We start from the raw sequence: 57671 nt of genomic DNA, 5'->3' as shown, positions 1-57671 counted from the left end.
AGAAACGTGCGCCCGAAGGTCCGCATCCAGCGCATCGTCTGACGCCAGCAGTACAGCAGCGAAGTACAGCAACCGTGCCAGCCGAACCGAGCAGATAAGCGCGCCAGCAAACCGTCTGACCTCGCATCAAGCCTGATCCGATCACGCTGCCGAGAGTTCACACCGAAGAGGTCGCTGGTTCGATACCAGCATCGCCCACGGGGGTCAAAGGCCACTTCCCGGAAACGGGAGGTGGCCTTTCTGCTGCCCTAGAGCAGCGGTAGGCGAGCGAGCGATGACTGGCGATGATATATCCGCCTGTGCTGTTACCTTGCCGGCAGCTCGACATCCGTCCTCCCCCGAGCGCAGGCACTCGGGGCGCAGAGGGGGCACAGGCACTGTCAAGCATCGTCAATCAGCCAGCAGTGATGACAGCCCGAGACGCCGTGTGAGCAGGCGTCGGACTGCGTTCCCGCTGGTGGGGGAGCAGCGGCTCTTCCGCTTCAACCGGGGCGTGGCCTACCGGCGCTGGTTGTGGAGTTGGTCGAGGGCGAGAGCGGTGTTGATGAGGGAGAGGTGGCTGAATGCCTGCGGGTAGTTGCCGATCTGTTCGCCGGTAGGGGCGATTTCTTCGGCGTAGAGGCCGAGGTGGTTGCTGAAGGTGAGCATCTTTTCGAAGGTGAGGCGGGCGTCGTCGAGACGGCCGGAGCAGGCGAGAGCCTGGGCGTACCAGAAGGTGCACATGTTGAAGGTGCCTTCGTTGCCGGGAAGTCCGTCTGGGGAGGCGGCGGGGTCGTACCGGTAGACGAGGCTGTCGGAGACGAGGTCCTGGTCGATCGCGCGCAGCGTCGACTGCCACCTGGGGTCCGAGGGTGCCACGAAACCAACGGCGGGCATCATGAGCAGCGCGGCGTCGAGGACGTTCTCCCCGTATGCCTGGACGAAGGATTGACGGCCGGGGTGGTACCCGTGCCGCATGATCTGGCGGTAGACGGCGTCGCGCTGCTGAACCCAGCGGTTGATGTCGCCGGGTCGCCCGTGTCGTGCGGCGAGGCGGATCGCCCGGTCGAAGGCGACCCAGGACATGAGCCGGCCGTAGGTGTAGTCGCGTGGGTGGTGGCGGCTCTCCCAGATGCCGGCGTCGGCCTGGTCCCAGTTGCGGCAAAGCCAGTCGACGAGTCGGACGGTGCTTTCCCAGACGTCGTGGGAGGCCCGGATGCCCTGCTGGTCGGCACTGTGCATGGCGTACAGGGCCTCACCGTGGATGTCGATCTGCAACTGGTCTGCTGCCTCGTTACCGATGCGGACAGGTGCAGAGCCGCGGTAGCCCTCGAAGTGGTCGAGGGTCTCCTCGTGCAGGTCCGAGCTGCCGTCGACGCGGTACATGATTTTCAGAGGTATGTCGTTGTCGCCAGCCTCGCGGACCCGTTCGTCGAGCCAGTCGATGTACCGGCCGGCCTCGTCAGTGAAGCCGAGCCCGAGCAGCGCCTGCACGGAGAAGGAGGTGTCGCGGATCCAGGTGTAGCGGTAGTCCCAGTTGCGGGTGCCGCCGAGCTCCTCGGGCAGGGCGGTGGTCGGTGCGGCGACCATCGCGCCGGTGGGCGCGTACGTCATGAGCTTCAGCGTGATGGCGGAGCGTTCGACCATCTCGCGCCACCGCCCGGTGTACCGGGACCGGTCCAGCCAGCCGCGCCAGTAGTCGCGCGTCTGCTCGAACATGGCCTGAACCTGCTCGTACGGTATGAGGTGCGGCTCGTCCGGAGAGGCGGTGTCGATGATGACCGCGGCTCTGTCGCCCTGGTGCAGGGTCGCGAAGGCCACCAGATCCCCGTTCTCGTTGCGGATGTTCTCCTCGGGAACCAGGCGTCGAACCGGACGTGACACTCGCAGCGTCAGAGTCGTCAACGCGCTGCGGAAGACGCTTCCGTCGGACCGAATTTCCAGCTCGTGCCGGTCACGCCCGTAATTGAAGCGCGGACGACACTCCACGCGGAACCGCATGCTGCCGCGGACTATGTTCAAAACCCGGACGATGCGGTGCCGGTCGGTGGGCTGCTCGCCGGCGACCGGCATGAAGTCGACGACCTCTCCCACCCCGTCCGCACTGATGAACCGCGTGATCAGGATGGCGGTGTCCGGCAGGTAGAGCTGCTTGGACACGTATCGGACGCCGTCGGGCGAGATCCGGAAGTAGCCGCCTCGGTGCCGATCGAGAAGGCCAGCGAAGATGCTTGGCGAATCGAACCGAGGAGCACAGAACCACGTCAGCGTGCCATCACGAGCAACCAGCGCCGCTGTCTGCAGATCACCGATGACCCCGTGATCCTCGATTGCTGGGTAACCCTCCATACCGGACCTCCATCCGCCCCTCATGAGGAAACGGGCCTACCGCCCCAAAGGTGATGTCGGAGGCGATGCAAGAGGCGTCTGAGGAAGGGGGCCGGTGATGTCCGCCTGTGCTGTTACTTTGCGGGCGTGACTGGTCAGCTGACGTGGATCGACCGGATCATCGATGTGACCGGATGGCACCAGGAGCCCGAGGACGGCGCTGGCTGGGAGCAGGTGGAAGCGACGCTGGGCGTGGCGCTGCCCTCGGACTTCAAGGAGCTGTGTCGACGGTTCGTGCCGGGGGCGTTCTACGCCTACCTGGACCTTCTGCGGCCGGCCGACGATCACGCGCAGCCGCTGCTTCGGACGTGGGCCTCTTGTCGGCAGTGGGCGAGCGGGCATGAGTTCGCGGGGCTGTGGGCCCCCTACGAGATCTACGAGCCCGACAAGGGGTCGGGGCTGATCCAGTGGGGCAGCGATCAGGTCGAGGGGGAGTACTACTGGCTGACGAACCGCTCGGTGGAGCCCGGCCGGTGGCCAGTGGTTGCACGGCGGGAAGCCGACCCGTGGCGCCAGTTCGACATGTCGACGGCCGAATTCGTCTACCGGGTGATTGCGGATCCGGCGTTCAAGCCGTTCACGGTTGCCGACCCGCCGCGTCGGCCCTTCTACCTGCCGCATTGGGGGCCGTTCCCGATGAGCACCGACGACTGGGACGCACTGACCGACCCGAACCGCCAGGGCTGAACGACGGCCTCGGACGGCTGCCGTCCGGCGACAACAGTCAGCGGGCGAGCGAGTCGCCGAGGCGCCTGAGGGCTTCGCGGGTGGCCTCGGACGAGACCGGGGTGTAGATCTCCAGGGCACTCATCGTCACGGGTCGACCGCATGTGCCACGACCGGGCCGGCGGCGGGTCCGTGGAGACGACGGAGGACCCGCCTCTAGAGTGGACCGATGGCGTCGGTCAAGCAGTTCCAGGTCACCTTCGACTGCGCAGAACCTGAGCGCGTCGCTCGTTTCTGGTGCGAGGTGTTGGGGTACGTCGTACCGCCGCCACCCGAGGGCTTTGCTTCCTGGGACGATTTCGATCGCGCTCTGCCGCCTGAGCAGCAGGGCGCAGCGTTCGCCTGCATCGATCCCAGCGGCGTGGGCCCGCGACTGTTCTTCCAGCGCGTACCCGAAGGCAAGGTCGTCAAGAATCGGCTGCATCTTGACGTGCGCGTCGGCACCGGGCTCGTGGGTGAGGAGCGCCTGGCCGCACTTGAGGCCGAATGCGCACGACTGGTGGCGCTCGGCGCGGTACGCGTGCGACTCCTGCCGGCCGATGACGACAACGAGTCGTGTCTCGTGATGCAGGACATCGAGGGCAACGAGTTCTGTCTCGACTGAGCGGCCGCGAAGGTGGCACCTTCGCGAGTCGACCGGTGCAGTTCGCCGTCACGAGGGCCGCCGTTCCGCCAGCACAAGCCTTGCCCACTTGGAAGTGGCCGTCAGGTGAGCTGTTGAGCCAGTCCGACAATGATGCCCTCGGGGCCACGGACGTAGCAGAGCCGATAGATGTCCTCGTACTGCGCCAGCTCGCCGACCAGTTCGGCTCCGTGGTTGCGCAGGCGGGCAACGACGTCCTCGATGTCGTCGACGGCGAACATGACGCGACGAATGCCCAGAGTGTTCACCGGTGCATCCTTCGGCTCGGTGCTGATCGCCTTCGGCGTGTGGAACATCGCCAGCTCGATCCGGCCGTGGCCGTCCGGCGTCCGCAGCATGGCGACGTCCTGTCGGACGTCGTCGATGCCGATGACCCGCTCCACCCAACGTCCCTCGACTGGCGACCTGCCCTCCAGCTCCATGCCGAGTTCGACGAAGAACGCAATGGCAGCGTCAAGGTTCTCGACAACGATGAGGACGTTGTCCATCCGCTGGATCGTCATACTGGGTCTCCCTGGTGTGGTACGGCCACGGTGGCCGCATCCATCCCTGGGACGGAGCCGCCAGGCCGTTCTCGACATCCTTCACCCCATCGTCAGCGAGGCGTCGCCGTAGTCATGCGCCCGTGGATCCCGCTCGACCGCATCACTCACCCCTTGACTCCGGACGCGGAGACCGACTGGGTGAAGTAGCGCTGGAAGAAGAGCAGGACCAGCAGCGGCACCAGCAGCGTCATGGTGGCCCCGGCGAAGATGGCGCCGAAGTCCACGCCCTGCTGGCCGGCGAACTGGGCGATCGCCACCGGGGCGACCTTCATCTCCGGGTCCGGTGCGATGAGCAGCGGCCACAGGTACGCCTGCCACTGGAACACGAACAGGATCAGGCCGGCGCCGATCAGCGCCGGTCTGGACAGCGGCAGGTAGATCCGCCAGAAGACCCCCCACCAGCCGAGCCCGTCCATCCGGGCCGCCTCGGTCAGCTCGCTGGGAATGCCCAGGAAGAAGCCGCGCAGCAGGAAGACGGCGAAGCCGTTGCCGATGCCCGGCAGGATGAGCGCGAGGTACGAGTTCTCCAGCCCGGCGCCGCGGAAGATCGACATCAGCGGGATGGCGATGGCGTCGAACGGGATCAGGAACGACACCACCATGACGGCGAAGAAGACGGCCCGTCCGGGGAACTGCAACACCGCCAGGGCGAACGCGGCGGCGGCGCAGATCGCCAGGCCCCCGATCAGCGTGCCCAGGGTGACGATGGCCGAGTTGAGCATGGCCTGGGCGAAGTCGGTGTCGAAGAGTCTGGTGAAGTTGCCCAGCGTCAGGTCGCGCGGCACCAGCGTCCACAGGGACACCGGCGAGATGGTGGCGAAGGTTTCCCGCTGCGGGCGGAGGGCGCTGGCCACCGTCCACCAGAGCGGGAGCACGAAGGCGGCCGCGATGAGCGTGCCGAGCAGGACCATCCCGACCCTGGGCCGTCTCGCCGCCCTGGAAGAACGGACGGCCGCTGCGCTCTCGCCCGCTGCCGATCGCCGGTGGGACATCTGCGTCGGCATTAGTCACTCCCTCGGGACAACAGCCGGAACTGGACGAGGACGATGGCCAGCGCGATCACCACGACCACCACGGTGGCTGCCGAGGCCGCTCCCACGTCGACCTGCGTGTAGGCGCGCTCGAAGACATCGTTCATGATCAGGTTGGTCCGGCCGTTCGGCCCGCCGTTGGTCAGGATCTGCACCGGGGCGAAGACCAGCAGGTTCGAGATGGTGTCCGCCACCAGCACGAAGGCGAGCTGCCGGCGCAGCTGCGGCACCGTCACGTGGCGGAACCGGGCCCACCGACCGGCGCCATCCAGGCCCGCCGCCTCGTACAGCGTCGGGTCGATCTCCTTGAGGCCGGCGATCAGGAACATCATCCAGTAGCCGACGCCGATCCACGACACCACCAGGATGATCGACGGCAGGGCCTGGCCCGGCGAGGTGAGAAAGCCCTGGGGTGCGATGCCGAGTCGATCGAGGATGCCGTTGAGCGGGCCGTCGGGTCGGAAGGCGACCGCCCAGATGACGGCCGAGACGCTCTGCGGGATCGCCACCGGCAGGAACACCAGCGTCCGCATCAGCCCGGCCCCGCGGATCCGTTCGTTGAAGATGACCGCCAGCACCAGCGCGACGGCGATCTGGAGCGGGTTGACGATGATGCCGAACAGCAGGGTGACCTTCAGCGAGTTGAGGAAGGCCGGGTCGTCGATGAGCCACCTGAACTGGTCCAGGCCGACCCATCTGGTCGGTTCCACGCCGAGCGGGGTGCTGCGCAGGCTGTCCCACACGGCCCGGGCCGTGGGCCAGAGCCGGAGCACCACCGCGGCGATCACCGCGGGCAGCAGGAACGTCAGCGCGATGGGGAGGTCGCCGTACCGTCTCCGGCCGGACCGCCGCCCCCGGCCGCCCCCCAGCCGGCGAGCGGACCGGGGGGCGGTACGGGTGTCTGGTGTGGTCACCATCGAGCGCTACCTGCTGTACTTCTCGAGGGCGCGGTTGATCTCGTCGTTGGCCTGCGCCAGCCGGTCCGGCGCCGCGGTGCCGTTGCGGATGTCGGCGAACGCCTTGTTCATCGTCGACTCGACGTCCACGTAGCCGACGGTGACCGGACGGGAGACCGAGGTGTTGGCGAGGGCGTACTCGATGATGTCCGCCATCTGCTTGTACCGCTCGCCCTTCGCGGAGAGGGTGTCCAGGTACGTCCGGAAGGCGTCCTTCTGCACCGGGATGTTGTTGCTGGTCGTCTCGGTGGCGCCGGTCGGGTCGATGGTCATGTAGCTGATGAACTTCTTCGCCGCGTCCTTGTGCTTGGAGAACGGGCTGATCCCCGTCGACCACGAGTCGGTCGAGGTGGCGGGCCTGCCACCGGCGAACGCCGGAGCGGGCGCGACGCCGTAGTCCACGGTCTTGTCCTTGTCGAAGGCCGCCGAGTTCCACGGACCCCCGGCGAAGAAGGCGGTCTCGCCGTTGGCGAACAGGGAGGGCGTCTGCTCGGGATTGATGCCTCGCGGTGCCACGCCTTCCTGGAACACCGAGTGGTACCAGGTGAAGGCCCTCGTCCAGCCGGCGTTGGTGACGTCCGCCTCGAGGAGCTTGTCGCCCTTGAGGCCCGGGCCGCCGCCAGCGGACTCGGCCAGGGGCTGCAACTGGTAGTACCGGTCGACCTGGTCCCAGATGAGGCCGTTCTTCGCGCCGGCGGCCTGCGCCTTCTTGGCGGCGGCGGTGACGTCCTCCCACGTCATGGGGCTCGCGGGATCGCTGCTGGGCGCCGGCACCTTGGCCTTGGCCAGCAGGTCCTTGTTGAAGTAGAGCAGTTGGCTGGAGGTCCAGCGGGGCATGGCGTACTGCTTGTCGTTGTAGGTCGTGATCTTCAGCGCGTTGGGGTCGATCTTGCCCTCGGCCTGCTGGCGCAGATCGTCGAGCGGCTCGAGGAAGCCGCGGGCGGCGAATGCCGCCAGCCGGGGCTCGTCCACGTCGTAGAGGTCGATGCTCGGGTCCTTGGAACCGAGTCGGGACTGGACGGTGGTGTTGAGGTCGTCGAACGGGACGGCCTGCTGCTTGATCTTGATGGTGGGATTGGCCGCCTCGAAGCTGGCGATCACCTTGTCGAACGTCCCCGGATCCTGGGCGTTGACGAAGGTCAACGTGGTGGTGCCGCCGGAGCTGCCGTCGTCGTCCGAGCCGCCGCACCCGGCGGCGACCAGGACGGTGACCGACGCGGCGACGAGGGCGAACCGACGACCGCGGAATTTCGCGGGAGCGCGGTCACGGCGCATGACGAGTTTTCCGGAGAGCCGGCCGAACGTGCGTGCGGACATGTCGAGTTCCCTTCGTCGCGTCGGGCCCCTACTTCCTTGCGCGCCGGCCGGCAAACCTCGAACACGGCAACATTTCAGGGCCGATCGAGAAGGTAACGGACAGTCATCGCTCAACTACCACTGGTGGGCGTGCGCCTGTGACGGGCGTCGTCTCCGGTTTCACCTGGCCGCGGCGGGGGAAGTGGCACCCGGGTGACCGCAGCCGCCGTGCGGACCGTCGTGTCCGAACCACCCTCAGCCCACCTCGCTCCGCCATCCGCTCCCGACGCGCCGGACGACGGTGAGGGCCGGTCACTTGCCGGCTACCTGGCCATGCCGCGCCCCAAGGACCTGGTGAAGGCGCTCATCCTGCCGGCCACCTTCACGTTGGGCGCCCTCGCCGAGGGCGGCGTCACCGCGACGCAACTCCTCCGGGCGCTGGTCGTGCTGGCGGTGCTGGAGCTGCTCATCTATCCGGCCCGCTACCAGTGGAACGACGTGCGCGGCTTCGTCGCCGACCAGCAGCACCCAGCGAAGCGGTCCCGGGGTCGCCTGCCCGGTCCGGTGGAGCGGGGCCGGGCACGCATCGGCGCGAGCTGCGCGGTGGCGGTGCTGCGGCTCGTCGCCACCGGCGCCGTGGCGCTGCTGCTGCCCGGTCTGCGCCTGGGTGGCCTGTTGGCCACGCTGACCCTGGGCGTCTTCGGGGTCGCGATCGCCTACGAGGCCATCCGGTCCGCTGCCACCGGTCGCGCCACTCAGGTGCCGCCCCCCGTCCGGCCGCTGCTGGTGCTGCTGTGGATCGTGGTCGGGGCCGGCTACGTGATCCGGGGCGCGACCGGTCTCGCGCTCGCCGTCGACCTGGGTCGGCCGCCGGCGCTGGCGGTCGCGACCGTGGTGACGCTGTGGGCGTTCGGGATCGCCTTCGTCACCAGTCGTTGGGCGCTGGAGGCGCTGGCCTTCGCCCGTGCCGACGATGGCCACCTCGTGTGGACCGCCCGCGCCGAGCACGCCCGCGAGCACCTGCTGGCGTTGGCCCGCTGGCTGCCCACCCGGGTCCCCGCCGGTGACCTGCCTCCCGGCGCCGACGGCGACGTCTCGGACTGGGCGGCGCTGCGTCGCCGTACCCGGGTCTCCGCGCCGTGGAACCTGGCCGTGCTGGTGGCCGGCACGGCGGCGGCGGTGACCGGCCGGCTGCTCGCCGGCACCGCGTCCGCCGGTGAGCTGGCGCTGTCGGCCGCCGTCGGCGGCCTGGCGGCGCTCGCCGTCGTCCTCGTGCCGCGCGGCCGGGTCCCGGCCGTGCTGGTCGGCGCCGCGGTGCTCGCGGGGGTCCTGCTGCTGCGGGGTACGCCCCGGCCGGAGCTGGCGGTGCTGCCCTGGTTGGCCGTCGTGGGTGCGCACGTGCACTTCAGCGCCCAGCGACCGAGCAGCGTGGGCCGGCTGGCCGATCGGATCGGGGCGCTGGTGCGCGCCGTGTCCGTGCCGGTGGCGCGAGCCGTCGTCGGCCGGGCCACCTGGGACGGCGCGGTGCGGCGGGAAGCGCGCGAACGGTGAGGCCCTCCGCCGACCCGCGCCCGCACATCGACCAGGGAGAAGACGTGGATCTCGACGAGCTGCTGACGGTGGCGCGCCGCGCCGCCGATGCGGGCGCCCAGGCCGCGATGGACTGGCGACGGCGGGTCGACGAGCTGACCGTCGAGGAGAAGGCCGGCCCCGACGACCTGGTCAGCCAGGCCGACCGGGAGGCGGAGCGGGCGATCCGGGCGGTCCTCGCCGCGCACCGGCCGGACGACGGGATCCTCGGTGAGGAGGACGGGAGCGTCGAGGGCAGCAGTGGGATCCGCTGGATCGTCGACCCGATCGACGGCACCACCAACTACCTGTACGGGCGGCCGGACTGGGCGGTGAGCGTCGCCGCGGCCCGGGTCGACGGCGACGAACTGCTCGCCGGGGTGGTGGCCGAGCCGATGGTGGGCCGGACGGCCGAGGCGGTGCGCGGCGGCGGGGCCTGGGCGGCCGGCGTCCGGCTCCCCCGACTCCGGGGGGTCGACCTGGAGCGGACGCTGATCGAGGTGAACCTCGGCCGGGGGGACCAGAAGTCGCGGGCCGGTCGGATGGTCGACGCACTGGTACCCCGGGTGCGGGACGTGCGGCGGGGCGGCAGCGCCGCCGCCGCGCTGGCCCAGCTGGCCACCGGGCGGGTGGACGCGGTCTGGTTGCCGGGGCTGAGCCCCTGGGACTACGCGGCGGGGGTCCTGCTGGTGCAGGAGGTCGGTGGGCGCGTCGGTGACCTTGCCGGGCCGTGCGAGGGGAGCTGGCCGGCCAGCGGTGACGTCCTGGCCGCGCCGGCGGAGCGCTGGGAGACGCTGCGGGAGCTGATCGCCGGGGCGTACCGCCAGTGAGCCGTGGGTGCCGGTCGCGGCCGGCACCCACGCTGCCGCGTCAGGGGGCGCCGACGGTCGGCAGCACCAGGTCCGCGAGATCCCACCACGAGGTGACGACGGCGACCACGCCCGCCTGCCGCAGGGCCTCGACCCGCTCGGCGCGCTCCGGTTCGGGTACGAACATCACGTTGCCGACGGTGGGGAAGCCCGCCGCGACGGCAGACTGCGCCCCGGGTACGGAGTCCTCCACGGCCAGCCCCTGCGCGCCGGCGCAGCCCAGTTCCCGGCCGGCGTGCCGGTAGATCGCCGGGTCGGGTTTGCTGGTCGGCACGGGCAGTGAGTCCTCGGCGCTGTAGCGCTGCTCGCCGGGGATCAGCGCGGCCAGGTCGGTGGCGACGAAGCAGGTCTCCAGGCGACCGAGCGCGCTGCTGCTCACCGCCGCCAGCGCCAGGTGCGCGGCGAGCTTGCCCAGCGGGTCGCGCACGTCGCGGTCCGGGGTCAACACCTCACCGAGGTACGCGCTGACCCGCTCCTTCTCCTCGGCCACCCAGTGCTCCAGCGCCTCGGCGGTCAGCACCGCTCGCCCGTCCACCGTCGGTCCGGTCGCCAGGATGGCCTGTGGGCGGGACCCGGCGACGGCGGGCTCGACGGGTACGCCGTGGGCGACGCACAGGTCGACCGCGGTGGTGCGGAAGTTCTTGCCGGTGGTGCCCAGCCGCAGCTGCTCGGCGGTCAGCGTGCCGGGCGCCCCGTAGGTGCTGAGGAAGGCGTTCGTCACCTCGGCGGAGGCGACGAACGCGGGCTCCTCGGAGGGGAAGAGGTTGCCGTCGGCGTCGCAGAGCAGCACCCGTAGCTCGGCGAGGTCGATGTCGTGGAACTGGATCACCGGCAGGGCTCCTTCGACGGGGACGGGCGGTCAGGCGGCGGGCAGCAGTTGGGTGGCGAGATAGTCGCAGATCGTGGCGGCGGGGCCGTCGGACTCCAGGTCACGCAGTGCCCGGTCGAGGGCCTGCACGAACTCCGGATCATCGCCCAGCTCGCCGAAGATGGACCGGTCGCCGAGCAGGAGGCGGGTCTCACCGGCGTGGGCGAGGGGTTGCAGCTCCTCGCGCCGGGCGTCGCGGACCTCGATGGGCGCTCCGGTGAGGTCGTACCCGCGCAGGTAGCAGAACCAGCCGGCGACCGCGAGGGTGAGCAGCGCGGTCGGGCGGCCCTCCCGGCGGGCGGCCACCAGCGAGGGGATGAGATAGGCGGGCATCTTGGTGGAGCCGCGCCCACAGAGCCGGGCCAACTGGTCGCTGATCCGGGGGTTGGCGATCCGGTCCACCAGCGTTCGCTGGTAGCTGTCCATGTCGACGCCGGGCACCGGCGGGAGCACGTGGGCGATCTCCTCACGCATCAGCGCCCTCAGGTAGTCGGCGAAGACCGGGTTGCCCATCACCTCGTCGGTCGTGCGGTAGCCGCCGGAGAGGGAACCCAGGTAGCCCAGCGCGCTGTGCGCCGCGTTGAGCAGCCGGGTCTTCATCAACTTGTACGGGGCGACGTCGTCGACGAACCGCACCCCGACCCGCTCCAGCGGTGGCCGGCCGTTGCAGAACCGGTCCTCCACCACCCACTGGGTGAACGATTCGGTGACCACCGGCCAGTTGTCCCGCAGTCCGTACCGGTCGACCACCATCGCGCGCAGGTGATCGTCGGTCTCGGGGGTGATCCGGTCGACCATGCTCGACGGAAAGGTCGCGTGGGTCTCGATCCAGTCCGCGAGGGCCGCGTCGCGCAGGCGGGCGTACCCGAGCACCGACGCCCGGGTGGAGGCGCCGTTGTCCGGCAGGTTGTCACAGGACAGCACGGTGAAGGCGGGCAGGCCGGCCCGGCGGCGCCGGTCCAGCGCCTCCACCAGGTAGCCGAAGGCCCCGGTCGGGGCGGCCGGGTGGGTGAGGTCGGCTTGCACGGCCGGGTCGTCGGACCGGAACTCGCCGTGCTCGTCCACCGGGTAGCCGCCGCCGGTGATGGTCAGGGTGACCAGTCGGGTCCGCTCGTCGGCGAGCCGGTCGAGCACCGCCTCCGGGTCGTCCGGGGCGTAGTGGTAGTCGACCATCGCACCGACCACCCGCAGGGTGTCGCCCGTGTGGTCCCGCTCGACCACGGTGTAGAGGCAGTTCTGGGGTGCCAGGGCGTCACGCATCTTCGGGGAGTGCAGGCTCACGCCGACCTCGCCCCAGCCGGTCTCCCCGAGGCGGGCCAGAGAGTCGAGGTAGGCCGCCTGGTGGGCGCGGTGGAAGCCCCCGACGCCGATGTGCACCACGGCGGGGACGAGCGCCGAGCGGTCGTACGTCGGAACGTCTATCCGGTCGGTGAACAGTGGCGCTGTCTGGTCGGTCAACGGCCGGATGTACCGGTCGGCGGGCAGGTCGGGACTGGTGGGGGTGCGAGGTGGGGTCACGGCACGGCCTTTCGACTCCGCACGGCCGCGTCCACCCGGAAACGTGGTGGACCACGGCCGGGAAGCGCGCCTGTGCACGAGGGGATCGGTTCGGCCGCTTCTTGACCTCCACCGGGGTGCGCTCCTGCTACCCGAGCAACAGGCACGGAAACATCAGGAAAAAGCGTGTTATCCCGCTCACGAGAGGCTTGCCGCCGGTGACGCGAGCACCTCCCGGGTGATGTAGCTGGACTCCTGCCCTCGGCCGTCCCGCCTACACCTGGATGCCGTCCGGACCGACCATGCCGTCGATCACTCCCACGCGGTTGTCAGTGCCCCCGGCGGCCTCACCTGGTGGGCTGAGACGATGTCACGCCGGCGACGAGGGCGGCGGCGACATCACGGACCTTGGTATTGGTGTTCTGAGAAAGCCTGGTGAGAATCGCGAACGCCTGGTCGGCCGTGCAGCGCCGCTCCGCCATGATGATGCCCTTGGCCTGCTCGATGACGGCGCGGCTCTGCATGGCCGCCTGCATGTGCTGCGTCAGCGTCACCTGGGTGTCGTAGAGGTGGGCGTTCGCCATGGCGGCCGCGGCGTGGTCCGCGAACGACTGCGACAGAGACACCGCGGCGTCGTCGAACGCGTCCGGCTCAGTGGCGTAGATGTTGAGGGCTCCGGTGACCGCCTCATGCAGCGGCAGCCCGATCGACAGCGAGCTGAGCGCGCCGCCGTCGAGGGCGTCGCTCGCCCAGTCCGGCCACCGGCGCTCACCGGCCATCTCCGGCACGATGATGGTGACGGTGGAGGTCGCCGCCGTGATGCACGGTCCCTGACCGCATGCGTACTGCCGCTCGTCGAGCGTCAGGGGCAGGTCGCCGGTGGACACGGCGGTGTGCGCGCCGCCCGGGCCGATCAGGGTGACCGACACCTCGCTCGCGCCCGGGATGGTCCGCTGCGCCAGCTCCGACACGAGGGTCAGGACTCCGTGGAAGTCGATGTCGCTGAACCTCAGCCGGCCGAGTCGGGCGAAGGCCTCTGCCGAGGTTATGAGTTGCGTTTCTGTCATGAGCGGTGTCCTTTGAAAGGGCACCTCGCCGAGCTGATCAGTGCAGGCGACGCGCAGGTCACTGCAGAACCGCACCAGGGCCCGGGACCTGCGCCGCTTCATGACGCTGGCTCGTCGACACAATAGGGGCGTCGACTACAGGCCCCCATCGTAGCCCGGTCCTCGTGCGGGTGCCCGCCACGAGCCTCGCCCGCTGGCGGACCGCGCCCGCGCCGCCTGAACCCACGGACGAGCCGTGGGATGGGACCTGTCAGGGCAGGTCGAGGCGGTCACCCGCGAACTGGGTCTGGCGCCGGGGGCACCTACCGTCGCGTTTCTGATCGCGGACCTCAGCGGCCGGGCGCTGGTCCGGTTGGCCCACGTGCCGCTCGACGGGACCGGTGAGGGCCGCCGGCACGGTGACGACGTCGCCACGGTGATTCCGTTCGACGGCGGCCTCGCCGAGCAGGCGCTCCGCGCCCAGACGGTGCAGGTTGTCGCGCAGCCGGACAGGTGGACGGTGTTGGCGCCGGTGACCGACCGCGGTGAGGCGATCGGCCTGCTCGAGATGATCCTGCCGGACGAGCCCGGCCCTGGGGTGCTGAGGGAGATCGCCCGGACGGCGCACGTGTTGGCGTTCGTGGTGATCGCCAACCGGCGGTACACCGACCTTTTCGAGTGGGGGCAACGCACCACCCCGTTCACCCTGTCCGGGGAGATCCAGCGCCGCCTGCTGCCCGGCTCGTTCACGTGTGAGGGCAGTGCGTTCACCCTGTCCGGCTGGCTCGAACCCGCGGCCAGCATCGGCGGGGACACGTTCGACTACAGCGTTGCCCGGGACGTGCTGCACTTCAGCGTCACGGACGCGATGGGCCACGGGGTGGCCAGCGCGCTGACGGCCACCCTGGGCGTGGGCAGCCTGCGCAACAGTCGCCGCCGTGCGGCTGGCTGCTGCCGGCGGACGAGCCGCCGTCGGGCGGCGTACGCCGAGGCGACACCCCTGACCGTTTCAGGTCAGCGGCCCCGGGTAGTGCTGATCACAACCGGAGCATCCCGACTCCACGTGACACAGCACTCCGGCGCGGTCACGCACGGGCCGAGGAGGAACTGCGCAATGCGCGTGACCCTGACGATGTCGCTTCCGCGCCAACCGTCCTCGGTGACCCGCGCCCGCCAGGTGCTCACCACCCTGCTGAGCCTCACCGACTGCGCCGAGGACTCCCGTGGCCACCTCGCCGTGCTGATCACCGAGGCATGCGCCAACGCGGTCATGCACGCCACTGTGGACAGCAGCGTCGACATCGCCATCCTCATCGAGGACGACGTCTGCCTGATCGAGGTCGGCAACCGCGGCAGCACCCCCAACGGCGCGGGGCTCACCGCCGACCTCCCCGACCCGCTCACCGTCGGCGGCCGCGGACTGCCCCTGATCGCCGCCCTCGCCGACACGGCCGCCTTCGTCCCCGGGCCACCGGACGAGGTGCTGCTCCGCATCACCAAACACCTCAGCGACGTACGTCCAGCACCCGTCCGGTGACCGGAAACGCCTCGCCGTACGGCGGAACGTCGACCAGAAGCCCCGCTCCGGATGAACGGTGCGGGCCGAATCCGGCGGACCTTCCCGTGACGGTCGTACGGTCAGCGTCGGCGGCACCGTGGAGGTGCGGGACCGACCGGCCTCGTTGGTGGATCGTCGGGCCAGACCATCACTGAACTGCGACCGCCCTCGTTAGCCCCTACCGGTCCTGACATGTGTCGTCGGTGTCTTGTTTTGGAGGTGGCGGACCGGGGCACATGGCCGAGCGTCCCGTTCGATGGAGGTATATGAGATGGCTACCAAATCGGTTTCCGGCACCTCGACCACCGGCAAGCACCCCGTTCGCACCGCCGCTCAGGTGGTGGGTGCGGTCTTCCTGCTCGTCGGGATCCTGGGCTTCATTCCTGGGGTCACCACCAACTACGACACGTTGATGTTCGCCGGGCACGAGTCCGAGGCGAAGCTCCTCGGGGTGTTCCAGGTGTCGATCCTGCACAACCTGGTGCACCTGGCGTTCGGCGTCGCTGGCCTCGCGCTGGCTCGCACCGTCTCGGGCGCCCGCATGTACCTGATCGCCGGCGGTGCCGTCTACCTGGTGCTCTGGCTCTACGGTCTGGTGATCGACCACGAGAGCGGCGCTAACTTCGTGCCGCTCAACGGCGCCGACAACTGGCTGCACCTGTTCCTGGGTCTGGGCATGATCGGTCTCGGAGTGGCGCTGACGCGCCGCCCGGCTGACCGCCGCTGAATTCGCGCTCGGCCCGCCCACCGTTCAACGGCGGGCGGGCCGAAACGTGTTCATGACCCGGGTCCGGCAGCGTCGACCTTCGCGTTCCGGCCGGGCGAGCGGTCAGCCCTGAGCCGGGAGGTCAGCGGGGGAGTGGCGCGACGTCCTCGTGCCGGCCCGGACGCCGGGCGGCGTGCCGTTGACCCGGGCCGGGACCGTGTCGGTTCGCCAGAGCGTCGGCGACCACGCCGGTGGCGAACGCGTAGACGGCCTTGTGCAGGACGTCAACGGCGAGTTCCCGGCGCGGCCAGGTCTGGGGTGGCGCGCCGACGCCGGTGGCGTTCTCCAGGATCTGGTCGCTGGTCAGCCGGATGACGGTGAACATGCCCGAGGCCACCGGCCCGCGCAGTCCCGCGTTCGCCATCACGGCGCGCAGGACGCCCAGCAGCGTGCCCTGCCCGTAGTGCATGCCGAGGTTCAGCGCCCGTGGTTGCCTCCGCGGCTGCTCCGGCAGGCCGGCCAGGCGTTCCAGCACCCTCGCCGGCACGTGGGAGTCGGGCCGGCCGGTCAGGCGCTGTTCGATCTTCTCTCCGAGCGTCATGACGGCCGTTCCGACGAGACCGGCGACCAGACCCTGCGGTACGGCACGTGTCAGCATGGCCCGTCTCTACCCCCGCATCTGCCTGTTATGCCGCTACCAGGTCGGGATCGGGCGGGCCGCGCGGGCGCCTTCCGTCCGCCGGTCGGGGTGTGAGCGCCACAAGCTCCGGGTAGGGCGAGGGGACAACCCTGCCCGGAGTGGCACATGGCGACGACAAGGAGATCCGATGGGACAGGCGTCACCGTACCTCGAGAGCGCCTTCGCCGAGTTGGGGCGGATGCGGCTCGACGAGGTCGGCCTCGACGAGATGTTGCAGCGGATCGCCGATCTGGCCAACCGGAGCGTTCCCGGGGCGCAGGACGTCTCGGTGACCCTGGTGCGAGGCGGTAACCACCGGCCCCCGGTGGTCACCAGCGATCTCGCCCGCGACCTCGACACCTGGCAGTACCAGCACGGCTACGGTCCCTGCCTGGACTCCTCGCCCAGCGGCGACTCGATCAGCGTGCCTGACACGACGTCCGAGCCGCGGTGGCCGGGTTGGGCGGAGTACGCGCGGAGCCGGGGAATCGGTAGCTCCCTGTCCATCGGCCTGCCGATCCAGGAGGCCGCCGTCGGCGCCCTCAACGTCTACGCGGCCGAGGCTCATGCCTTCGACCGGGAGGCGACCGACGTCGCGGAGCAGTTCGCCGCGTACGCCGCCGTGGCTCTGTCCAACGCGCACCTCTACGACACCACCGCCACCCTGGCGCAGCAGATGCGGGAGGCGATGCGCAGCCGGGCCGTGATCGAACAGGCCAAGGGGATCATCATGGGGGAGCGGCGGTGTTCGCCGGAGGAGGCGTTCGCGCTGATGTCGAAGATCTCCCAGGACAGCAACCGCAAGGTCCGAGACGTCGCCGAGGCTCTCGTCGCCCGGGCGATCGGTACCCGGCGCGACTGACCAAGAGCCTGCCTGGTGTTTCCGGTCCACCCGACTGGGCATCGGACTGGGACAGACCCTCGCAGACGGGTGTGACGTGCCGCCTCCGGCCCGACCCCTGCGGAGCAAGGAGAATTGTGGAGCTCTCGCCCTCGCCCGGTCCCCCGTCGGGCGATCTCACGAGCGACATGGTGGCCCTGGCCGGCCTCCCGGACAACTCCCCGTCGGTGCCGGGGCTGCTGACGCGGCTGGTGCGGCTGACCGCGGTCCTGGTGGACCCGGTGGACTACGTGTCGGTCACGGTCGTACGCAACGGTGGCTACCTGACCCGGGACGCCAGCGACCCGGCAGCCGAGGCGACGGACCTGGCCCAGTACGCGCAGGACGACGGCCCCTGCCTGACTGCCCTGCGCTCCGGCGAGCCGGTGGCCGTACCCGACGTCGCCGATGCGGTGGTCTGGCCCGGCTTCCGTGACGTCGCGTGGCAGGTCGGTGTGCGGGCATCCCTGTCCATCCCACTCTTCGCCGGCAGTGGTGGGACCGTGGCGGCGCTCAACCTCTACGCCCGCGACGCCACGGCGATGAGGACGCTGACCGAGCACGTGGAGGCCTGCTTCCGGCGGACCGGCGACCCGTCCCCGCCGCCGCCACTCGACGTCGGCAGCCAGCGGCTCGTCCTCGGCGTGCGCGGTGCCCTGCGCTCCCGGGACCTCATCCAGCGGGCCCTCGGCGTGCTCATGGGCGGGCACAATCTCTCCGCCGTCGAGGCGTACCGGCACCTGGTGGAGGAGACCCCGGTGGGGACACCGCTGACCGCGACGGCGGCGGGCATCCTGCGACAACTCCAGAGTTGAGGGGCACCTCTTCCGGGCGGACCCCGGACGTCGGCCGGTGACGAGTCGTACCGGCGGTGGAACCGGGCGCCGGGGCGCGGTGCGTGACAGCACTGCGCCGTCCGGCGCCCGGGGTCCGCTCGTGCGAGCCGCCCCTCGGCGGCAGGACGTGGTCGTCGGTCAGGCGATGCGGTACGCCCGCTGGATCGTCTCCGTCACCGTGGTGCCGGCGGTGTCGGTGGCTGTCACGCGCAGCGAGACGAAACCGGGCCGGCGCGGATGGGCGATCAGGGCGACGCCCCGGAACACCGGCAACGCGACCCACGTCCCGCCGTCGTCGAACGACGCGGAGACGGCGAGCGACCGGTTCGGTGCGGCCGCCGATCCGGGCTGCCGGTCCAGCGCCACGGGGATGGTCGTCGCCCGGCCCGCGCGGGCCGTGTTGGTGTCGTCCAACGCGGGCGACGGCCGGGCCGTCGTCAGGGGCAGCGGCTCCGGCTTCGACGTGTGCGCCGAGGTGAAGGTCCAGGCCACCGACACCGACGTCGACAGGGTGTCCGGAGCGCCGCGGCTGACGCTCGCCTCCAGACGGTAGGTGGCCTTGCCGGCGGGCACCGTGAAGTCCGCGTACGGGCCGTCGGCGGTGGCGATCTCCCTGCCGTCACGCGACAACCGGTAACGGACCGGCAGGTCCTCGCGGCTGGCGGGGCGGCCGGAGGCGTCGCCGAAGAGCGGTGGCGAGACGACCGAGATGGTGTCGCCGTCGCGGCCCGCGTACCCGACCGGCGACCACGCCGGTGGCTGGGCCACCGTCGGCCCGAAGGGCGCCATGTTCCAGACCTGGGTGTACGTCCGTCCCGGCTGGAAGGTCGACTCCCGCGTGGTGGAGTTCTCGCCCTCCACGAAGGTGGACGTCCAGATGATGCCGCCGTCGGTGTTGTAGTACTCGGTGGCGTGGAACGGCAGGTCGACCGATGTGCGCGACCCGATCGGGCCCGAGCCGCCGGGAGCCGCCGCACGGTGGTAACGCAGGGCAATCGCGGTCGTGGACTGGCTGCGGTAGGTCGCCTTGACGGTGGCGAGGTTCTTCGGCGACAGCTTCCGGGTCAGGCCCGTGAACATGTCGCCCTGGCGCACGTACGCGAGGTCGTACGTGTAGGGGCTGTTCCGGAAGGTCCCGTCCGGACCGGGGCGGGCGAGCCCGACGCCCAGCGTGGCGGCGAACTCGGGAGCCGGGACGGCGGGCCCGATCCGGGCGAAGAAGACGTCCGCGAAGGACGCCCCGCTGAGCTGGACGCCCGGGTAGCGCAAGCCGTCGTTCCAGTTCGCGCTCACGTTGATCGAGAGCGGCGCGGCGTCCCGCTGGGGCACGGTCAGCGCGACCGGCCGGGCGGCGCGGGCGTCGAGCGCCTCGGTGACCGGGCCGCGGACGTCGAGGACCGGCTGCACGAGCAGCGCGGACGCGGTGCCCTCGTGGATGGTGCTGTACAGCGCGTACCGGCCCTTGGGCAGTCGCATGGTGCCACCGCCCGGTTGCCCGGTGAGGGTGGTGAACTCGCCGGTGGCCAGGTTCGCCGCCAGGGTCTCGTACTGGGTGGCCGGCCTGCCGTCGCGCCCGGTGTGGTCGAGCCGGACGTCGTAGCTCTCGATCTCCCGGTTGAGCGCGAACGGCGTCCGCACCCGCAGGTCTCCGGCGCCGGTCGCGGTCAGCGCGCCCTGGTAGACACCGTCGGGGGCGTCCACCCGGGTGTCCACCGTGATCGTGGCCTCGGCACGGCCGCCGGCCGGCACCACCAGGGTGGCCGGGTGGACGGTGAGCATGCCGGCCGGTGCCGGGGCGACGGTCAGCGACAGGGTGACCGGGGTGTCGCCCGTGTTGCGGTAGCCGACCGCCTGGGTGATCGGGGTGTCGTCGGCGTGCGGCCAGCGCTGGACCGGGAAGTCGATCGCGGCGATCTCGGCGGCGACCGGCTGGGCGACGGCGCGGCCGACGTCCACCCGGCCCGCGCCCTGCTCGTAGAGGCTGTCGTCGCCGGCCGGCTTGGCCGAGTCCATGAGGGCGGCCTTGAGCTGCGGGCCGGACCAGTCCGGGTGCTGCCCGGCGAGGATGGCGGCCGAGCCCGCCACGTGCGGGGTGGCCATCGACGTGCCCGACATGGGCGCGTACCCGCCGCCGGGGGCGGCCGCCACGATGTCGACGCCCGGGGCGCTGATCTCCGGCTTGATGTGGTTGTCGCCGATCCGGGGACCCCGCGCGGAGAAGAACGCCCGCTGGTCGTCGGCGTCCACCGCGGCGACGGCGAGAGCGTCGTCCGCGGAGGCGGGTGACATGACCGACTTCGGCTTGCCCTCGTTACCGGCAGCGACCACGAAGAGCGTGCCGTACCGGTGGCTCAGGTCCTGGACGGCGGTCTCCAGCGGGTCGAGGCCCGGCGCGTCCGTGCCGCCCAGGCTCACGTTGACCACCCGGGTCTGCGACGCCGCCCACTCCATGCCGGCGATGATGTCCGAGTCCTGGCACTCCTCGGTGGCGCAGACCTTGCCGACGACCAGCTTCGCGCCCGGTGCCACGCCCCGGTACCTGCCGCCGGAGGCGGCGCCGCTGCCCACGATGGTCGACGCCACGTGGGTGCCGTGGCCGACGCTGTCGCCGGGGTCGTTCCCACCGGTGAAGTCCCGGATCGCGGCGATGCGCCCCGTGACGTCAGGGTGGTTCGCGTCGATCCCGGTGTCCAGCACGCCGACCGTGACGCCGGTGCCGTCGAGCCCGGCCTGCCACGCCGACGGGGCGCCGATCTGCGCCACGCTGCGGTCCAGGGAGACGCGGCGCTTGCCGTCCAGCCAGACGTGGGTGACCCCGGCGGCGAGCGTGCGGGCCGACGACGTGCCGTCGGTGAGTGCGGTCCAGAGCGCGGCCCGGTCGGCCAGGCGCGCCCGCACGGCCAGCGCGCGGGCGGCGGGCAGGTCGGCCCGGACCCGCGCGGCGCCTCCGGTGGCGGACCGCGCCCGCGCCGCCATGTTCTCCGGGTACGCGACCAGCAGCGGCAGTTCGGCCGCCCGGTCGTCGTAGCCGAACTCGCCGAGCGCGGTGAGGTCGAACAGCCGCCGGTCGAGTCGCCCGTCGCGCAGCAGTGGCAGCGCGTCGACCGGGACGACGTACTGGTGTCCCCCCTGCCGGCTGCTCACGAACCGCATGTCGGCCCGCCCCGGTCCCCGCTGGATGTCCGGGCGACCGCTGGCGTCCAGCGACACCCGATCCCCGGTGATCAACGTGAAGGTGTCGGGTGGCCCGGGGACCGCCGCCAGCGGCCTCTCCTGAGCAGCCGCCGCCAGCGGCCTCTCCTGAGCAGCCGCGGCCTGGGAGGCCGTCAGGCCCACCGCGACCAGCGTGGTCGCGAGCGCTCCGGCTGTCAGGGCGCGTCGTTGCCGTCGTCGCACATCGTCCTCTCCGCCACGGGCTTCTCCCGGGACGGCACGATGACGCCTGACCTGGTCGACGGGTTGATCATCGGTTGTGTGACAGCGGTCACAGTCCGGTACCGCGCCGACGTGACCGTTCGCCCCCGCCGGGTTGCATGCCCCGGTGACCACGGGACGAGGCTTCGAGGGGCGCAGGTCAGATGCGTGACGCAGAGGAGTTCGACGCCCTCTACGCGGCCTGTGCGGGACGGATCGTCGGTCACCTCTACATGCTGACCGGCAACCGCAGTGAGGCGGAGGACGCTGTCGCCGAGGCCTTCATGCGGGCCTGGCAGCGCTGGCCGACCGTGCGGGAGGCGGTCAGCCCGGAGGCGTGGGTCCGCCGGGTCGCGTACCGCATCGCGGTGAGCAGTTGGCGCAAGACGTTCAACCGGATCCGCGCGCACCGCCGGGCCGCGGTGGACCAGAGCGTGCCGGGACTCAGCGAGGACCACGTCGCCCTGCTCCAGGCGTTGCAACGGCTGAGCGCCAACGAGCGCCGCGCCGTCGTGCTGCACCACCTGAACGACCTCAGCGTCGCCGAGGTGGCGGCGGAGATGCAGGCGCCCGTCGGGACCGTCAAGACGTACCTCGCGCGCGGTCGGAGAGCGATGGCCGGGATGCTGACCGAGGCGCACCAGGAGGAGACCTCCCATGGCTGATCCCCACGACGACCTCCGGGCGATCGCCGACGGGGTCCGGCGGGTCACGACGCTGCCCCCGGCACAGACGGTGCGCCGTCGCAGCGACCAGCGGCGGCGGCGCCGGGCAGCCGTCACCGGTGTGGGACTGGCGGTGCTGGCCGTGACCGCCGGCGTCACCCTGACGCAGCCGCGGGACCATGTCGCGACACCGGACCGGGGTGTCAGTCCCGCTGGTCCGGTCTCGCCGTCGGTCGTCCCGTCCGTGACCGCCTCGGCGGGACCGCGGGAGATCCTCGGCGGCCGCCGGCAGGTCCGGATCGTGGTGCCCGGAGTGGGTGGGGCGGCGTTGGCGATCGGCCGTGCCGACGACCGGGTGCGGGCCACCGCCGAACGGGGCGTCGACGACGGGGCGCTGTGGGTCCTGCGCCCCGAGCGGGACCGGTTCCGGATCGAACTGGCCACGCCGCGCGGTGCCGGCCCGGTCTGCATGACCGTCGTGCACGACGCCGCCCCGGGCAGCGTCCGCGGCCGGGCGTGCGACCCGGCCGCGCAGACGCAGCTCTTCAGGATCGACCAGGTCCCCGACGGGAGCTACTCGATCTTCCAGGGCAAGCGCTACGTCCAGGTGGTCGACGGCACCCACGCCCTGGTCCCCGACCTGCCCGAGGCCCTGACGACCACGTACGAGTTCGAGGACCGGGGTGCCGCCACCCAGAAGCCGGACGCGACGAGCAGCGCCACCGGCTGAGCGTACGGAGGCCGGTGTGCGTCCCCGGGGAGGCCAGGGCGCCGGCGTGGACCGGGCCAAGACCTTCTCCGAGACGGCCGGATTCGGGCTGGTCGACTTCGCGGTCACCGACCATGACGCGGGGGGTGTTCCACCACGCCGGTACCGTGGCTCGGGTCACCGGACCACACCCGGCGCGCGCCAGCTACGGTTCGTTCGCCTCGTTCAGCGATCCGGACGGCAACGGCTGGGCCGGTGGCCCGCGTCCTGACCTCCTGCAACCCGGTGACTGAGGCATTCGTTGTCCAGCGAGGAGAGAGAAGTGGTGGGGCGATGACGTCGACCGAGTACGACCTGATCGTGCTGGGTGCGGGCCCGGTCGGCGAGAACGTGGCCGACCGTGCCGTCCAGGGTGGCCTCAGCGTCGTGCTCGTCGAGCACGAGCTCGTCGGAGGGGAGTGCTCGTACTGGGCGTGCATGCCGTCCAAGGCGTTGCTGCGCCCCGCGCAGGTGCTGCGTGCCGCCCGGCAGGTCGCCGGCGCCCGGCAGGCGGTGACCGGTGACCTCGACGTGCCGGCCGTTCTCGCGCGTCGCGACGAGTTCGCGAGTCACTGGTCCGACAAGGGCCAGGCGGCCTGGGTCGCCAGCGCCGGCATCTCGCTGGAGCGGGGGCACGGCCGCATCACCGGCCCGAAGGAGGTCACGGTCACCACTCCCGACGGGCGGGAGACCGTACTGACCGCACGGCACGCCGTGGCCGTGAGCACCGGGTCCGCCGCCCTCGTCCCCGACATCGAGGGGCTGCGGGCCGCCCGCCCGTGGACGAGCCGGGAGGCGACGAGCGCCAAGGAGGCTCCGGCGAGCCTCACGGTGATCGGTGGCGGTGTCGTCGGCGTCGAGATGGCGACCGCGTACGCGGGCTTCGGCACGCGGGTCACCCTGATCTCCCGGAGCGGCCTGCTCGACGGGATGGAGCCCTTCGCCGGGGAGGCCGTCACGAAGGCGCTCCGGGAGCAGGGCGCGACCGTCCTGCTCGACACCCGGACCACCAGGGTCACCCGCGACGAGGCCGGCGTGACCGTCGAGACCGGCGACGGGCCGACCGTCACCACCGAGGAAGTGCTCGTGGCGACCGGCCGAACGCCACGGACCGGCGACATCGGCCTCGACGCGATCGGCCTCACCCCCGGTGACTGGATCGAGACCGACGACACGATGCTCGTGCCCGGCTTCGACTGGCTCTACGCCGTCGGCGACGTGAACCGCCGGGCGCTCCTCACCCACCAGGGCAAGTACCAGGCGCGGGCCGCGGGCGACGTCATCGCGGCGCGCGCGAAGGGCGTACCGGTCGAGGACGCCCCGTGGGGTGTCCACGTGGCGACGGCCGACCACACGGCGGTTCCGCAGGTCACCTTCACCGATCCGGAGGTCGCGTCGGTCGGTCTGACCGCCGAGGCCGCTCGCGCGGCGGGCCACGACGTCCGGGTGGTGGACTACGAGATGGGTGGTGTCGCGGGTGCCAGTGTGCGCCTCGACGGCTACGCCGGCCACGCGCGCATGGTCGTCGACGTGCGGCGGGAGGTCGTGCTCGGTGTCACGTTCGTCGGGCCGGAGGTGGGCGAGCTGCTGCACGCGGCCACGATCGCGGTCGTCGGCGAGGTGCCGCTCGACCGGCTGTGGCACGCCGTGCCCGCGTACCCGACCGTGAGCGAGATCTGGCTGCGGCTGCTGGAGGCCTACGGGCGTCCGTCGCGCGCGGGGTGACAACGCGGGGGGCGGAAAACCGTAATCTGATCTTGCCGGTCGGAGTCGTCCCTGAGCTGCGGAGATAACGCTCTCACGGATGGTGGGAGAGTCCTTGACGTGCTGGTGATCCAGCCGCAACGATGCATTCACATGTGTAGCGGTCGCGGTGGCGATCGGTCCGTCGGGCGACCGCAGACCATGCCCGGCACCACCCTGCCCACCGCCAGGCGTGATCGGCGCACGCCGTCCCCCGCACCGCGAAAGGACCTACCGTGCGCAGATCCCTGAGATCGCGGCTCGGCGCCGTGCTGAGCGCGATCCTCGTGGTGGGCGGCATCGTCGCCGTGCCACCCACCGCCAGCGCCGCACCGTTCTCCGTGTTGGTGTTCAGCAAGACCGCCGGATTCCGGCACGGATCCATCACCCCCGGCATCGCCGCCATCCAGCAGCTCGGTGCCGCCAACGGGTTCACCGTCGAGACCACCGAGGACGCGGCCCAGTTCACCGACGCCAACCTGGACCGGTTCGCCGCGGTGATCTGGCTGTCCACCACCGGCGACGTGCTCAACGCCACCCAGCAGGCCGCGTTCGAGCGCTACATCCAGGGCGGCGGCGGGTACGTGGGCGTGCACTCCGCCTCCGACACCGAGTACGACTGGCCCTGGTACGGCGGTCTGGTCGGGGCGTACTTCGCCTCGCACCCCGCCGAGCAGAACGTCACCGTCAAGGTCGCCGACCAGGTGCACCCGTCCACCGCGACGCTGCCGCAGCGGTGGAACCGGTTCGACGAGTTGTACAACTACCGCACCAACCCCCGGGGCAACGTGCACGTCCTGGCCACGCTGGACGAGAGCACCTACACCGGCGGCAGCATGGGAGCCGACCACCCGATCTCCTGGTGCCAGAACTACTCCGGCGGCCGGGCCTGGTACACCGGCCTCGGCCACACCGACGCGTCGTACACCGAGGCGAACTTCCGCCAGCACCTGCTTGGCGGCATCAGGACCGCGGCCGGGGCGGCCGAGGCCGACTGCGGCCCCACCGTCACCAGCAACTTCCAGCAGGTGGAGCTGGCCAAGGGCGCGGCCGAGACCGGTGAGCCGATGAGCCTCACCGTCCTGCCGGACCGGGGGGTGCTGCACACCTCGCGCAACGGCGTCATCCGGCACACCGACGCGGCCGGCAACACCAAGGTCGCCGCCACCCTGCCGGTCTACACCGGGGACGAGGAGGGCCTGCAGGGCATCAAGGCCGACCCGAACTTCGCCACCAACCGCTGGGTGTACGCGTACTACGCGCCACCGCTCAGCACGCCCGGCGGTGGCGCGCCGGCCACCGGCACCCCGGCCGACTTCGCCGTCTGGAACGGCGTCAACCGGCTGTCCCGGTTCACCGTGAACGCGGACAACACCATCAACCTGGCCAGCGAGACCCTGGTCCTGGACGTGCCGACCAGCCGGGGCATGTGCTGCCACGTCGGCGGTGACATGGACTTCGACGCGGCCGGCAACCTGTACCTGTCCACCGGTGACGACACCAACCCGTTCGACTCGGCCGGGTTCACCCCGATCGACGAGCGGGCCGGCCGGAACCCGGCCTTCGACGCCCAGCGCACCTCGGCCAACAGCAACGACCTCCGCGGCAAGGTGCTCCGCATCAAGCCGAGCGCGGCGGGCGGCTACACGATCCCGGCCGGCAACATGTTCGCCCCGGGCACCGCGCGGACTCGCCCGGAGGTCTACGCGATGGGCTTCCGCAACCCGTTCCGGATGAGCGTGGACCGGGCAACCGGCATCGTCTACCTCGGTGACTACGGGCCTGACGCGGGCACCGCCGACCCGAACCGGGGGCCGGCGGGCAACGTCGAGTTCGCCCGCATCGACCGGCCCGGCTTCTACGGGTGGCCGTACTGCACCGCCCGCAACGACGCGTACAACGACTACACCTTCCCGTCCGGGCCGTCCGGGCCGAAGTTCGACTGCGCCGGCGGGCCGGTCAACAACTCGCCCAACAACACCGGCATCACCCAGCTGCCGCCGGCCGTCCCGGCGTGGCTGCCGTACGGCGGCTCCGGCTCCCCGCCCGAGTTCACCGGCGGCGGCCTGTCCCCGATGGGCGGGCCGGTGTACCGGTACAACCCGAACAACACCTCCCCGGTGGCGTTCCCGGAGTACTACGACGGGACCTACTTCGCCGGTGAGTTCGGCCGCCGCTGGATCAAGAACATCAAGCTCGACCCGGCCGGCCAACCGTTGAAGATCAACCCGTTCCCTTGGACCGGCACCCAGGTCATGGACATGGAGTTCGGTCCCGACGGCGCGCTCTACGTGCTCGACTACGGCACCGGATGGTTCAACGGCGACGCCAACTCGGCGCTGTACCGCATCGAGTACGCCCGCGAGGGCAGAGCGCCGGTCGCGGTCGTCTCGGCCACCCCGACCAGTGGCACGGCGCCGCTGACCGTGGCCTTCTCGTCGGCCGGCACCCTCGACCCGGACGGTGACCCGTTCACCTACGCCTGGGACTTCGACAACAACGGCACCACCGACTCGACCGCCGCGAACCCGAGCTTCACGTACACCACCAACGGGACCCGCAGTCCGACGCTGACGGTCCGGGACACCACCGGCAAGACGGCCACCGCGAGCGTGGTCGTCACCGTCGGCAACAGCGCGCCGGTGGTCACCGTGAACACCCCGCTGAACGGGCAGACGTTCAATTTCGGGGACGCCGTGCCGTTCACCGTCACGGTCACCGACGCCCAGGACGGTGCGATCAACTGCGCCCGGGTGAAGGTGAACTACGTCCTCGGGCACGACTCGCACGGCCACCAGCTCGGCAGCGTGCAGGGCTGCACCGGGGTCATCCAGACCTCGGCCGACGGCGAGCACGACACCGCGGCGAACATCTTCGGCATCATCGACGCCGAGTACACCGACCTGGGCGGGGGTGGCCAACCCGCGCTGACCACGCACACCCAGGCGGTCCTGCAACCGCGGGTGCGCCAGGCCGAGCACTTCGGTGACTCGTCCGGCATCCAGATCGTCGCCGGGGCGGCCGGGCACGGTGGCGCCGCGGTCGGGTACGTCGACAACAACGACTGGATCTCGTTCCGCCCGTACAACCTGACCGGCGTCCAGTCATTCAGCGCGCGGGTCGGCGCCCCGGCCGGCGGCGGCGGCACGCTGGAGCTGCGGGTCGACTCGCCCACCGGGCCGCTGGTCGGCTCGGCCACCGTCGTACCCACCGGTGGGTACGCCAACTTCGCCACGGTCACCGGCGGGGTCACCGCCCCGACCGGCACCCGGACGCTGTTCCTGGTCTTCAAGGGCGCCGGCCCGTGGTTCGACATCGACGAGTTCACCCTCTCCGGCAGCCCCGGCGGACCCGGTCCGGACCCCAACCCGCCGGGCGCGAACCTGGCCCAGGGCAAGCCCGCTCGGGCGTCCAGCTTCGAGGGCGCGTACGTCGCGGCCAACGCGTTCGACGGCGTGCCCGGCACCCGGTGGGGCAGCGCGTTCGGCGACCCGCAGTGGATCGACGTGGACCTCGGCGCCACGTACGCCATCAACCGGGTCAAGCTGACCTGGGAGGCGGCGTACGGCAGCGGGTACCAGATCCAGACCTCGACGGACGGGGTCACCTTCACCACCGTCCGGACGGTGACCGGCGGCGACGGCGGCGTGGACGACCTGACCGGGCTGACCGGCTCCGGCCGGTACGTCCGGCTCACCGGCACCACCCGGGGCACCGCCTGGGGCTACTCCCTGTTCGAGTTCGAGGTGTACGGCGGCACCGGTGGCCCCACCGGCCCCGCCACGAACCTGCTGTCGAACAAGCCGACGCTGACGTCCAGCAACGAGGGGGCGGACGTGTCCGGCGCCCAGGCGGTGGACGGCAGCCTCACCACCCGCTGGTCGAGCACGTTCTCCGACCCGCAGTGGATCCGGGTCGACCTCGGCAGCCCGACCGCGATCGGTCGGGTCAAGCTGAACTGGGAGGCCGCCTACAGCAGCTCGTACATCATCCAGACCTCCAACGACGGCACCACCTGGACCAACGTGAAGACGGTGACCGGGGCCGACGGTGGCGTGGACGAGCACACGGCTCTCGGCGCCAACGGCCGCTACCTGCGGATCTACGGCACCGCCCGGGGCACCGGGTACGGGCACTCCCTCTGGGAGATGGAGGCGTACACCAGCTGAACCACCACCGACGACGTGGCCGGCACGGTTTCCGTGCCGGCCACGTCCATCGTCTGCCCACCGCATCGGCATTCTGCGCCGTGATCCCGGAGTGTGGGGTGGGTCAGTCGTCGGGGACGGACACCGGCTCCGTGCCCATGCAGCGCACCTTCAGCTCGTACTCGCCGGCCGACCCCTCGAACGTGACCTCGACGTCGTCGTCCGGACCCCGGTCCACGTCCCGGACCCGGTAGCCCTGTGCGGGCGCCCAGGAGACGAGGCGTACCCCACCGGCGCCGCACTCGGCCACGGCCGTGCCGCCCGCCGTGGCGAACCCCCGGCGTACCCCGGGGCTGGCGGACGGCGTGGCGCTGGCCGTGCCCGGCGCGGCATCCGTCGTTCCGGCGGGCGTCGGCTCGGGCGAGGCGAGGGCCCGTTCGATCTCCACCTCGCTGCGCACCCCACCCGGGGTGCCGGTGATGCTCTCCCCGACGAGTTGGATCGCGCCCAACCCGATGAGGGTGGCCGCGGCGGCGGTGGCCACCCACCCGGCGGCGACGAGGATCGAACGACGGCCCATCCCCCGACTATCCCCGATCCAGGGTTGTCGGCGGCACATCCCCACGCTAAGGCAGGGTTAACGCGCGCCCCGCGCCCGGTCGCAGCGGCTAGCCTGCCAGCTGTGGCCCGCCTGCTGCTCATCGAGGACGACCTGACGATCCGTACACCGCTGATCCGGGCGTTGCGGGAACGCGGCCACGCGGTGGCGGCCGCCTCGACCGCGATGGCCGGGCTCCGCGACGCGCTCGACGACCGGCCCGACCTCGTCGTGCTCGACCTGGGACTGCCCGACCTGGACGGCCGCGAGCTGCTGCGGATGCTGCGCGCGGTCAGCTCGGTGCCGGTCATCGTGGCCACCGCCCGCGACGACGAGACCGAGATCGTCCGGGTGCTCGACGCGGGCGCCGACGACTACGTGGTCAAGCCGTTCACGGCGGCGCAGCTCGACGCCCGGGCGCGGGCGGTGCTCCGGCGGGGGTCCTCCGGAGCCGGGGCGGCGGACCCGTCGCTCGTCGTCGGCGGGCTGCGGATCGACCCCCGGGCCCGACAGGTCACCCTGGACGGGGTGACAGTGGAGCTGACGCCCCGCGAGTTCGACCTGCTGCACCACCTCGCCGGACGGCCGGGTCAGGTGGTCACCAAGCGCGAGCTGCTGACCGAGGTGTGGCAGATCCCGTACGGCGGCGCGGACAAGACCGTCGACGTGCACCTGTCCTGGTTGCGCCGGAAGCTGGGGGAGAGCGCCCTGGAGCCCCGCTACCTGCACACCGTGCGTGGCGTCGGAGTGCGGCTGGAGGCGCCGGGGGCGAAGCCGTGAGGGCGCGACTCGCGCTGCTGGTCGCGGCGGTCAGCGTCCTCACCCTGATCGCGTTCCTGGTGCCGCTCGCGCTGCTGGTCCGCACCGTCGCCGAGGACCGGGCCACGGTCCGGGCCACCGCCGACGCGCAGAGCCTGGTGCCGGTGGTCGGCACCGCCGACGCGGCGACGATCCGGGTCACCGTCGAGCAGCTCGCCGCGGAGTCCGGCCGACTGGTGAGCGTGTTCCTGCCGGACGGGACGGTGCTCGGCGCCCCGGTGCCCCGTACACCCGCGGTGGCCCTGGCGGCGCGCGGGCAGAGCCTCACCGGGGAGTCGGCTGCCGGTCGGGAGGTGGTCATCGCCGTGCAGGGCCGGGCGGACGGCACCGGGGTGATCCGGATCGAGGTCCCCCGGGACGAGCTGACCGCCGGGGTGACCCGGGCGTGGCTGGTGCTGGCGCTGCTGGGCGTGGTCCTGGTGCTGATCGGGCTGCTGGTCGCCGACCGGCTGGCGCGCACCCTGGTCCGGCCGATCAGTGAACTTTCCGCGGTGTCGAACCGCCTCGCGAACGCGGAGCTGGACGCCCGGGTCGTCCCGGCCGGCCCGGCGGAGCTGCGCGAGGTGGCCGGCGCGCTCAACCATCTGGCCGGCCGGATCCAGGTGCTCCTGATGCAGGAGCGGGAGCAGGTCGCCGACCTGTCGCACCGGCTGCGTACGCCGTTGACGGCGCTGCGCCTGGAGGCGGAGTCGCTGCGCGACCCGGACGACGCCGCTCGGATCACCGCCGCCGCGGACGGGCTCGAACGGGCGGTCACCGGGCTGATCCGGCAGGCCCGGTGGCGCCGCTCGCCGGTGACGGCGGCGGCCGCCTCGGACGCGGCGACGATCGTCGCCGACCGCGTGGCGTTCTGGTCGGTGCTGGCCGAGGACACCGGAAGGGCCGTCAGCCTCGACCTGGCGCCCGGCCCGCTTCCCGTCGGTGTGCCCGCCGACGACCTGGCGGCCGCCGTGGACGCCCTGCTCGGCAACGTCTTCGCGCACACCCCCGACGGCACCCCGTTCGCCGTCCGGCTCGCCCGGGACGCGGACCAGGTGCTGCTCACCGTCACCGACGAGGGCCCGGGGATGCCTGTCGGGGTGGTTCGGCGGGGCACCAGCCCGGCCGGGTCGACGGGCCTCGGCCTGGACATCGCCCGGCGTGCCGCCCAGGCCGGCGGTGGTCGGCTGGAGCTGCGGACCGGTCCGGAAGGTGGCGCGCAGGTGCTGCTCCGGCTGGGACCGCCGTCGCCCGAGGGCCCGGTGACCGACGGCGGGCCCAGGTCCGCAGAGCAGGGCTTAACCCGGCCTTAGCGTCCGCACAGCGCGCCGCTATCCCGATCCGGCCGATCCTCGGAGTCGACAACCGAGGAAAGGTGGACACCATGATGAAGCGCAGCTCTCTGCTCCTGGCGTCGGTCGGCGGGGCGGCGGTGCTGGCCGTGGCCGGGGTCGCCGTGGGCGTCAGCGCCGCCGGCGACTCGCGGGCCACCGGCACGGCACTCGCCGCCGCCACCGTCGATCCGACGGCCACGGACGCACCGGACGACAGCGCCACCAACCCCGCGCCGGGCACCAGTGGTACGCCGTCGAGCGCGACGCCCTCCAGCGGCACGCCGACGACCGGCCCCTCCCCGGCCGGCGGGGCGGTCGACCAGCAGCGCGCAGGCGAGATCGCGCTCGCCAGGGCCGGCGGGGGCCAGATCGTCGAGGTGGAGGCCGAGCAGGAGCACGGGCGGCCGGTCTGGAGCGTCGAGATCGTCGCCGGCGACACCGAGCACGAGGTGGACGTCGACCGGGACAACGGCACGGTGCTCAAGGCCGAGCAGGAGTCGGTCGACGACGACGGCGACGACCGCGACGACGACGACCGGGACGACGATGACGACGACAAGTCCGGCGACGACGACTGACCACCCGGTGCCGCCGCCCACCACGGGTGCGCCGTGGCGGGCGGTGGCACGACGGCCTTCCTCAGACGGTGGCGACGCGCTCCTTGGGGACCGACGGCTCGTCCTGGTCGAACTGGGTGCGGTACAACTCCTGGTACCGGCCACCGGCGGCGAGCAGGTCGCTGTGCCGCCCGCGTTCGACGACGCGCCCGTCCTCGATGACGAGGATCTGGTCGGCCGCGCGGATGGTGGACAGCCGGTGCGCGATGACCACACTCGTTCGACCGGCCAGGGCCTCGGCGAGGGCGTCCTGCACGGCGGCTTCCGAGGTGGAGTCGAGATGCGCCGTCGCCTCGTCGAGGATGACCACCCGGGGACGGGCCAGTAGCAGCCGCGCGATGGTGAGCCGTTGCCGTTCCCCGCCCGACAGGCGGTACCCGCGTTCACCGACGACGGTGTCGAGCCCATCCGGAAGTGAGCGGATCAGGGCGTCGAGCCGGGCCCGCCGCAGGACGTCCCACATCTCGTCCTCGGTCGCGTCCGGCCGAGCGAACGCCAGGTTGGCCCGGATGCTCTCGTGGAACAGGTGCCCGTCCTGGGTCACCACACCGAGTGCCGCTCGGATCGACTCGGCCGACAGGTCGCGGACGTCCACGTCGGCGAGCTTCACTGCGCCGTCCTCGACGTCGTACAGGCGTGGCACGAGCTGAGCGATCGTCGACTTACCCGCTCCGGAGGAGCCGACGAGGGCGACCATCTGCCCCGCCTCGGCGCGGAACGATACGCCGTGCAGCACCTCCTCGCCCCCGCGCGCATCGAGCTTCGCCACATCCTCCAACGACGCGAGCGACACCTTGTCGGCCGACGGGTAGCCGAACCGTACCGAGTCGAACTCCACGGCGACCGGCCCGTCGGGAAGCGGCCGGGCGTCTGAACTGTCGAGGATCAGCGGCTTGAGGTCGAGGATCTCGAAGACCCGCTCGAAGCTCACCAGCGCGCTCATCACCTCGACCCGGGCGCTGGCCAGCGACGTCAACGGCGCGTAGAGGCGGGACAGGAGCAGCGCGAGTGCGACCACGGTGCCGGCGTCGAGGCTGCCCCGCAGGGCGTAGACGCCGCCCAGCCCGTAGACCAGGGCCAGCGCCAGCGAGCCGACGACGGTGAGCGCGGTGATGAAGACCCACTGGAGCATGGCGGTGCGGACGCCGATGTCGCGCACCCGTCGTGCCCGCGCCGCGAACTCGGCCGACTCCTCGGCCGGCCGCCCGTACAGCTTGACCAGCGTCGCGCCGGGTGCGGAGAAACGTTCGGTCATCCGGGTGCTCATGGCCGCGTTGTGCTCGGCCGCCTCGCGCTGCAACTGGGCGAGCCTCGAACCCATCCGCCGGGCCGGGAGGACGAAGATGGGCAGCAGTACGAGCGCCAGCAGCGTGATCTGCCACGAGAAACTGAGCATGACCGCCAGCGTCAGGACCAGTGTGACGGCGTTGCCGACCACACCCGACAGGGTGTCGCTGAAGGCCCGCTGGGCGCCGATCACATCGTTGTTCAAGCGGCTGACCAGCGCACCCGTACGGGTCCGGGTGAAGAACGCCACCGGCATGCGCTGGACGTGGTCGAAGACGGCTGTCCGCAGCTGGACGATCAGGCCCTCACCGATGCTGGCGGACAGGAACCGCGTCACCAGACCCAGGCCGGCTTCGGCCAGGGCGATCACCGCGATCAGCACCGCCAACCGGATCACGATGCCGCTGTCGGCGCCGTCGACGATCGCGTCGACCACCCGACCGGCGAGAACCGGCGCCGCCACCGTGAGGACCGCCGTCACCACGCTCAACAGCAGGAACCTCATGATCAAGGTACGGTGTGGCCGCGCGAACCGCGCGATGCGCTTCAGGGTGGCCCGGGACAGTGGTCGTTCGTCCTGCGCGTTCATCGCGTGGTGCAGAGACATCCACGCGGTCACTTCCATGCTCATGCCGTACCTCCGCGTAGCAGGCTAGAACCTCGTGTGAGGTTGAGGTCAAGGCGCCGCGCGGGAGGCATAGGCGCGGCGGTCCGGGGTAGCTGCCGTTCATGGCGCGGTACACGAAACCCGAGCTCAGAGAGCAGATCAAGGAAGAGATCAAGGCCTCCGACAAGGGCGGCAGACCGGGGCAGTGGTCGGCGCGGAAGTCACAAATGGTCACTCAGGAGTACAAGAGGCGCGGCGGGGGATTCCTGGGCCCCAAGGACGAGCGGCAGAAGTCCCTGCAACGGTGGGGCGCCGAGGACTGGCAGACCAGGGAGGGTGACACCCGGGCCCGGCACGGCGACACCACCAGTCGCTACCTGCCGAAGAAGGCCTGGGAGGAGCTGTCCGAGGACGAGAAGCGCGCCACCGACACCAAGAAGCGGAGGGCGTCGCGAACCGGCAGGCAGTTCGTGGCCAACACGGGGCCGGCCAGTCGAGCCCGCCGGGACGCCACGACGGCCGGACGAATGTCGGAGATGTCGGTCGCCGAGGCGGCCAAGCTGGTCCGTGGCCTCGACACGCGCCAGCTCAGGGCCGCCCTGCGGCGGGAGCGCGACGGCAAGGCCCGCAAGACGCTCATCCAGCGACTCGAGGCGGAGCTCAGCCGCCGCTGACCCGTTACAGGTCGGCCTGTGTGGTCAGGATCTGCCGGAGGTGGGTCTTCGGCCGGGATCCCACGGTCGAACCGACGACCTCGCCCCGGCGGAACACCAGAAGCGTCGGCAGGGACATGACGCCGTAGCGCCGGGTGGCCTCCGGGTTCTCGTCGGAGTTGAGCTTGGCCACGACCATCCGGTCGCCGAACTCCCCGGCCAGCTCGGCGAGGCTCTTCTCGATCGCCTTGCAGGGCGGGCACCACTCCGCCCAGAAGTCGACCACCACCGGCCGGTCGCTGGCCAGCACCAGCTCGGCGAACGTGCCGTCGGTGACGGTGACTAGCGAGCTGGTCTGCGTGTCCTGGGACATGTGTCCTCCCGGTGGGCGATGGCCTGGGTGAGCTGGGCGTGGAGCTGCTGGCGGACGGCGCCGAGCCGGTCGATGTAGGCGTCCACCTCGGCGAGCTTGCGTCGCAGCACCAGCACCGAGTCCGGGCAGACGTCGCCGGACGTGTTGCCCGCCCGGAGGCAGGCGACGAACGGGCGGACGTCGTCGAGGCCGAAGCCGACGTCGAGCAGCGCCCGGATCTCCCGTACGACCCGAAGCTCCGCCTCGTCGTAGACGCGGTAGCCGTTGGCGGAGCGCTGTGCCCGCACCAACCCGTGCGCCTCGTAGTAGCGCAGGGCACGCGTGCTCGTGCCGGCCTTCTCAGCCAGCTCACCGATCAGCATCCGACCCCCTCCGCCAGCCCGTCGCGACCACGCTAAACCTTGTCGCCGGCGTCAAGGCAAGGGTGCCTAGCCGATGCGGAACTGCTCCCCGTAGACGGCGAACGCCAGCGGCGTGTTCAGGTCGAGGTTGCCGTTGTTGAGGAACACCCGCTGGGCCGTGTCGACGCGGGACGTGTCCGAGTGGGCCTGTTCCTTCTTCATCTCGATGACCCGCTCGTCGAGGAAGGCGTTGAGCCAGGTCCGCTCGTCGCCGCCCTGCGCCGGGGGCTTCGCCCGGGCGAGGGCGCGGTTGCGGATCGCCCGCATGCCCTCGTACCCGTGCATCACCGCCGCGTCGTAGTACGCGAACTGACCGAGCGCCCGGACCTGGTCGGCCTTGCCGTCGCGTACCGAAGGGTTGAAGTACACCCGGTCCCGCTCGGCCTCCTGGGCGGCCCGGAAGACCGAGTCGGTGGCCGCGGCCCGCCAGTCGCGGGTGAAGTTGGGGTCGAGGCCCGCGTGCGAGTCGGTGCCGTTGACGGCACGCAGCGCCGGCAGGTACGACGCCAGCACGTTGCCCGGCTTGGTGCGCGTGTACGCCTCGACCAGTTCGAGCATGTCGCCGGTGCCGGAGCAGAAGCCGATGATGCCGGCGGTGTAGCCGCGCCCGTCGCCGATGTCCTCGATGTAGGAGAACTGCGCGCGCCAGTCGAGCGAGGAGTTCTCCGCCGCCGACACGAGCTGCATGGCGACGTCCTTCTTCGCCGGGTCGTCGAGGTTGCGCCCCGTCGGGGTGGTGGGGGGCGGGGTCGCACCGCCGGGCAGGGTCCACCGCTGGTTGGTGCCGCCCGAGCAGCTCCAGATCTGCAACCGGGCGCCGTTCGCGGTGCTCCGGTCCGTGACGTCGAGGCACCTGCCGGAGCCGCTGTTGACCAGTGCGCCGTTGCTGGCCGTCCACTTCTGGGCGCCGGTGTTGTTGCAGTCGTAGAGCTGCACCTTGGCGCCGTCGGCGGTCGACGCGGCGGCGACGTCCAGGCACTTGCCGAGTGCCCGGACCGAGCCGTCGGCGTTGCCGACCGTCCACGTCTGGGCCGCGCTGCCGTTGCAGTCGTAGAGCTGGACGGGCGTGCCGTTGGCCGGGTTGGCCCCGGCCACGTCGACGCACTTGCCGCCGAGGCCGGTGATCGGGCCGGCGGCCGCCGCGCTGGCCGACGGCAGGCCGTAGCCGAGCGCGGCGGCGCCGATCAGCAGCGCGCCCGCGACGTGGGCGGCGGTCCTCTTGCGAAGCATGGCGCTCCTCGGGGGAAGGGCGGCGGGCCGCCGGAGGGACGGTGGGCCCCCGTGCGGCGGATCGACCCGAGGGTGCCGCGAGCATCAGGAAACTCTGTTAACAAATAGCAGTGCGTCGATCGGCTGTCAATCGACGGATGACCTTCCCGTCAGCTGATCCGCAGGCTCGCGATCAGGCCGTCACGCAGGTGGAAGGTCATCGGACCGGTGCCGTTGTGGCCCTTGCCGGTCACCGTGAGGGTGACGACGTAGCTGTCGGCGTCGGGGCCGGGCTCGATCCCGACGAGCTCGAAGTGCGACTGCTTGCCGATGTTGTCGGTGCGGTCCCAGTCGCGGACGCCGTCCCGGCCCCGGTACTCGCGGCCCCAGTCGTTGAGGTAGGCGTCGTCGGTGAACGAGGCGGCGAAGGCCTCCGGGTCGCCATGGTTCGTCGCGTCGATGAAGGCGCGGATCGCCGCCGGGATGTCGGTAGTGGCCATGGGTCGATCGTTCCACGGGTGGCCAACGGCGGTGACTTTGGGTGAGCATATTGATGCTCGCTGTGGCGAAGGTCGCGCCACTGACCCCGGTCCGCAGCCCCCGTTGCTGTTCCCGCGAGGAGGTACGCCTGTGACTGAGACCGTCACCGCGCCCGGACGCCGTCCGGACCCCCAGCCGGCGCCAACCCCGACCCAGTCGGTGTTGCCGGAGCTGCGGGCGATGTGGTGGGAGACCGGGGTGCGGGCCCGGGCCGAGGCCGGCGTGTTCGCGGTCTTCGCCGAGCTGCCCCGGCTCGTGCTCGCGGCGCTGCGCACCAGTTGGCGGGCGGACCGGCTGCGTACCGGCGTGGTGGCCGCCGCGACGGTGGGCGCCGGGGTGATGGCCGCCTTCGGGCTGCTCGCCGCGCAGCGGGTCCTGGTGGAGCTGTTCGCCGGCGGCCCGACCTCGGACAAGGTGCTCGCCGCGCTGCCCGCGCTCGCCGCCCTCGCGGCGGCGACCGCGCTGCGCGCGGGAATGGGCATCGCCACGGGGTACGCGCAGAACGGCCTCACCCCGCGGGTGAGCCGCGAGGTGGAGCGGGGCCTGTTCGAGGTGAGCACGGCCGTGCGGCTGGAGGCGTTCGACGCGGACGCGTTCGCCGACGACATGGAACGCGCCTCCCGTGGCACCGACTCCGCGATCTCGCTCGTGCAGGCGTCGTTCAACCTGCTGGCCGGGTTGGCCGGCCTGCTGGCCGTGGCGGTCGCGGTCGTCGTCATCCACCCGCTGCTGCTCGTGGCTCTGTTGGTCGCCACGCTGCCGAACGGGTGGGCCGCACTGCGGGCGGGGCATCTGCGGTACCGGACGTACACCGCCGGCTCGGTACGACGCCGCAGGTTGTGGCTGCTGCACCGCCTGATGGCCGAACGCGCCTCGGCGCCGGAGCTGCGCTCGTACGGGCTGCGCCGGTTCCTGCTGGACCAGTACGACCGGGTCATGGGTGTGGAGACCGACATCCAGCTCGCTCTGGCCCGCCGGGTCACCACGACCACCACCGTGGGCGCGCTGATCGGTGGTGTCGCCACCGGCGTCGTGTACGTCCTGCTCGGGCTGCTCCTGCTCGACGGGCACATTCCGCTCGCCGCGGCGGCGACCTGCGTGATCGCGGTGCAGTCCGCGCAGCGTTCCCTCGCCATCGTCACGTTCCAGGTCGACCGCGTCTACACGGAGGGCCAGCACTTCGGCGACTACGCCGGCTTCATGGCCCGCGCCGCCGCGTACCTGCCCGACCGGACGGCGGACGCCCCGGCCGGTGTCGCCGTCGAGCGGCTGCGTCAGCTGGCCGTCCGCACCGTCAGCCTGCGGTACCCGGACCGGGAGACCGCCGCCGTCGACGGCGTGACGTTGACGATCGAGGCGGGGCAGACCGTCGCCCTCGTGGGCGAGAACGGCTCGGGCAAGACCACCCTGGCCGCGATGATCGCCGCCCTGCGCGCGCCGACGTCGGGCGTGATCGAGTGGAACGGTCGCCCGCTGTCCGAGTGGGACGTCGACGAGCTGCGAGCCCGCATCGCCGTGGTCACGCAGGAGTACCACAAGTGGCCCTTCACCGCGGCGACGAACATCGCGATCGGCGACATCGACGCCGAGGCCCGGCAGGACCGGATCGAAGCCGCGGCGGGCCGGGCCGTCGCCCACGACATGATCAAGGACCTGCCGCACGGGTACGAGACGCTGCTCGACCGGACCTTCGCCAAGGGCCAGGACCTCTCCGGCGGCCAGTGGCAGCGCATCACCGCCGCCCGGGGCTTCCTGCGCGACGCCGAACTGCTGATCATGGACGAGCCGTCGTCCGCACTCGACCCGCGCGCCGAGGACGCCCTGTTCCAGGCCATCCGGGACCGCCAGGGCCACGCGACGACGATCCTCATCACGCACCGGCTGGCCAACGTCCGCCACGCCGACCGGATCTTCGTGCTGCACCACGGCGCCCTGGTCGAGGCGGGCAGCCACGACGAACTCATGGCCTCGGGCGGCCGCTACGCCGAGTTGTTCACCCTCCAGGCCGCCGGCTACGACGCCGGCATCGCCGCGCGTACGCGGCGGGGACGGGTGGGGGAGTCCTGACCGGGCGGCTGCCGGCAGGCGAGGTGGCCGGCACGGCGGCAGATCATTTCGGTTCGCGCGGCACGGTGACCGTGACCCGGGTGGGGCCGGCGGCGGGACTGCTCACGTGCAGGCGGGCGTCGATGGCGTCGAGCCGGCCGATGATGCCGCGCAGGCCGGTGCCACGGGCCGGGTCGGCGCCGCCCGTGCCGTTGTCGGTGACGTCGATCCGTACCGTGTCGCGGGTCTGGCCGAACGCCACGGCGGCCTGCGTGGCGCCGCTGTGTTTCGCCACGTTGGCCAGGGCCTCGGCGACCGCGAAGTACACCGCGGTCTGCACGGCCGGTGGGAGATCCGGGGGCGGGTCGCCTGTGACGGTGACCGGCACGGCGAGGTCGAGGGCCAGGGCGCGAACGGCGTCGCCGAGGCCACGGTCGGCGAGGACCGCCGGGTGGATGCTCTGGGTGACCGTGCGGAGGTCGTCGAGGGCCGCGATGGCGGTCCCGCGTGCCTCCTCCAGCAGACGCGCGGCGCCCTCGGCGTCGCGGCGTACCAGATCACCGGCCAGGCCGAGGGTGAGCGCCAGGGAGACCAGCCGGGCCTGGGCCCCGTCGTGCAGGTCGCGTTCCACCCGTTGCAGCTCAGCCGCCTGGCGGTCCACCGCGCCCCGGCGGGAGCGGGTCAAGGCGGCGATGCGCTCGGCGAGTTCCCGTTCGCGGGCGCCGGGCGGGCGGCTCACCACCCACCCGTGCGACCCCAGGATCGTCGCGATGCCGAGGAGGGTCCAGATCGGCCAGAAGTACCCACCACCGCTGAGCACCCAGACGCTGAGGTCGACGCCCGCGACCAGCGCGCACACGGCGGCGTCGAGGGCGAGCCAGCGACGCCGGCCCGCCGGCACCCGCAGCGCCCGGCGCAGGACGAGCCGGCCGACCAGCACGACGCCGACGCCGAAGTACACCCACCGTGGCCAGAACTCGCCGCGACCGGTGACCAGCCAGGCGACCGTGGCCGCGACGCAGAGCGTCGCGGCCAGGGTCGTGCGGGTGCGGGCGGTCATCGGCCCGAGCGGTAGGTGATCCGGCGCAGCAGCATCTCGGCGGGCCCGCGGTGTCCGGCGACGCTCAGGGCCTGCGCGGCGGCGAGCGAGACCAGCCAGATCGCGACCGCGGCTCCGGCGGCGGTGTACGTGCCGGTCAGATGCAACGCCCACGGCGAGAACAGCGCCAGCCAGGCCACCGACTGCAACAGGTACCCGCTCAGCGACCGCTGCCCGAGCGCGGTCACCGGGGCGAGCAGAGCCCGGCCACGACGGGCGCCGCTGAGCCGGAGCGCCAGCAGGCCGAACAGCGCCACGTAGCCCGGCCCTCCGTACTCGCCGCTCACCGCGTGCAGGCGTGCCATGGACTCGACGGTAGCGGCGTCGACGTGCACGGCACCAGCGGCGATGAGCGCGTGGGGGAGCGCGCCGACGACGGCGATGCCGAGGCAGCCGACGGCGACACGGCGCAGCAACGTGCGGTGCGCGGCGGGCTCCTCCAGGACGCGGTGACGGGCGGCCCAGATGCCCAGCCACACGATGACGATGAACGGCAGGACGGTGGCGGTGTGTACCGGCCACTCGGCGAGCCGGTCGAGCAGCGAGCGGCCGTACGACGCGGCCGCCAGCGACGGGTTCGGCGTGTTGGTGAGCACGGCGTCGCCGCCGCGCGCGCCCGCGAGCGCGAGCACCGCGAGAACCCCGACGAACACGGTCTGGATGCCCCACAGCCACAGCACGACGCGGTGGAACCGGTCGCCCCTGCCCAGGAGCAGGAGGGTGGCGGCGATGCCGACGACGCCGTAGGCGCCGAGGAAGTCCCCGAAGTACAGCAAAGTCGCGTGGACCAGGCCGAACCCGATCAGGGCGGCGTTGCGGCGCAGCAGGATCCGGCGGGCGCCGTCGCCCTGCCGCCGAGCGATCTGCACCAGGCCGTAACCGAACATGACGGCGAAGACCGGGTAGGCGCGGCTGTCGACGAACGTGGCCAGGACGAAGTTGACGGCGCGTTGCAGGCCGTGCGGTGTGCCGTCGAGGCCCGGCTGGCCGGCGAACGCGAAGTTCGCGGCATTGGCGAGGGCGATGAACAGCAGCATGGCCCCGCGGGCGAGGTCGGGAGCGAGCGCGCGGTCGGCGCGGGGGACGGGACCCGTCCGGGGCGTCACCATGATGGGGGTTGAGGTCATGGCTCCAGGCTCGTCGCCGGCGCGGCTCGATTCGAGGAGCCTGGAACCCCTCCGCTGGGGGTGCCAGTACCCCTATGTCTCGAGGTAGGCGAGCACGGCGAGGACCCGCCGGTTGTCGTCCTCGGAGGACTGCAACCCGAGCTTGGCGAAGATGCTGTTGGTGTGCTTCGCGACCGCCTTCTCGGTGATGAAGAGGGCGCTGCCGATCGCGGCGTTGGACCGGCCCTGCGCCATCTGCGCCAGCACCTCCCGCTCACGGGCCGTCAGCCGGTCGAGCGGCAGCACCCGCTGACGGCTGTCGAGCAGCTTCGCCACCACGGTCGGATCGAGCGCGGTGCCGCCCGCGGCGACCCGGCGGACCGCGTCGACGAACTCCCCGATGTCGGAGACCCGGTCCTTGAGCAGGTAGCCGATCCCGCCGCGGCCGTCGGCGAGCAGCTCCCGCGCGTACAGCCGCTCCACGTACTGCGAGAGCACCAGGACGGGAAGCCCCGGCACCTCGGCGCGGGCCGCGAGAGCGGCGCGCAGGCCCTCGTCGGTGTACGTCGGCGGCAACCGCACGTCGACCACCGCCACGTCGGGACGCTGTGCGAGCAGCTCCCGCAGCAGGTCCGGCCCGCTGCCGACGGCGGCCACCACCTCGAAGTCGTGCGCCTCCAGCAGCCGGATCAGCCCGTCGCGCAGCAACACGAGATCTTCCGCCACCGCCACTCGCACCCGGCAACCGTAGCCGCCCACCACCCCGGTCGGGGGCGCGAGTGCGCGCGGCGGGGCGCCCAACGGGTCAGCGCAGTCCGGCGAAGAGGTCGTCCTCGGGCAGCGACGCCCCGGTGGTGTCCCGGACCCGGACGAAGGTCTCCATGCCCATCAGCTCGGCGAACCGGTCCCTGCCCAGTTGCAGGAAGAAGATGTTCTCGGTCTGGCTGGCGTGCGCGGCCAACGCGTCGTACTTCTGCCCGCTGTAGCTGGTGGTGTCCACCCAGGTGCTGATCTCGTCGTCGGGCAGCCCGAGCTCCAGCTGCGGCTCGGGCGACGAGGCGTCCGGCTCGTCCCACTCGACACCGAGCTCCCGCATGATCCGGCCGAACTCCGCGAACGCGGTACGCGGCACGGTGGTCCAGTACACCTTCGCGGGGATGTCGGTCTTCGCGACAGCGGCCATCGTGATGCGGTGGGCCTGGATGTGGTCCGGGTGCCCGTAGAAGCCGTTCTCGTCGTAGGTGACGACGACGTCCGGCCGGTACTGCCGGATCAGGTCCGCGAGCCGCTCCGCGGCCTCGTCCACCGGCGTGGTCCAGAACGCGCCGGGCAGAGTGTTGGTCGGCCAGCCCATCATCCCGGAATCGGCATAGCCCAGCGTCTCCAGGTGGGTGACCTTCAACGACGCGCAGCTGGCCTCCAGCTCGGCCTGGCGCATCGCCACCACCGCGGCCGGGTCGTGACCCGGGTCGCCGGGCTTGACCCCGCCCGGGCCGTCACCACACCGCCCGTCCGTGCAGGTCACCAGAACCGTCGTGATCCCTTCCGCCGCGTAGCGGGCAAGGACGCCACCGGTGCTCGTCGCCTCGTCGTCGGGGTGCGCGTGCACCGCCATCAGGGTCAGGGATCGCTCAGCCATGTCATCACCCTACGAGGGGCACCGCGGCCACCCGAGACCGCACACGCTCGCGGATCTTAGCCACCCTCCGGCCGGTGACCAGGTCCTTCGGCAACCCGCCGTCCCGACCATCCCGAAATCGTACGATTCATGCGCGTCCGAACCGTGAGGAAGGGGTCGCTGCGATGGCGTTGTTCGACGATGTCCGGCAGGTCGACGCCGGTGTCCTGAACATCGGTTACGTCGACGCCGGTCCGCCCGACGGCGACGCCGTGGTCCTCCTGCACGGCTGGCCGTACGACATCCACAGCTTCGTCGACGTCGTGCCCCTGCTGACCGACGCCGGCTACCGGGTCGTCGTGCCGTACCTGCGGGGATACGGCACGACGCGCTTCCGGTCCGGCGACGCCATGCGCAACGGCCAACCGTCGGCCATGGCCCTCGACGTGGTCGCGCTGATGGACGCCCTCGGGATCGACGCGGCGAAGCTGGCCGGGTTCGACTGGGGCGCCCGCACGGCCGACATCGTGGCCGCGCTGTGGCCCGAGCGCTGCCGCGGCCTGGTGTCGGTGAGCGGTTACCTGATCGACAGTCAGGAGGCAGGCCGGACACCGTTGCCGCCGAAGGCGGAGATCGCCTGGTGGTACCAGTTCTACTTCTCCACCGACCGGGGCCGGGAGGGGTACGACAGGAACCGGTACGACTTCGCCAAGCTGATCTGGCGCACGGCCTCGCCGCAGTGGACGTTCGACGACGCGACGTTCGACCGCAGCGCGGCCGCGTTCGACAATCCCGACCACGTCGACATCGTGATCCACAACTACCGGTGGCGGTTGGCCCTCGCCCCGGGCGAGACGCAGTACGACGAGCTGGAGAGCCGGCTGGCCGGCAAGCCGAAGATCACCGTGCCCGCCATCACCCTGGAGGGCGACGCCAACGGCGCTCCACACCTCGATCCGAGTGTCTACGGCAAGCAGTTCGCCGGGCCGTACGAGCACCGCGCCATCGGCGGCGGCGTCGGGCACAACCTGCCGCAGGAGGCGCCACAGGCCTTCGCCGACGCGGTACGGCAGGTCTGAGCCGCGCAGCGGTCAACCGGTCGCTCCGGAACGCCCCTGTCGTCTGGGCGAACGCTGTCGGGCGGTCGGGTCGTGGCCCGACGGCTCGGGGCGTTCCACCCGGGTCGGGTTGCCGCGTACGAGATCGTCGTGCACGCGCTGCACCGTCAGCCCCTGCCGGGTGGCGTCGCCTTCCAGGCGGCCCAGCAGGTGGGCCAGTGCCCAGGCACATTCCCGCGGGCCACGCTCGGCCGACAACAACAGGTGGGCGCTCACGACCGGCCTCGCTGGCGGCGCTGGCCCCGGCGGTCCGGCCCGGGGATGGAGCCCAGGTCGGGCGTCTTGTAGGTGACCAGGGGAGTGGTGGTCGCCACCGGCGTGGCCAGGTCGTGGTCGACGAGGTCGGCGATCACCTGCTCGATGCGCTTGTACGCGGTGGGTGCCTCCTCGAAGAGCAACTGGCGGTCGCCGCACACGACCAGCGAGCCCACGGGCGTACGGCGCAACTCCTCGACCGTGTGCTTGGCGCGGCCCCGGCGCAGGGCGTCGGCGCGGGACATCTTGCGGCCCGCGCCGTGCGCCACGGAGTGGTTGGCGTCCGGCCCGGCGTGGGCGGCCACGAGGTAGGACGCGGTGCCTCGCGTACCCGCGATCAGCACGTCGCGGCCGTCACCCGGTGCCGCTCCCTTGCGGTGCAGGTAGACCCCGTCGCGCACCTCGACCAGGTTGTGGCACTCGTCGACGATCGGCTCGGTGGGTTCGGCCCCGAGCGCGTACGCGACCCGGGCGGCCATCAGCCGCCGGTTGAGCGATCCCCAGCGCACCGCCTCGTCGTGCATCGCCAGGTAGGCGGCCGGATCAGGTGCGGGCCCCGCGCCGTGCGACCCGGTGTGCGCCCGCAGGATCCGCTCGCCCAGACCACGTGAACCGCTGTGGACGATGAGGACGAGGTCACCGGAGTCGAGGCCGAGACGGCTCGCGTGCCCGGAGTCGACGACGGTGTCGACCCGTGCGAGCTCGACGAAGTGGTTGCCCCGGCCGACCGTCCCGAGGCCCTCCAGGTGGCCGGCCGGAATCTCGGCCGGCGCGACGGCCCAGGCCCGGTCGTCGGCGTTTTGCTCGGGGTCCAGCGCACGGTCGAGGTCGGGGAACCGGGCGGCGAGCCGCTCGGGCACGGCGCGCCGCAGACGGATGGGGAACACGGCGATGCCGCATCCGATGTCGGAGCCCACCAGGAACGGGTACAGCACGGTCGACGTCATGGCGGCGCCGATGGGCGCACCCTTGCCGGGGTGCAGGTCGGGCATGGCGGCGACGTGGATCATGCCGTCGAGGGCGGCCACCTGCCGACACTGGTCGAGGGCATCGGACTCGATCCAGCTCGCGGGGGAGGCGAACACCGAGACGGTGGCCGGGGGCGGGAACTGGGGAGAGGAGTGGTGCTGAGACAAGGACGCTCACTTCTCGCTGAAACGCAGGGACGGACGGCATCACGGCACCGGGCGGCATCGCCGGTGGCTCGGAGCGAGGGTGTGTCCGTCAGTACGTCATGGGAACCACTCTGGCGGTGTCCCCCGCGTCCGGCAAACGAATTACATTCGTGGCGGACGCCGCTCGTTCCCCAACAGTGGGTGCTTGAACCGGGCCTGAACCGGCCCAGCCGCTCGCGGTGAGTGGGGCACGTCGAGCGAGCCGCCGCCCGGCGCAGAGACGTCCGACCGTGTCACGGTCCGGATGACGCTGCATGGCGGGCGGCGGCTCGCTCTCATTGGTGCCGCTTCGAGTGGTCAGGCCGGCGTGGCCCGGCCGGCAGGTCGCCGGCCGGGCCACCGGTCAGGACTCCTGGCTTCGACGCCGGGCGAGGAAGAACACGAGCCCGCCCAGGGCGACCATGACACTTCCGATGCCCGTCATGGCCGGTACCACGCCGCTACCGGTCACCGGCAGCATCTTGTCGCCTGGTCTCCCGGGGCCTCCGGTGCCACCTGGAGCTCCTGGGGTGTCGGCCGCGCCGGGACTGCCCGGTGCTCCGGGTGCTCCTGGCGCTCCGGGTGCTCCGGGTGCTCCGGGTGCTCCGGGACTGCCGGGTGCTCCGGGTGCTCCTGGCGCTCCGGGTGCTCCGGGTGCTCCGGGCGCTCCGGGACTGCCGGGTGCTCCAGGCGCTCCGGGTGCTCCGGGTGCTCCAGGCGCTCCGGGTGCTCCGGGTGCTCCGGGACTGCCGGGTGCTCCGGGCGCTCCGGGCGCTCCGGGCGCTCCGGGACTGCCGGGCGCTCCAGGGCTACCGGGTGCGCCGGGACTGCCAGGTGCGCCAGGACTGCCCGGTGCGCCAGGGCTACCGGGTGCGCCAGGGCTACCGGGCGGGCCAGACGGTCCCGGCGGGCCGGTCGGTCCGGGTGGGCCGGTCGGTCCGGGTGGGCCGGTCGGCCCAGCACACAAAGGTGCGGTGATGACGTTGGTGTCGAGGGTGACGGCGGCCGTTCTCGCCAGCGCGCGGCCCTGGAGCGTCGCGCCGGTGGCCAGCGTGATCGCCGCCTGAGCCATGATGGTGCCCACGAAGGTCGTGCCGGTGCCGATCGTGGCCGAGCTGCCGATCTTCCAGAACACGTTGCAGGCCGATGCCCCGTTGATCAGGACCACGCTGCTGTTCGACGCGGTCGTCAGTGACGAGTCGACCTGGAAGATGAACACGGCCGACGGGTCGCCCTGGCCGTTGAGTGTCAACGGGCCGGTCAACTGCGCGGCCCCGATCCGGTAGACCCCGGCGTTGAGCGTGTTGCCGCCGAGTTCGGCGGGAAGGTTGGTGAACGGCGTCCGACCGGCGGCGTCGTTGAAGGCGATGGTCAGGTCGCTCTGGGCCTGGAGAGCGACCGCGTCGCCGAGGTGGACCTCACCGCCGATCGTCGCCGTCTCGAAGCCCGACGCGGTGTTCCCGGGGAACCGCCCGAGGCTCTGGGCCAGGAAGCTGGGGCCGGTGTTGGTGGGCTCGGCCCCGGCCAGGACGGAGAAGTCAGCCGCCGTCCCCAGGTTCACCGGTGCTTCCTGCGCGTTGGCGGCGGTCGAGCTGAAGAGCAGCAAGCTGGCCGCCACGGCGGCGGCCGCGGAAGCCGCGAGCGCCGGCAGGACCGCGCGCCGTCGGCGCAAATTGGGTTTTGCTGTCACAGAACACCCTCCGTGGGTACTACCCGCAGGACGCGTCTGACGAGTCGCTTCCTGCACTAAACGGCTCAAATGGGGCACATTTCGTGCGCGACCACCACATCACGTCGGGTGTACGGGCGTGACCAAAACGGAGCAATGAGCTTCACGACGTACGAATAGGACGGACCTTCACGTCCATCGCACTACAGGCTGGCCGGCCCCGGCCTGATCGCCCGTCCCACGACGCAGGGCGAGGACGGGCTGTTGCTGCCGGCCGGGAAGCGGAACCGGTGCAGCTCCTCGATGACGAACCCGGCCGCAGCGATGGCGGCGACGGTGTCGCGGCCGGTGTGGCAGCCGGCGAACAGCTTCGGCCACAGCGTCGCGTCGGACAGCCGTTGCACCCGGCGCAGACCGCCGGGCGTCTCGGCGGCGACGTGCTCGAAGAAGCGCAGGTGGCCGCCGGGGCGCAGCACCCGGTTGATCTCGGCGAGCGCGGCTGCCTCGTCGGGCACGGTGCACAGCACCAGGGCGACCACGGCCGCGTCGAACTCGCCGTCCCCGGCCGGCAGTGCCTCGGCCAGTCCGTCGACGACCGTGACCGGTACCGGCGCTGACGGTGCGGCGCGCACGGCGGCGGCCCGCAGGCGTCGTTCCGGCTCGACCGCCACCACCTCGGTCACCGCGGGTGGGTAGTGGGAGAACATCCGCCCGTTGCCCGCGCCGATCTCGATCACTCGCCCGGACAGGCCGGCGACCACGCTCCGGCGGTGCTCCGCGGTGCCGGCGCGATCCATCGCCACGCTGAGCCGTTCGTAGACCCGGGCGAACACCGGGTGGGATACCGCGGCCACGTCGACCTCCAGATGCGATGACGATGCGGTCCCATCGTGCATGACGCGCACAATCATGAGGCGTGATGTCTCCGCGCGAGATGTCCGCAGGTACGTAGCCTGATGTCGTCGTGACCCGTCCGTCCGAGGCAATCCGTCGGCTGACAGCAGAGAGGCTGATCATGAAGATCGTGGTTGTCGGCGGTAGCGGCCTCATCGGGTCGAAGCTCGTGACAAAGCTCGGCGGGCAGGGCCACGAGGCGGTCCCGGCGTCGCCCAAGACCGGGGTGAACACGCTGACCGGCGAGGGGGTGGCCGACGTGCTCGTCGGCGCCGACGTCGTGGTCGACGTGTCGAACTCCCCCTCCTTCGAGGACACCGCCGTGCGGGAGTTCTTCGAGACGTCCACCCGGAACCTCCTCGCCGCCGCGACGGACGCAGGGGTGGGGCACTACGTGGCGCTCTCCATCGTGGGCTCGGACCGGCTGCCGGACAGCGGGTACATGCGGGCGAAGGTCGCCCAGGAGAAGCTCGTCGCCGCGTCCGGGCTGCCCTACTCGCTGGTGCACGCCACGCAGTTCTTCGAGTTCGTCCAGGGCATTCTCGACGCCGCCACGGACGGCGACACCGTCCACCTGGCGCCGGTGCTCATCCAGCCGATGGCGGCCGACGACGTCGCGGCCGCGGTGGCCGAGGTCGCGGTCGGCGCCCCGACGAACGGTACGGTCGAGATCGCCGGGCCGGAGCAGTTCCGCCTGGACGAGCTGGGGCGCTCCGTGCTCACGGCCCGCCAGGACGCCCGCTCGGTGGTGACCGACCCCGGAGCCCGCTACTTCGGCGCCACGCTGGGCGAGCGTTCGCTCGTCCCCCTCGACGGCGCCCGGGTCGCGAGCACGAGCCTCGACGACTGGCGCGCCCAGGCGGCCCGCCAGGGGTGACCCAGGTCGCTACGGCGTGGTGGGCGGACCGGCCCGCTCGCCGAGGCGTTCGACCAACTCGCGTACCGCCCGGGTGAACGGCTCGTCGGACTCGCACGGCCAGTGCCCCCGGATCGGTGGGGGGACGCTGTCGCTGGGCGGGACCACCACGTCGGTGGGATCTCGCAGCCGGCGGTCCACCGCGCCCGCCGGGCCGGCGACCGTGCCCGGCGTGTCGGGCCGGTGGGCGGAGAAGACCCAACCGCCGATGGGGTCGGTGTCCCGCCACAGGTTCACCCATCGCCAGCCGACCCGGCCGCCGATCTCGCACAGCGCCGCGTCGTCGAGGTAGGCGGGAAAGAGCCGTGCGTAGAGCCGGCGCAGGGGTGACCCGTAGGTGAGCAGGGCGACCCGGCTGCCGACCTGGGGCGGCAACTGGAGCACCGTCGCGGCGAGCAGGACCGAGCCGTGGCTGTGGCCGGTGAGCAGGACCGCGTCGCCCCGTCCGACCAGGTACGTGATCCGTCGGGTCAACTCCGGCACGGCCCGCTCGGCGTAGCAGGGCGGCGCGAACGGGTGGGCGGCCCGCGGCCAGAAGGTGCCGAGGTCCCAGAGGATGCCGACGCGGTGCCGGTACTGGAAGGTCCGGTAGGCGAAGACTCCGGCGACGAGCAGACCGAGGATGATCGCGGCGATCACCCAACTGCCGAACGCGATGCCGAAGATGACCACGTCGGCCGGCACCCCGGCGTACCGCTCGACGACATCGGCCGGTAACGGCCCCAACAGGCCGATGGTGGTGGTGGCCGTGCCGATCCCGGCGAGGCAGCCGTAGACCACCGCCAGCGGCACCACCAGCTCGGTGGACCGTGCGCGGGCGATCGCCTGCCGCACCTGCCGCAGGCGGGGTCCGGCCTCGGCCGGCGGATCCGGGTGGTCGCGTGCGACGATCGCCGCCGCCGCGCGGTGGCGGCTCCGGCGGGTGATCAGGATGACCAGGCCCGCGACCGCCAGGGTGAACAGGACCGCCCGGAAGAAGCCGAAGATCGCCCACGTGTACGCCCGGGGCGACCAGTTCGTCACGCCCTCTCCCGTCGGCAGGTCGCGGTCCAGGAAGTCCGCCACCCGGTAGACCAGCTCGGCGGAGAACGCCACCGCCAGACTGATTCCGGTGGCCGCGATCACCAGCGCTCCCAGCCCGAACAGTGGCGCGTCGTTCCGCCGCCGGTCCCTGCGCCAGAGCAGCACCGCGCCCAGGGCGGCCAGCAGCGCCGTCTGGGCGACGAACAGCCAGGTCAGGGTCGCGTCGTAACCGGGCAGGCTGCTCCCTGCGCGCCACGCCGCGGGGCTGACGAGCACGTGGGCCACGACCACGACGGTCAGCATGATCGCGATGGTCCGCAGCGTGCTGGTGACCCGGTCCAGCCGCCGGTCGTCCGGGGAGCGGTCGATCAGCGGAGGGGTGCAGAGCAGGACCACGCAGGCGGCCAGGACCGATCCGGTGATCGCCGCCAGCGCGATCGTGCCGACCGAGGCGCCGGTCGCGAACCGGGCGGCGAGCAGGGTGAGGCTCAGCGTCGCGAACGCCGCCGCGAGGTGGATGGACCGCAGCCGCCCCACCAACGGCTCGGCGTCCCACTGCCCGACCGCGCTGAGCGGATGCCCGGAGGTCTCCTTCTCGGGAGCGCGGAACGCCTCGAACGCTCGCCCGGGTCGGGTGCTGAGCCGCCAGAGCAGGCCGATGGCCGCCGCCGGGACGAGCGAGAGCACCGCAAGCCGAAGCCCGACCGGTTGCCCGCCCAGCCAGGACAACCAGCTGCGCCCGGCCAGGCAGCGTGGTGCGGTCAGGCACTTCCAGGCGATCAGGTCCAGTGCGACGCCGACGGTGGCCAGCACGTAGAGCACGGTGAGGGTGAGCGCCAGCAGCCGGCACAGGGACCGGACCATCGCCTCGGACCCGGGGTCCGCCGGGCGCATCCAGATGGCCACGTTGGCGAGCATGAACGGCAGCAGGAAGACCAGCGCCAGGGTCCGGCCGGTGGTCCCGAAGGGCAGGTCACCCCAGCGGTACGCCTCCAGCGTCACCCCGCCCGCGCCGTCGCCGGTGTCCGAGCGCCGGGGGCGCGGCCGGTAGAAGCCCCCGCTGCGGTCGCCCGCGACCTGTGCCGCCTGCGGCAGGTCCAACACCTGGTCGGCGGTCGCGCCGGAGACCCCGTGCACCCGCAGCTCGACGACGCCACCGGGCTTCCCCTGCCCGTTCAACCGCGCTGATCCATCCGACACCGTCCCTCGAGCGTCCCCGGCCACGCGATCCCGCCGAGGATGGCCCCACCCCCGCGTGGCAGACCGCGGTCTACCCCTCCCGGAGGGGCCCAACCGTGGCAACCGGTCCGCCGGGACTGCGATCCGCCAGCCGGTGAGGTACTCCCCGGTGGGGGTGCCGCACGCGCCCTCGACCCGGACGCCGCGGACCGGCTCTGGGCGTACGCCGGGAAGACGCTCGTATCGCGCTGAGCGAGCCGGGCGGCGGTCAGGACTGATCGGGGCCGGGCGGGGTAGGTGCCGGGATGGTCGAGGCCGGTCGGCACGCAGCGCGGGGGGACGCGTCGACCCGGGTCGACGACACCGCCCCTGCCGGCCTCGCGGCGACCCTCGCCCGGCTTCGTGGCCGTTCGCGGGCCACCCTGCGGGACCGGTCGCGTCGGGTACGCGCCGTCGGCGGGATCGCCCTCCAGGCCGGCCTCGCCGCGGCGCTGTCCTGGCTGGTGGCGCACCAGGTGCTGCAGATCTCGCAGCCGGTCTTCGCACCGATCTCCGCGGTGTCGACCCTCGCCGCGTCGGTCGGCCAACGTCTGCGGCGGACCGTCGAGCTGATCATCGGGGTCACGGTCGGCGTGCTGATCGGCGACCTGCTGCTGCTGGTGATCGGCACCGGGTGGTGGCAGCTCGCCCTGATCGTCGTGTTGGCGATCGTCGTCGCGCTGTTCCTCGCCGGCAGCGCGGCGGCGGTGATCCAGGCGGGGGCGACCGCGGTGCTCATCTGCACGCTCAGTCCGTCCGTGCGCGACCTGGAGATTCCCCGATTCCTGGACGCCCTCATCGGCGGAGCGGTGGCGCTGCTGGTCACGGCCGTCCTGCTGCCGCTGAACCCGCTGCGGGTGCTCAACCGGGCCGCGCGTCCCGCGCTGGACCTCCTGAGTGACCAACTCGATGCCACCGCCGGCGCGTTGGCCGATCAGGACGCGGCGCCGGCACGTGCGGCACGCGCGGAGCTGCGCCAGAACAAGGACGAGGTGAAGGCGCTCGTCGAGGCGACCCAGGGCGCGCGGGAGGCCAGCACCCTGTCGCCGTTGCACTGGCACGAACGGCACGGGCCGGTGGGCCGGTACGCGGAGGCGGCGGCGCCGATCGACCGGTCGATGCGCAACAGCGGGACGCTGATCCGTCGGGCGGTGAGCCTGATCGAGGACGGCGAGCCGGTGCCGGAGCCCATGCCGAGGGCGGTCGCGGAGCTGGCCGAGGCGGTCCGGCTCATGAAGCGGCAGTTCGCTGCCGGTGACGAGCCCACGCGGGCGCGGGAGCGGGCGCTGCGGGCAGTCTGCGCGGCGGGAGACGCCTACCGGGAGGGGGTCGGCTTCTCCGGTGCGGTCGTCGTCGCACAGGTCCGTACGACCGCCAGCGACCTGCTGGTGGCGACCGGCCTGACGCAGGGGGTCGCGAATCGCCTGGTCCGGCGCGCGTTCGGCGAGATGAGGCCGCCGCCTGCCGCGCGCGGCTGACCAGCATCCGGCCGCCCTTTCTCGGGCTTTGGCATCATCGTGAGCCGAAGATGTTGCGCCCTGAGCCAAAGTGATGCCATGATGGCGTCATGGACCTGAGGCCGCATGTCGAGAACCTGCGTAACGAGTTCGCCGTCGCCGCGGAGGGCGTCGACCCGGACGGCCGAGCGGTGGCCGAGCGGCTCTTCACCCAACTGGAGGCGGCGACCCGCCTCATGCTGCTCGACGCGCTGTCCGACGCGGCCGACGAGATCACCCGGGAGCTCGCGCCCGGGTCGGTGCACGTCCGGCTGCGCGGACGCGAGCCCGACTTCGTGGTGACGCCGGCCAGCCCGCCGACCGACGGGGGTGGCGAGGACGCCGGCCCACCCGCGCTGCCGGCGCCGGTGCCGGCAACCGGCGGCGACGAGGGCGGCACGTCGCGGATCAACCTCCGACTCCCCGACCAGTTGAAGGCCAGCGTCGAGGAGGCCGCCAGCCGGGCCGGGCTGTCCGTCAACGCCTGGCTCGTGCGAGCGGTCGCCGGCGCCGTCGGGGCTGGCGAGGCGGACCGTCGCCCGGCGCGCCGAATGGAGCCACGCTCCGGCCAGCACTTCACCGGCTGGGCGCGCTGACCCCGTACTCCTTTCCCTTCCCCACCGCTCACCTGCGGCGATGGCCGCTGCCCACCTTTTGGGAGACCACCATGCCTGTTTTCGACACGCCAGAGCCCATCTCCGTCCAGATCGAGCTGCCGGTCGGGGACGCCTGGATCAGCGCGACCGACCGTGCCGACACCGTCGTGGAGGTGCGGCCCCGCAACCCGTCGAACAAGGCCGACGTGAGCGCCGCGGAGCAGACCACCGTCGAGTTCTCCGGCGGGCAACTGATGATCAGGGCGCCGAAGAGCTGGCGCCGCTACGGCTTCGGCACCGGTCCCTCGGTCGATGTCCTGATCGAGGTGCCGACGGGGTCCCGCGTGCACGCCGAGGCGTCGTGGGCGGCGTTCCGCTGCGAGGGGCGACTCGGCGAGTGCGACTTCAAGACCGGCGGCGCGATCCGGCTCGACCAGACCGGGCCGCTGGAGATCGACAACAGCCACGGTGAGGTCGCCGTGGAACGCGTGGCCGGTCCGGCCCGGGTGAAGGCCTCCTCCGGCAAGGTGCGCCTCGGCGAGGTCGAGGGCGCCGCCGAGATCAAGAACTCCTCCGGCGACTGCTGGATCGGCCGGAGTGCCGGCCACGTCCGGGTCAACAGCGCCTACGGCGACATCATCGTGGACGAGGCGCTGGCCTCGGTGTCGGCCCGCACCGCTTACGGCAACGTCCGGCTCGGGGCCGTGGTGCGGGGTGCGATCGAGTTGCAGACCTCCTACGGAGCCATCGAGGTCGGCGTCCGCCGCGGGACCGCCGCCTGGCTCGACGTCAGCTCCCGCCACGGCCGGGTGCACAACGCGCTCGACACGACCGAAGCCCCGCCGCAGACCGACGACACGGTCGAGGTCCGGGCGAGCACCTCCTACGGCGACATCACGATCCGCCGCGCCTGACGGACCGCGCGCGGCGACAACCCGGCACACGAATCGAGGAGACCATGGCCAGCCCTTCCCGACCCGCAATAGTCGCGACCGGCCTGCGAAAGTCGTACGGCGACAAGGTCGTGCTCGACGGCATCGACCTGCAGATCGCCGACGGAACGATCTTCGCCCTGCTCGGCCCCAACGGCGCCGGCAAGACCACCACCGTGCAGATCCTGTCCACCCTGATCGCCGCCGACGGCGGCGAGGCCCGCATCGGTGGTCACGACCTGACCCGGGAGCCCGACGCGGTACGGGAACTGATCGGCGTCACCGGCCAGTTCTCCGCCGTCGACAACCTGCTCACCGGCCGGGAGAACCTCAGCCTGATGGCCGACCTGCGCCACCTCGGCAGGGCGGCCGGCCGACGACGCGTCGTGGAGCTGCTCGAGCAGTTCGACCTGGCGGAGGCGGCGGGCAAGCCGGTGGCGACGTACTCCGGCGGCATGCGCCGGCGGCTCGACCTCGCGATGACCCTGGTCGGTGAGCCACGTGTCATCTTCCTCGACGAGCCGACGACGGGCCTCGACCCGCGCAGCCGGCGCGCGATGTGGCAGATCATCCGTGATCTCGTCGCCGGTGGCGTCACCATCCTCCTGACCACGCAATACCTGGAGGAGGCCGACCAGCTCGCCGACCGGGTCGCGTTCCTCGACCACGGCCGCCTGATCGCCGAGGGCAGCCCGCACGAGCTGAAGCGGCTCATCCCCGGCGGTCATGTCGTCCTGCAGTTCGCCGACCACGCCGGGCTCGACTCGGCCGCCGGCCTGTTCGCGCCGGCCACCCGGGACGACGCGGCGCTCACCCTCCAGATCCCGAGCGACGGTGGCGTCGGGTCGCTGCGATCCCTGCTCGACCAGCTCGACCGCGCCTCGATAAGCGTGGCCGGTCTCACCGTGCACGGCCCCGACCTCGACGACGTCTTCCTCACCCTGACCGGCCGACCCGACAACGAAAGGGCCATGGCGCGATGAGCACCCTCACCCTCGCTGCCCGCGACTCCGGCACGATGCTGCGGCGCAACCTCCTGCACATGCGGCGCTACCCGTCGATGACGCTCCTGCTCGTCGGCGTTCCGGTCATCATCCTGCTCCTCTTCGTCTACGTGTTCGGCGGCACGCTCGGCGCCGGCCTCGGCCCCACCGGCGACCGCGCCGAGTACGCGAACTACGTCACCCCCGGCATCCTGCTCATCACCGTCGCCAGCGCGGCGCAGGGCACCGCCATCTCGGTTGCCATGGACATGACCGAGGGCATCATCGCCCGGTTCCGCACCATGGCGATCTTCCGGCCGTCGGTCCTCACCGGGCACGTGCTGGGCAGCCTGATCCAGACGATGCTCAGCCTCGCGGCGGTGACCGGCGTGGCACTGCTCGTCGGCTTCCGGCCCACCGCCAATCCGGTCGAGTGGCTCGCCGCGATCGGTGTCCTCGCGATGATCACCTTCGCGCTCACGTGGCTGTCGGTGGCCCTCGGGCTGGTGACCAAGAGCGTCGAGACGGCGAGCAACCTGCCCATGCCGCTGGTGCTGCTGCCGTTCCTCGGCAGCGGGTTCGTCCCCACCGACTCGATGCCGACGGCGGTGCGGTTGTTCGCCGACTACCAGCCCTTCACGCCCGTCATGGAAACCCTCCGCGGCCTGCTGCTCGGCACCGGAATCGGCAGCAACGCCATCCTCGCGGTCGCCTGGTGTGTCGCCATCACCGTCCTCTGCTTCCTCTGGGCCAAGGCGCTGTACAACCGGGACCCCGCCCGCTGACCCTCGGCTGGCGCCCGCCCGCGCTCCAGCGGTGACAACCCGACGACCCGGCCGACAGGCCGGGTCGTCGGCCGTTCGGCGCCCGGCCCTGCGTGCGGGGTCACGGCGGCGCCGAGCGCGTCCGGCCGCTGGTCGGCGTTACGGAGCTGTTGCCGGCAGGTGTCTTGACGACGATAGATGTGAGCGTTAACACTGAGCCGGTCGACGGTGGAGGTGGACATGATTCCTGTGGACGGAGCTGGCGAACGCTACGTCGTCGGTGTCGACTTCGGCACCCTGTCGGGGCGAGCCCTGGTGGTCCGTGTCGGTGACGGCGCCGAGCTGGGGACCGCGGTGCACGAGTACGGCGACGGAGTCATCAGCGTCGCCCTTCCCGGCGGTCGACCGCTGCCGCCCGACTGGGCCCTGCAGAATCCGGACGACTACCGCGACGTGTTGCGATATGCCGTCCCGGCGGCCGTGTCCGCCGCGGGGGTCGACCCGACCGCGATCGTCGGCATCGGCATCGACTTCACCGCCTGCACGGTGCTGCCGACGTTCGCCGACGGCACGCCGCTCTGCGAGGCGCCGGAGCTGCGCGACCGTCCACACTCCTGGGTCAAGCTGTGGAAGCACCACGCCGCCCAGCCGCACGCCGACCGGATCAACGCCCTGGCGCACGAGCGGGCCGAGCCGTGGATCGGGCGCTACGGCGGCAAGATCTCGGCCGAGTGGCAGTTCGCCAAGGGCCTCCAGATCCTCGAGGAGGACCCGGAGGTCTACCACCGGGCCGAACGCTTCATCGAGGCCGCGGACTGGATCGTCTGGCAGCTCAGCGGCACCGAGACCCGCAACGTCTGCACGGCCGGTTACAAGGGCATCCTGCAGGATGGCCGGTACCCGTCCGAGAGCTTCCTGACCGCGCTCAACCCCGACTTCGGGGGCTTCGTGGCCAAGCTCGACGGTCCGCTGCTGCCCCTTGGCGCCCGGGCCGGCACGCTCACCGCCCGGGCCGCCGCGTGGACCGGCCTGCCCGAGGGGATCGCGGTGGCCGCCGGCAACGTCGACGCGCACGTCACCGCCGCCTCCGCGCAGGCCGTGGAGCCCGGCCGGCTCGTCGCCATCATGGGCACCTCCACCTGCCACGTGGTCAACGGCCCGCACGTCGCCGAGGTGGCCGGGATGTGCGGCGTCGTCGACGGAGGCATCAGTGCCGGCGCGTGGGGTTACGAGGCCGGGCAGAGCGGTGTCGGCGACATCTTCGGCTGGTTCGTCGAGCACGCCGCCCCGGCCGGAGTCGCCTCGCACGAACGCCTCACCGAGCTGGCCGCCAGCCAGCCGGTCGGCGCGCACGGCCTGATCGCGCTGGACTGGTGGAACGGCAACAGATCACTGCTGGTCAACCACGACCTCAGCGGGATGATCGTCGGGATGACGCTGGCCACCCGCCCGCAGGACGTCTACCGGGCGCTGCTGGAGTCCACGGCGTACGGCACACGGATGATCATCGAGGCGTTCGTCGAGGCCGGGGTGGCGGTGAACGACCTGGTGATCGCCGGTGGTCTCACCTCCAACGA

51 protein-coding genes and 1 pseudogene (2 of these 52 only partly in view) are annotated in these 57671 nt (G+C 71.9%); 27 read left to right on the top strand and 25 right to left on the bottom strand.

Going from position 1 to position 57671, the window contains the following annotated elements; all coding sequences use genetic code 11:
- Positions 1-42: the end of a hypothetical protein gene (locus DKT68_RS31610; protein ID WP_201749203.1), read on the top strand. 132 nt of this gene lie to the left of the window's left edge; the window shows 42 of its 174 coding nt (coding positions 133-174); its start codon lies off the left edge, out of view; its stop codon occupies positions 40-42.
- 456 nt (positions 43-498) lie between these two features.
- Here DKT68_RS31610 and DKT68_RS26660 read toward each other — a convergent pair whose 3' ends face one another.
- On the bottom strand, positions 499-2328 hold the full coding sequence (locus DKT68_RS26660) for a glycoside hydrolase family 15 protein (RefSeq protein ID WP_109820120.1): 1830 nt from the start codon (positions 2326-2328) through the stop codon (positions 499-501).
- Between the two features lie 126 nt (positions 2329-2454).
- Between DKT68_RS26660 and DKT68_RS26655 the strand changes: the two genes are divergently transcribed.
- Positions 2455-3054 (top strand): hypothetical protein, encoded by a 600-nt coding sequence (locus tag DKT68_RS26655; RefSeq protein WP_109820119.1) that lies wholly within the window; start codon positions 2455-2457, stop codon positions 3052-3054.
- 208 nt (positions 3055-3262) lie between these two features.
- Complete coding sequence (locus DKT68_RS26650; protein ID WP_109820118.1) at positions 3263-3697, top strand: VOC family protein; 435 nt, start codon at positions 3263-3265, stop codon at positions 3695-3697.
- A 101-nt stretch (positions 3698-3798) separates the two neighbouring features.
- On the opposite strand, the gene DKT68_RS26645 is transcribed toward DKT68_RS26650, so the two are convergent.
- From DKT68_RS26645 to DKT68_RS26630, 4 genes are all read right to left on the bottom strand, one after another.
- A complete protein-coding gene (locus DKT68_RS26645; protein WP_109820117.1) occupies positions 3799-4239 on the bottom strand; it encodes a VOC family protein in 441 nt (146 codons plus the stop codon).
- Positions 4240-4385: 146 nt separating this feature from the next.
- Positions 4386-5192 carry a carbohydrate ABC transporter permease gene (locus tag DKT68_RS26640; RefSeq protein WP_161556702.1) on the bottom strand — a complete coding sequence of 269 codons (807 nt, stop codon included), beginning with the start codon at positions 5190-5192 and terminating at the stop codon, positions 4386-4388.
- Positions 5193-5284: 92 nt separating this feature from the next.
- Positions 5285-6226, bottom strand: a complete 942-nt coding sequence (locus DKT68_RS26635) for a carbohydrate ABC transporter permease (RefSeq protein ID WP_161556701.1) — start codon at positions 6224-6226, stop codon at positions 5285-5287.
- A 9-nt stretch (positions 6227-6235) separates the two neighbouring features.
- Positions 6236-7585: a sugar ABC transporter substrate-binding protein gene (locus DKT68_RS26630; RefSeq protein WP_109820114.1), complete on the bottom strand. Its 1350-nt coding sequence runs from the start codon at positions 7583-7585 to the stop codon at positions 6236-6238.
- Between the two features lie 219 nt (positions 7586-7804).
- Here DKT68_RS26630 and DKT68_RS31245 point away from each other — a divergent pair, with 219 nt between their 5' ends.
- Positions 7805-9115, top strand: coding sequence for a hypothetical protein (locus DKT68_RS31245; RefSeq protein ID WP_161556700.1), 1311 nt, complete (start codon positions 7805-7807; stop codon positions 9113-9115).
- Positions 9116-9159: 44 nt separating this feature from the next.
- Positions 9160-9963, top strand: coding sequence for an inositol monophosphatase family protein (locus DKT68_RS26625; RefSeq protein WP_161556699.1), 804 nt, complete (start codon positions 9160-9162; stop codon positions 9961-9963).
- A 40-nt stretch (positions 9964-10003) separates the two neighbouring features.
- Here the strand turns inward: DKT68_RS26625 and DKT68_RS26620 are convergent, their stop codons facing one another.
- The 3 genes from DKT68_RS26620 to DKT68_RS26610 all read right to left on the bottom strand — a co-directional run bounded on the left by DKT68_RS26620 (position 10004) and on the right by DKT68_RS26610 (position 13434).
- Entirely contained in the window at positions 10004-10831 is an 828-nt protein-coding gene (locus DKT68_RS26620; protein WP_201749202.1) for an HAD-IA family hydrolase, read from the bottom strand.
- Positions 10832-10861: 30 nt separating this feature from the next.
- The gene (locus tag DKT68_RS26615; protein ID WP_201749201.1) at positions 10862-12388 is read right to left on the bottom strand and encodes a mannitol dehydrogenase family protein; all 1527 of its coding nucleotides are present in this window, start codon (positions 12386-12388) and stop codon (positions 10862-10864) included.
- Positions 12389-12714: 326 nt separating this feature from the next.
- Positions 12715-13434: a GAF and ANTAR domain-containing protein gene (locus tag DKT68_RS26610; RefSeq protein ID WP_109820146.1), complete on the bottom strand. Its 720-nt coding sequence runs from the start codon at positions 13432-13434 to the stop codon at positions 12715-12717.
- A 235-nt stretch (positions 13435-13669) separates the two neighbouring features.
- Here DKT68_RS26610 and DKT68_RS26605 point away from each other — a divergent pair, with 235 nt between their 5' ends.
- The gene (locus DKT68_RS26605) at positions 13670-14950 is read left to right on the top strand and encodes an ATP-binding protein (protein ID WP_109820111.1); all 1281 of its coding nucleotides are present in this window, start codon (positions 13670-13672) and stop codon (positions 14948-14950) included.
- A gap of 292 nt (positions 14951-15242) precedes the next feature.
- Complete coding sequence (locus tag DKT68_RS26600; RefSeq protein ID WP_109820110.1) at positions 15243-15698, top strand: DUF4383 domain-containing protein; 456 nt, start codon at positions 15243-15245, stop codon at positions 15696-15698.
- Between the two features lie 121 nt (positions 15699-15819).
- On the opposite strand, the gene DKT68_RS26595 is transcribed toward DKT68_RS26600, so the two are convergent.
- Positions 15820-16335, bottom strand: a complete 516-nt coding sequence (locus DKT68_RS26595) for a hypothetical protein (RefSeq protein ID WP_109820109.1) — start codon at positions 16333-16335, stop codon at positions 15820-15822.
- A 169-nt stretch (positions 16336-16504) separates the two neighbouring features.
- On the opposite strand from DKT68_RS26595, the gene DKT68_RS26590 reads away from it, so the two are divergent.
- Positions 16505-17218, top strand: coding sequence for a GAF and ANTAR domain-containing protein (locus DKT68_RS26590; RefSeq protein ID WP_109820108.1), 714 nt, complete (start codon positions 16505-16507; stop codon positions 17216-17218).
- A 116-nt stretch (positions 17219-17334) separates the two neighbouring features.
- Entirely contained in the window at positions 17335-18051 is a 717-nt protein-coding gene (locus tag DKT68_RS26585) for a GAF and ANTAR domain-containing protein (protein WP_146218436.1), read from the top strand.
- Between the two features lie 159 nt (positions 18052-18210).
- Here the strand turns inward: DKT68_RS26585 and DKT68_RS26580 are convergent, their stop codons facing one another.
- Positions 18211-21408: a S8 family peptidase gene (locus DKT68_RS26580; RefSeq protein WP_146218435.1), complete on the bottom strand. Its 3198-nt coding sequence runs from the start codon at positions 21406-21408 to the stop codon at positions 18211-18213.
- Between the two features lie 242 nt (positions 21409-21650).
- On the opposite strand from DKT68_RS26580, the gene DKT68_RS26575 reads away from it, so the two are divergent.
- The 4 genes from DKT68_RS26575 to DKT68_RS26560 all read left to right on the top strand — a co-directional run bounded on the left by DKT68_RS26575 (position 21651) and on the right by DKT68_RS26560 (position 28811).
- On the top strand, positions 21651-22151 hold the full coding sequence (locus DKT68_RS26575) for an RNA polymerase sigma factor (protein ID WP_109820105.1): 501 nt from the start codon (positions 21651-21653) through the stop codon (positions 22149-22151).
- On the top strand, positions 22144-22881 hold the full coding sequence (locus tag DKT68_RS26570; RefSeq protein ID WP_109820104.1) for a hypothetical protein: 738 nt from the start codon (positions 22144-22146) through the stop codon (positions 22879-22881). The genes DKT68_RS26575 and DKT68_RS26570 overlap by 8 nt, the downstream gene beginning before the upstream one ends.
- Before the next feature lie 312 nt (positions 22882-23193).
- Entirely contained in the window at positions 23194-24624 is a 1431-nt protein-coding gene (locus tag DKT68_RS26565; RefSeq protein WP_109820103.1) for a dihydrolipoyl dehydrogenase family protein, read from the top strand.
- Between the two features lie 254 nt (positions 24625-24878).
- Entirely contained in the window at positions 24879-28811 is a 3933-nt protein-coding gene (locus DKT68_RS26560) for a ThuA domain-containing protein (protein ID WP_201749200.1), read from the top strand.
- 103 nt (positions 28812-28914) lie between these two features.
- Here the strand turns inward: DKT68_RS26560 and DKT68_RS26555 are convergent, their stop codons facing one another.
- Positions 28915-29370, bottom strand: coding sequence for a septum formation initiator (locus DKT68_RS26555; protein ID WP_109820102.1), 456 nt, complete (start codon positions 29368-29370; stop codon positions 28915-28917).
- A gap of 102 nt (positions 29371-29472) precedes the next feature.
- Here DKT68_RS26555 and DKT68_RS26550 point away from each other — a divergent pair, with 102 nt between their 5' ends.
- The 3 genes from DKT68_RS26550 (at position 29473) to DKT68_RS26540 (ending at position 32098) form a co-directional block, all read left to right on the top strand.
- Positions 29473-30168 (top strand): response regulator transcription factor, encoded by a 696-nt coding sequence (locus DKT68_RS26550; protein WP_109820101.1) that lies wholly within the window; start codon positions 29473-29475, stop codon positions 30166-30168.
- The gene (locus DKT68_RS26545) at positions 30165-31499 is read left to right on the top strand and encodes a HAMP domain-containing sensor histidine kinase (protein WP_109820100.1); all 1335 of its coding nucleotides are present in this window, start codon (positions 30165-30167) and stop codon (positions 31497-31499) included. The genes DKT68_RS26550 and DKT68_RS26545 overlap by 4 nt, the downstream gene beginning before the upstream one ends.
- A 71-nt stretch (positions 31500-31570) precedes the next feature.
- Positions 31571-32098: a PepSY domain-containing protein gene (locus tag DKT68_RS26540; RefSeq protein WP_236647079.1), complete on the top strand. Its 528-nt coding sequence runs from the start codon at positions 31571-31573 to the stop codon at positions 32096-32098.
- A gap of 61 nt (positions 32099-32159) precedes the next feature.
- Here the strand turns inward: DKT68_RS26540 and DKT68_RS26535 are convergent, their stop codons facing one another.
- Positions 32160-34055 (bottom strand): ABC transporter ATP-binding protein, encoded by a 1896-nt coding sequence (locus tag DKT68_RS26535; RefSeq protein ID WP_109820143.1) that lies wholly within the window; start codon positions 34053-34055, stop codon positions 32160-32162.
- Between the two features lie 98 nt (positions 34056-34153).
- On the opposite strand from DKT68_RS26535, the gene DKT68_RS26530 reads away from it, so the two are divergent.
- On the top strand, positions 34154-34705 hold the full coding sequence (locus DKT68_RS26530) for a DUF5872 domain-containing protein (protein WP_109820099.1): 552 nt from the start codon (positions 34154-34156) through the stop codon (positions 34703-34705).
- Positions 34706-34709: 4 nt separating this feature from the next.
- On the opposite strand, the gene trxA is transcribed toward DKT68_RS26530, so the two are convergent.
- The 4 genes from trxA to DKT68_RS26510 form a co-directional block, all read right to left on the bottom strand.
- Complete coding sequence (gene trxA / locus DKT68_RS26525) at positions 34710-35057, bottom strand: thioredoxin (protein WP_109820098.1); 348 nt, start codon at positions 35055-35057, stop codon at positions 34710-34712.
- On the bottom strand, positions 35027-35419 hold the full coding sequence (locus DKT68_RS26520; protein WP_109820097.1) for a MerR family transcriptional regulator: 393 nt from the start codon (positions 35417-35419) through the stop codon (positions 35027-35029). The genes trxA and DKT68_RS26520 overlap by 31 nt, the downstream gene beginning before the upstream one ends.
- Positions 35420-35485: 66 nt before the next feature.
- The gene (locus tag DKT68_RS32475) at positions 35486-36688 is read right to left on the bottom strand and encodes a lectin (RefSeq protein ID WP_109820096.1); all 1203 of its coding nucleotides are present in this window, start codon (positions 36686-36688) and stop codon (positions 35486-35488) included.
- A 149-nt stretch (positions 36689-36837) separates the two neighbouring features.
- On the bottom strand, positions 36838-37167 hold the full coding sequence (locus DKT68_RS26510) for a nuclear transport factor 2 family protein (protein WP_109820095.1): 330 nt from the start codon (positions 37165-37167) through the stop codon (positions 36838-36840).
- A gap of 130 nt (positions 37168-37297) precedes the next feature.
- Between DKT68_RS26510 and DKT68_RS26505 the strand changes: the two genes are divergently transcribed.
- A complete protein-coding gene (locus DKT68_RS26505; protein WP_236647078.1) occupies positions 37298-39274 on the top strand; it encodes an ABC transporter ATP-binding protein in 1977 nt (658 codons plus the stop codon).
- 43 nt (positions 39275-39317) lie between these two features.
- Here the strand turns inward: DKT68_RS26505 and DKT68_RS26500 are convergent, their stop codons facing one another.
- The 4 genes from DKT68_RS26500 to DKT68_RS26485 all read right to left on the bottom strand — a co-directional run bounded on the left by DKT68_RS26500 (position 39318) and on the right by DKT68_RS26485 (position 43097).
- Positions 39318-40313 carry a histidine kinase gene (locus DKT68_RS26500; RefSeq protein WP_109820094.1) on the bottom strand — a complete coding sequence of 332 codons (996 nt, stop codon included), beginning with the start codon at positions 40311-40313 and terminating at the stop codon, positions 39318-39320.
- Positions 40310-41479 (bottom strand): DUF418 domain-containing protein, encoded by a 1170-nt coding sequence (locus DKT68_RS26495; protein ID WP_109820093.1) that lies wholly within the window; start codon positions 41477-41479, stop codon positions 40310-40312. The genes DKT68_RS26500 and DKT68_RS26495 overlap by 4 nt, the downstream gene beginning before the upstream one ends.
- Before the next feature lie 72 nt (positions 41480-41551).
- Complete coding sequence (locus DKT68_RS26490; protein ID WP_109820141.1) at positions 41552-42196, bottom strand: response regulator transcription factor; 645 nt, start codon at positions 42194-42196, stop codon at positions 41552-41554.
- Between the two features lie 67 nt (positions 42197-42263).
- Positions 42264-43097, bottom strand: a complete 834-nt coding sequence (locus DKT68_RS26485; protein WP_109820092.1) for a PIG-L family deacetylase — start codon at positions 43095-43097, stop codon at positions 42264-42266.
- Positions 43098-43261: 164 nt separating this feature from the next.
- Here DKT68_RS26485 and DKT68_RS26480 point away from each other — a divergent pair, with 164 nt between their 5' ends.
- The gene (locus DKT68_RS26480; protein WP_109820091.1) at positions 43262-44155 is read left to right on the top strand and encodes an alpha/beta fold hydrolase; all 894 of its coding nucleotides are present in this window, start codon (positions 43262-43264) and stop codon (positions 44153-44155) included.
- A gap of 12 nt (positions 44156-44167) precedes the next feature.
- Here DKT68_RS26480 and DKT68_RS32750 read toward each other — a convergent pair whose 3' ends face one another.
- Positions 44168-44410, bottom strand: a complete 243-nt coding sequence (locus DKT68_RS32750; protein ID WP_407940794.1) for a hypothetical protein — start codon at positions 44408-44410, stop codon at positions 44168-44170.
- The gene (locus tag DKT68_RS26470; RefSeq protein ID WP_109820090.1) at positions 44407-45585 is read right to left on the bottom strand and encodes an RNA ligase RtcB family protein; all 1179 of its coding nucleotides are present in this window, start codon (positions 45583-45585) and stop codon (positions 44407-44409) included. The genes DKT68_RS32750 and DKT68_RS26470 overlap by 4 nt, the downstream gene beginning before the upstream one ends.
- Before the next feature lie 573 nt (positions 45586-46158).
- Here DKT68_RS26470 and DKT68_RS32205 point away from each other — a divergent pair.
- Entirely contained in the window at positions 46159-46581 is a 423-nt protein-coding gene (locus tag DKT68_RS32205; protein WP_236647084.1) for a hypothetical protein, read from the top strand.
- A 55-nt stretch (positions 46582-46636) separates the two neighbouring features.
- On the opposite strand, the pseudogene DKT68_RS32200 reads toward DKT68_RS32205, so the two are convergent.
- Together DKT68_RS32200 and DKT68_RS26460 are read right to left on the bottom strand one after the other, a co-directional pair.
- Positions 46637-47164 (bottom strand): annotated as a pseudogene (locus tag DKT68_RS32200) (ice-binding family protein); the annotation flags it as partial.
- Positions 47165-47475: 311 nt separating this feature from the next.
- Positions 47476-48126 (bottom strand): class I SAM-dependent methyltransferase, encoded by a 651-nt coding sequence (locus tag DKT68_RS26460; protein ID WP_236647077.1) that lies wholly within the window; start codon positions 48124-48126, stop codon positions 47476-47478.
- Between the two features lie 161 nt (positions 48127-48287).
- Between DKT68_RS26460 and DKT68_RS26455 the strand changes: the two genes are divergently transcribed.
- A complete protein-coding gene (locus tag DKT68_RS26455) occupies positions 48288-49043 on the top strand; it encodes an SDR family oxidoreductase (RefSeq protein WP_109820088.1) in 756 nt (251 codons plus the stop codon).
- Positions 49044-49052: 9 nt separating this feature from the next.
- Here the strand turns inward: DKT68_RS26455 and DKT68_RS26450 are convergent, their stop codons facing one another.
- A complete protein-coding gene (locus DKT68_RS26450; protein ID WP_109820087.1) occupies positions 49053-51284 on the bottom strand; it encodes a hypothetical protein in 2232 nt (743 codons plus the stop codon).
- Positions 51285-51589: 305 nt separating this feature from the next.
- On the opposite strand from DKT68_RS26450, the gene DKT68_RS26445 reads away from it, so the two are divergent.
- From DKT68_RS26445 to araB, 6 genes are all read left to right on the top strand, one after another.
- A complete protein-coding gene (locus tag DKT68_RS26445; protein ID WP_109820086.1) occupies positions 51590-52801 on the top strand; it encodes an FUSC family protein in 1212 nt (403 codons plus the stop codon).
- An 89-nt stretch (positions 52802-52890) separates the two neighbouring features.
- Positions 52891-53415, top strand: a complete 525-nt coding sequence (locus DKT68_RS26440) for a hypothetical protein (protein WP_109820085.1) — start codon at positions 52891-52893, stop codon at positions 53413-53415.
- A 71-nt stretch (positions 53416-53486) separates the two neighbouring features.
- Positions 53487-54329: a DUF4097 family beta strand repeat-containing protein gene (locus DKT68_RS26435; protein WP_109820084.1), complete on the top strand. Its 843-nt coding sequence runs from the start codon at positions 53487-53489 to the stop codon at positions 54327-54329.
- 44 nt (positions 54330-54373) lie between these two features.
- Positions 54374-55330, top strand: a complete 957-nt coding sequence (locus tag DKT68_RS26430; RefSeq protein ID WP_109820083.1) for an ATP-binding cassette domain-containing protein — start codon at positions 54374-54376, stop codon at positions 55328-55330.
- Entirely contained in the window at positions 55327-56115 is a 789-nt protein-coding gene (locus DKT68_RS26425; protein ID WP_109820082.1) for an ABC transporter permease, read from the top strand. The genes DKT68_RS26430 and DKT68_RS26425 overlap by 4 nt, the downstream gene beginning before the upstream one ends.
- Before the next feature lie 219 nt (positions 56116-56334).
- Positions 56335-57671, top strand: the 5' portion of a protein-coding gene (gene araB, locus DKT68_RS26420) for a ribulokinase (protein ID WP_109820140.1). Its footprint extends 346 nt past the window's final position; 1337 of the gene's 1683 nt are visible here — the first part of the coding sequence; it begins with the start codon at positions 56335-56337; the stop codon falls past the right edge of the window.

It is taken from the genome of Micromonospora acroterricola, assembly GCF_003172955.1.
Classification (GTDB): Bacteria; Actinomycetota; Actinomycetes; order Mycobacteriales; family Micromonosporaceae; genus Micromonospora; species Micromonospora acroterricola.
The sequence above is the reverse complement of the archived record's forward strand: the minus strand, read 5'-3'. Positions and strand labels throughout refer to the sequence as shown.

Coding starts and splice junctions, on each gene's coding strand:
- DKT68_RS26435 (WP_109820084.1), top strand. CDS start 53,487: ATGCCTGTTTTCGACACGCCAGAGCCCATCTCCGTCCAGATCGAGCTG.
- DKT68_RS26440 (WP_109820085.1), top strand. CDS start 52,891: ATGGACCTGAGGCCGCATGTCGAGAACCTGCGTAACGAGTTCGCCGTC.
- DKT68_RS26500 (WP_109820094.1), bottom strand. CDS start 40,313: ATGACCGCCCGCACCCGCACGACCCTGGCCGCGACGCTCTGCGTCGCG.
- DKT68_RS26425 (WP_109820082.1), top strand. CDS start 55,327: ATGAGCACCCTCACCCTCGCTGCCCGCGACTCCGGCACGATGCTGCGG.
- DKT68_RS26530 (WP_109820099.1), top strand. CDS start 34,154: ATGGCGCGGTACACGAAACCCGAGCTCAGAGAGCAGATCAAGGAAGAG.
- DKT68_RS26520 (WP_109820097.1), bottom strand. CDS start 35,419: ATGCTGATCGGTGAGCTGGCTGAGAAGGCCGGCACGAGCACGCGTGCC.
- DKT68_RS26480 (WP_109820091.1), top strand. CDS start 43,262: ATGGCGTTGTTCGACGATGTCCGGCAGGTCGACGCCGGTGTCCTGAAC.
- DKT68_RS26650 (WP_109820118.1), top strand. CDS start 3,263: ATGGCGTCGGTCAAGCAGTTCCAGGTCACCTTCGACTGCGCAGAACCT.
- DKT68_RS26430 (WP_109820083.1), top strand. CDS start 54,374: ATGGCCAGCCCTTCCCGACCCGCAATAGTCGCGACCGGCCTGCGAAAG.
- DKT68_RS26510 (WP_109820095.1), bottom strand. CDS start 37,167: ATGGCCACTACCGACATCCCGGCGGCGATCCGCGCCTTCATCGACGCG.
- DKT68_RS26555 (WP_109820102.1), bottom strand. CDS start 29,370: ATGGGCCGTCGTTCGATCCTCGTCGCCGCCGGGTGGGTGGCCACCGCC.
- DKT68_RS26540 (WP_236647079.1), top strand. CDS start 31,571: ATGATGAAGCGCAGCTCTCTGCTCCTGGCGTCGGTCGGCGGGGCGGCG.
- DKT68_RS26565 (WP_109820103.1), top strand. CDS start 23,194: ATGACGTCGACCGAGTACGACCTGATCGTGCTGGGTGCGGGCCCGGTC.
- DKT68_RS26645 (WP_109820117.1), bottom strand. CDS start 4,239: ATGACGATCCAGCGGATGGACAACGTCCTCATCGTTGTCGAGAACCTT.
- trxA (WP_109820098.1), bottom strand. CDS start 35,057: ATGTCCCAGGACACGCAGACCAGCTCGCTAGTCACCGTCACCGACGGC.
- DKT68_RS26495 (WP_109820093.1), bottom strand. CDS start 41,479: ATGACCTCAACCCCCATCATGGTGACGCCCCGGACGGGTCCCGTCCCC.
- DKT68_RS26630 (WP_109820114.1), bottom strand. CDS start 7,585: ATGTCCGCACGCACGTTCGGCCGGCTCTCCGGAAAACTCGTCATGCGC.
- DKT68_RS26535 (WP_109820143.1), bottom strand. CDS start 34,055: ATGAGCATGGAAGTGACCGCGTGGATGTCTCTGCACCACGCGATGAAC.
- DKT68_RS26610 (WP_109820146.1), bottom strand. CDS start 13,434: ATGACAGAAACGCAACTCATAACCTCGGCAGAGGCCTTCGCCCGACTC.
- DKT68_RS26660 (WP_109820120.1), bottom strand. CDS start 2,328: ATGGAGGGTTACCCAGCAATCGAGGATCACGGGGTCATCGGTGATCTG.
- DKT68_RS26485 (WP_109820092.1), bottom strand. CDS start 43,097: ATGGCTGAGCGATCCCTGACCCTGATGGCGGTGCACGCGCACCCCGAC.
- DKT68_RS26595 (WP_109820109.1), bottom strand. CDS start 16,335: ATGCTGACACGTGCCGTACCGCAGGGTCTGGTCGCCGGTCTCGTCGGA.
- DKT68_RS26570 (WP_109820104.1), top strand. CDS start 22,144: ATGGCTGATCCCCACGACGACCTCCGGGCGATCGCCGACGGGGTCCGG.
- DKT68_RS26575 (WP_109820105.1), top strand. CDS start 21,651: ATGCGTGACGCAGAGGAGTTCGACGCCCTCTACGCGGCCTGTGCGGGA.
- DKT68_RS26590 (WP_109820108.1), top strand. CDS start 16,505: ATGGGACAGGCGTCACCGTACCTCGAGAGCGCCTTCGCCGAGTTGGGG.
- DKT68_RS26455 (WP_109820088.1), top strand. CDS start 48,288: ATGAAGATCGTGGTTGTCGGCGGTAGCGGCCTCATCGGGTCGAAGCTC.
- DKT68_RS26600 (WP_109820110.1), top strand. CDS start 15,243: ATGGCTACCAAATCGGTTTCCGGCACCTCGACCACCGGCAAGCACCCC.
- DKT68_RS26640 (WP_161556702.1), bottom strand. CDS start 5,192: ATGGTCCTGCTCGGCACGCTCATCGCGGCCGCCTTCGTGCTCCCGCTC.
- DKT68_RS32475 (WP_109820096.1), bottom strand. CDS start 36,688: ATGCTTCGCAAGAGGACCGCCGCCCACGTCGCGGGCGCGCTGCTGATC.
- DKT68_RS26445 (WP_109820086.1), top strand. CDS start 51,590: ATGGTCGAGGCCGGTCGGCACGCAGCGCGGGGGGACGCGTCGACCCGG.